The sequence below is a fragment of the Meiothermus hypogaeus genome (assembly GCF_003574035.1).
Taxonomy (GTDB): domain Bacteria; phylum Deinococcota; class Deinococci; order Deinococcales; family Thermaceae; genus Meiothermus; species Meiothermus hypogaeus.
The window spans coordinates 1-41,340 of record NZ_QWKY01000026.1 but is presented as its reverse complement, the minus strand read 5'-3'; the positions used below and the strand labels follow the sequence as shown (position 1 = coordinate 41,340).

Genomic DNA, 41,340 nt, shown 5'->3' with positions numbered 1-41,340 from the left:
CCGCGTAGCGGAGGGCGATACCGCCCCTTGGAAGGGAGACGCTTTCTTCGCCGACCGACAGTGAAGGGCCATCGGCCCCCGGCTAGCGCCGGTACTCAAGGGAGGGGTGTGCTCTAGGATTCAAAAAGACAGCCTCTGGTGTTTTTGGTTTTGTGAACTGTCTTTTTGAATCCGGTATTATTCGTGGGGCAGGTCGTAGGTCTCGAGCGCCTCGCCCCAGGCCTTGCTCATACGGAAGCCATCCCAGATGGCCTTGACCGAGCTCTTGGCAGGCGGACGGCTCAGAATCAGGCGAGCAGGGCGGGTCGGGCGGCTCGAGCCGGAATATTGTGTTATTGGGGTGCCGCTGGTTTGAATCAGGGTGGTCTCCACGGTAGTCCCTCCTTGGATAGTAGGATAGGACAAGTCGTGTTTATTTTTTCAAAGTCAAATATATAACATTTACACTTGCTGGAGAATATACACAAATTCTACTACACGATATTTATTGTAGAAACACTGGCTATACACAAAAAAGGGCCTCAACCGGTGTAGCAAGACCCGACAGTACTCAGAGTACTGCCGTAATGCTTTGGCGGCTACGCCAAACCTTTCGCTCAGAGAGCTCGAAATAGCTACGTCGGCTGCTTGCCGTAGCGCTTTTGGATATATTCTTCCACCATGCCCATAAATTCCTCGGCGATGTGGTCGCCCTTGAGGGTGGTGGCAAGCTGGCCGTCGATGTACACCGGAGCCCGGGGCGCCTCGCCTGTGCCGGGCAGGGAAATTCCGATGTCGGCGTGCTTGGACTCCCCGGGGCCGTTGACCACACACCCCATCACGGCCACCTTAAGGTTTTCAACCCCGGGGTACTGGGTTTTCCAGGTCGGCATCTGGGCGTTCAGGCGGGTAGAAACTTGCAGGGCCAGCTCCTGAAAAAAAGTGCTTGTGGTGCGTCCACAGCCGGGGCAACTGGCCACGCTGGGGGTGAACTGGCGCACCCCGATGGACTGCAGAATTTCCAGGGCCACCTCCACCTCTTTGGTGCGGGGTTCGCCGGGGGCCGGGGTAATGGAGACCCGGATGGTATCGCCAATGCCCTCGGCCAGCAGGGGCACCAGGCCGGCCGTACTGGTCACAATACCGCTCACGCCCATCCCGGCCTCGGTCAACCCCAGGTGCAGGGGGGCATTGGTGCGTTTGGCCAGCTCGCGGTAGACCCACCACAGGTCGGGCGCGTTGGAAATCTTGGCCGAGAGGATGATCTTGTCTTCGGTCAGGCCGTACTTGAGGGCCCAGTCGTAGCTACGCACCGCCGACTCCACAATAGTCTCGAGCGTAACCTGGTGGGCATCCTTGGGTTCGGCCCGGGCAGCGTTGGCGTCCATCATCTCGTCCAGCAGCCCTGCATCCAGCGAGCCCCAGTTCACCCCAATGCGAACTGGCTTGCCATACTCTACCGCTACCTCGCACATGGTGCGGAAGTTGGGGTCTTGTTGCTTGCCCTTGCCTACCGTGCCGGGATTAATGCGGTACTTGTCCAGGGCCAGCGCCATTTTGGGGTATTTGCGCAACAGGATGTGGCCATTGAAGTGAAAATCCCCTACCAGCGGCACGTCTACCCCCAGGTCGGCCAGGCGTTGCTTGATTTCCGGCACGGCCTGCGCGGCTTCTTCGTTATTAACGGTCATGCGCACGACCTCGGAGCCGGCTCTGGCGAGCGCCCAGACCTGGCCCACGGTGGCCTCGATGTCGGCGGTGTCGGTATTGGTCATGGATTGCACCACAACCGGATGGTCGCCCCCTTTGGGTACCTTACCCACCCAGACGGTGGGTGTCTTGCGGCGGTTAACTACCATGCTTCCAAGTCTAATATGGCCGGGTCAGGTAAAAAGTAGACCAGGGTGGGGGTTAGGCCTCGAGCCTTGTGGGGCCGCCGCGTAGGGTTGCGCGAGACAAGAAGGGGAAATTTTGGGTAATCTTTCATGCGTTATGGCAATTCAAGTAGGAGACCGCCTGCCCGATGTAACCGTGTTCAACACGGCTGCCGAAGCCGTATCGCTCACCCAACTGCCGCAAGGAAGGCCGTTGGTGTTGCTTTTTTTTCCTGCCGCCCACACCCGCGTTTGCGAAAAGGAGCTGTGCACCTTCCGCGACGGGCTGGCTGAGTACAACCAACTCGGAGCCGAGGTCTACGGCCTGAGCGTGGATACCCCCTGGACGCTGGGGGCCTATGCCCGGTCGCTGGGTCTGGCCTTCCCGCTGCTCTCGGATTACAACCGGGAAGCCACCAGGGCTTTTGGCCTCGAGATTAGCCTGCGCGGCCTGCCCGGCTTTTCGCAACGGGCCGCCTATGTGGTGGATGCTTTGGGCCGCATTGCTTGGGCCTGGGTGGCGGAGGTGCCCGCCCAGGAACCACCCTACGAAGAGGTGGCCGCTGCGGTGAGGGGGTTGTCTGGGTGAAGGACGATAGTCTGTAGTCCATAGTAATACCAGATTCGGTTAGTTTGTCACCCTTTGGTGACGAACTAACCCGACCGAAGTTATCCGCGTAGCGGAGGGCGATACCGCCCCTTGGAAGTTATCCGCGTAGCGGAGGGCGATACCGCCCCTTGGAAGGGAGACGCTTTCTTCGCCGACCGACAGTGAAGGGCCATCGGCCCCCGGCTAGCGCCGGTACTCAAGGGAGGGGTGTGCTCTAGGATTCAAAAAGACAGCCTCTGGTGTTTTTGATTTTGTAAACTGTCTTTTTTGAATCCGGTATAAATAGACCATAGACCTAAATTGCTCTGTTCACAGCAGCTCGAGCTTGGGCCAGCCCAGCAGCAAGTCCTGCTCGGTGAGGGCCTCGCCCTCGGCCTCGGGGGTCCAGGCTACATAAGCAGCCAGGGTGTTGGTGGGGCTCGAGGAGGCCAGGGCCATCAGGGCCTGGCGGGCGCCCTCGCGCCTGAGCGGTGTGGGAACGGGGGGTAGGCTGCCGCTCACGGCCAGTAACAGCGTCACCAGGATATAGCGGCCATCGGGCTCGGCTTTGGGCTGGTATCCGGCCTGCACGACCTCCTTGCCTTCAAAGTGCCTGTAGGTTTCCAAAAACTCCGAACGGGTCTCGGTCATCCAGGCATCGAACTGCCCCTCGGCTTTCTGGAGGCTGCCTTGCCATACCTCATACATGCCAAATCGCCACCCGGCCTGCTCGCGCAGCAACAGCACAGCGGCATTGTCCATAAGGTCGGCCAGCCCGCGCACGTTCTCGGTATCGGCAGCCTGGGCCATGTGGCGCAGATTGGCTTGTAACTCGGGGTTAAACCTGGGAATCGAGGGCGCGGGCCTAGGTGTAGAGAATCCACCTCGGCCCCCAACGCCACCACCGCTCCGCTGGGCCAGGGCTACATTCCAACCTGACCAGGAGGTATGTGTCCATGTGGTTCCGGTTGGCAGGGGGGCCAGAGCCCAGAGCAAGAGCAGTATCCAAACCCCAGTAAATCTCATTCATATCAGCATACGCCATTGTGTTGGAGGTTCTTATTGCTACTACCAGATTCACTAAACTTGATAATGTAAGACTCATGGTGTGCATCGTGTTTTGCCACAAACAAAGTCCTGTTGGAAGGTGAGTCCAGGTTGTAAACTTGCGATATAGATGGGGAATCCCGATGAGCGAAAAAACTGATAAGCCCAATACACATCTTCCCGATACCCTCCCGGTATGTCCGGTGCGTGGCTCGGTGATCTATCCCAGCATGGTGATGCCGATTGATGCAGGCCGACCCATCTCGATTCGCGCAATTGATGCGGCTCTGACCCAGGAGCGGGTTATCCTGATTGTGAGTCAGCGCGACAAAGAAGTGGAAGAACCCGGTGCCGATGACCTGTATGAGGTGGGCACGGCTTGCAACGTACTGCGCATGCGCAAAAACGCCGACGGCTCGGTGCAGATGCTCGTACAGGCTTTTGCCCGGGTGCGGGTTCAGCAGTACCGCAAGGCAGATGGATATCTGCAAGCCAGCGTGGTGCGTTTGCCTGAGGTCGAGGGTAAGGACACCGAGGTGCGGGCGCTATTCCGCGAAGTTAAGGAGCGCTTTGAAAACCTGCTAAGGGAGGGCAAGTACCTCTCGCCAGAGGTGGCCCAGTTTGTGTTGAACCTCGAGGATCCCTCGCAACTGGCCGACTACATTGCCTTTCACCTCGAGTTCAAGCTGGAAGACAAGCAGCAAATACTGGCGACCCCCTCGGTGGTGGACCGTCTCAAGCGCGTTGCCATTTTGCTCGATGCAGAGCTGGATTTGATGGAGACCCAGCGCCGAATCCAGCAGCAGGTCAAAGAAGAAATTGATAAAAATCAGCGCGAGTTCTACCTGCGCGAGCAGATGAAGGCCATCCAGCGGGAGCTGCACGGTGAAGAGGGCGAGGTGGAGGTTGAGGAGTTCCGCGAAAAGATTGCGGCGCTCAAGCTACCTCAGAATGTGCTGTCCGAGGTGGAGCGCGAACTTTCGCGCTTTGCCCGGATGCACCCCGACTCCGCCGAAGCCAGCGTGGTTCGCACCTATCTGGACTGGATCACCAACCTCCCCTGGAATACCCGCACCGAAGATCAGATTGACCTCAAGGAGGCCCAAAGGATTTTGGAAGAAGATCACTATGGCCTGGAAAAAGTCAAGGATCGTGTGCTGGAATACCTGGCGGTTCGCAAGCTGAAGCTGGAGCGCCAGAAAAATGGAGAGATTCCCCTGGAAGAGGTCTCCAAAGGGCCCATTCTGCTCTTTGTGGGGCCGCCGGGGGTGGGCAAGACCTCCATTGCCAGGTCCATCGCCAAAAGCCTGGGGCGCAAATACCACCGCATCTCCCTGGGGGGTGCCCGCGACGAGTCCGACATTCGCGGACACCGCCGCACCTACATTGGGGCCATGCCGGGCCGCATCATTCAGGGGATGCGCCAGGCCGGTAGCAAGAACCCGGTGATCCTGCTGGACGAGGTAGACAAACTTGGTGTTTCTTACCAGGGCGATCCCGCCGCAGCCCTGCTCGAGCTGCTCGACCCCGCGCAGAACAAGGAGTTCACCGACCACTACCTGGGGGTGCCCTTCGACATGAGCGAGGTGCTCTTTATCTGCACGGCCAATTTTCCCCAGAACATTCCGGGGCCCCTCTTTGACCGCATGGAGTTGATCGAGTTCACCAGCTACATCGAGCAGGAGAAGCTCGAGATTGCCAAGCGCTACCTGCTGCCCCGCCAACTCGCAGAAAATGGCCTCAAGGAGAATCAGGTGGTGATTACCGAAGCCGCCTTGATGCGACTGATCACCCACTACACCCGCGAGGCGGGGGTACGCAACCTCGAGCGCGAAATAGGCACCTTGTTGCGCAAAGCAGCCCGCACCATTCTGGAGAGTGGGAAAAAGCGGGTGCGTATAACCGATGCCGACCTGGAAAAATACCTGGGCCCGGCCCGCTACCAGCCCGAATCGGAGGCCAGAACCCCCCAGGTGGGGGTGGCTACGGGGATGTTCTATACCCCGGTCGGTGGCGACATCATGTTTATCGAGGTCTCGGTGATGCCAGGCAAAGGCAACCTTATTCTGACCGGGCAGCTCGGTGAGGTCATGAAGGAGTCGGCTCGGGCGGCCCTTTCCTACGCCAAGAAAAACGCCAGCCGCTTTGGTATTCCGCTCGAGAAATTCGACAACTCGGATGTGCACATCCACGTTCCGGCGGGCGCTGTACCCAAAGAAGGCCCCTCGGCGGGCATTGCCATTACCTCGGCGCTGGTCTCGGCCCTGGCCGAAATTCCTGTGCGCAACGACGTAGCCATGACCGGAGAGATTACCCTCACCGGGCGGGTACTGCCCATTGGAGGGGTCAAAGAAAAGGTGTTGGGCGCACGGCGGGCCGGAATCCGGGAGGTAATCCTACCCAAGCAGAACCAGCCCGACCTCTCGGATATCCCCGCTAATTTACGTCAGAACCTCAAGTTCCACTTTGCTGAATCGCTGGACGAGGTGCTCGACTGGACGCTCGTAGGGGGCCTGGCTGCCCTCGAGCGCAAAGCCATTCCCCCCACACCCAAAAAGGCCCGCCGGAGTAAGGTGCAACCTGCGGCCAGGGCCTAGTCGGGAATACGCCCACCAGGAGGTAGCTGAGGACGTTGTCCGCGCTACCCTATCTGGCATTATTATTTCTTCAACGCATCACGAATTTCCCGCAGCAGGACAATGTCTTCGGGCGGGGCTGCCGGTGCGGGCTCCGGCTCGTTCTTCTTAGACATTTCCTGCAGCTTGTTCATGGGTGTGACCACAAAAAAATACAGGGCAAAGGCGACCATCAGAAAGCTCACCACAGCGTTGAGAAACTTGCCGATATTCAGCGCTCCGAGCTTGATGGCCGAGAAATCCGGTGCGCCAAAAATCATGCCGATCAAGGGGTTAATAATATCGGCTACCAGCGAGTTGACAATCGCCCCAAATGCGCCCCCAATAATCACACCTACCGCCAGATCGAGCACGTTTCCACGCATGATGAATTTTTTGAATCCTTCCAGCATACAAACCTCCGGGTGGCTGCTCTGGATAGAGGCCGTCCCTTCTGTTCCAGTAGCGCCGTCTTATGGCAATTGATACTCCTATACGTGACGACCTCTCGCCAATCTAAGCCCCAGGCGATTCGGGCGTCAAGTCATTTTCCCTGCATGCAGGTCTGGTTCTATGTTTCGCTGGGCTCGAGGGTTTTGCCCTGCATAGCCGACGCATACACCCTTTCGTATTGGTCGGTAATCGTTTCGGGATTGAAATGGGCCTGGGCATACTGTCGAGCGGCTTCGCGCATCTGCGCCAGATGGGGTGAAGACAAAAGTTCCACTACTGCCTGGGCAAAGGCTTCCAGGTCGCCAAACTCCACCTGGCGCCCTACCTCTGGCGTCAACCATTCGGGAATACCCCCCACGCGGGTTGCCACCACCGGAACCCCACAGGCCAGGGCCTCGAGGCCCGACTGCCCAAAGCCCTCATACTCCGAGGCCAGCAAGAACACGTCTGCTGCGCCAATCACTTCTTCGGGGTTTTTGGCCGTAGCCAGCGAGGTCACGCTGTCGTCCACCCCCAGGCTATGGGCGATCGAGAGTGCCTCGGCCCGCTCCGGCCCGGTGCCCACCAGCACCAGCCGAGCCCTGAGTTTCTGGCGGATTTTGGCAAACACATGGATGATGTCTCCTACCCGCTTAACGGCGCGAAAGTTGGAGGCATGAACCAGCAGAAACTCGTCCTGGGCGGCATAGAAGCGCTTAGCTCCGGGGTTGGGTCGAAAGCGCTGGGTGTCCACGGCATTGTAGATTACCTGTGGGTTCACCCCAAAAGTACGCTGGGCTTGCTGGGCCAGGTGCTGCGAAACTGCGGTCAGCGCGCTGGCTTTTTGTAGCGCCTTGCTGGTGAGGGTCTGGTAGGCCGGGTCGATCCCCAGCAAAGTTACGTCCGTGCCGTGAAGGGTGTGAACCAAGGGAATGCGGCCTTCGGTGGCCAGCTTGGCCGCTACGGCGTGGGGGATGGCGTAGTGGGTGTGGATGAGCTCCAGGTGCTCCTCCCGGACGGCCCGCTCCAAAGCCCCCGCCAGGGCCAGGGTGTATAGAGGGGCCGGAAAAACTGGATAATTGGGTACCTCTACCGGCATAAACTGCACCGGGCTGTCCTCCGGCAAGCGCATGGGAAGCTCGGTAGCAAACAAGAAAACCCGGTGACCCCTTCGAGCCAGCCGGTCAGCCAGCTCCGAGGCCACAATTCCGCTCCCGCCCAGACCCGGATAACACACCACCCCGATCCGCATGGCCTTAGCCTACGCAACGGCGCATGGGCGCATTGGTGCTGGGTTCACGGTTGAAAGCAGACGATTGGTGGTTACACTGGCGACTTCACACGCCAATTTTTCGGATTGACTTTCCCTTAGCTGGGCTGCCTACCGGCAGCGTTCGTTTGCACTGATGGAAGGTCGGGTAAAGGTTGGGCCGACCCGAGAGGTGTAACTTCAGGCGGGGGTACTGGGCGAGCGACCCACAACGCGGCCCTTGACGCTGGCTTGTAGACTCTAGACAATCGGGGGGTGAAGGCTTTCAAACCCCATCTCCAAGGGCTGCCCAGCTACCCCTACAAAAAGGTAGATGCTTCGGTCAAGCTTGACCAGAACGAGAGCCCCTACGACCTACCTGTTGAACTGAAGCAAAGGGTTCTACAGCGTTTGCAGCACCTGGACTTTAATCGCTACCCTGCGCTTCACGCCGAGGATGTACGCGAAAAACTCTCGGTGTATCTGGGATGGCCCATGGAGGGCCTGGTGGTCTCGCCGGGTTCCAACCTGCTCATTCAGGCCCTGGTACAGGCGGCGGGGCAGGTGCTGGACACCGCACCTTCCTTTCCGCACTATGCTTTTTCTGCCAAAATATCGGCCACCCCTTACCAGGCCATCGCGCTGGGTGAGGGGTTTGCACTACCGACGGAGGCGCTGCTCGAGGCCCTGCAAAAAACCCCTACTGTACTCTTTCTGCCCAACCCCCACGCCCCCACCGCGCAGCTCTTCGCTGAACGCGATATCCGCCGCCTGGCCGATAGAGCCGCGCAAACCGGCGGGCTGCTGGTTATCGATGAGGCTTACCACCAGTTTTCGGGCACCGACTACGCCTGGCTGGCCAGCGCCAACCCCCATGTGGCCATTCTGCGTACTTTCTCCAAGGCCTGGGGTCTTGGGGGCATTCGGGCGGGCTACCTGATGGCCTCGCCCGAGGTTTGCAACGTTGTGCAGAACTTTGTGCCCCCCTTTGGCCTGCCCGCCCACACCGGCCAGATTCTCCTCACGGTTTTGGAGTCGCCCGGCTATGTGCAGGGCATTGTGCAGACCTTGCTCAGGGAGCGGGAACGCCTGTTTCAAGCCTTGCAACCACACCCCACCTGGAAGGTCTACCCGAGCCAGACCAACTTCTTGCTTATCCGTACCCCCGATGCCGCCGCCGCTTACAGTGCGCTGCTGGAGCAAGGGATCCTGGTGCGCCGGCAAGACCATTACCTGGGCCTGGAGGGTTGTATCCGGGTCTCGGTAGGTACGCCGCAGGAAAACCAGCGCTTTCTGGAGGCTGCTTTCTCCCTGGCTGAGGTGCCCCATGCGTAGCGCAACCATCGAACGCAACACCGCTGAAACCCAGATTAAGCTAAGCCTGAGCCTCGACGGAGTTCCTCAGGCAAGCATTTCAACCGGACTGGGTTTTCTCGATCACATGCTGCTGGCTTTCCAGCGGCATGGGCGTTTTGGGCTGGTGGTGGAAGCCAAGGGCGATCTAGCCGTGGACGTGCACCATCTGGTAGAGGATGTAGGTATTGTGCTGGGCATGGCTTTCAAGCAAGCGGTGGGGGATGCCAGGGGGCTCGAGCGCTACGGCGAGGCCAGCGTGCCCATGGACGAGACCCTGGTGCAGGTGGTGCTGGATTTGTCCGGGCGCAGCCACCTGGCTTTTGCGCCTGAGGAACTTGGCATCGAAGGGACGGCAGGGGGCCTGAATGCCTACCACCTGCGCGAGTTTCTGCGGGGGCTGTGCAATCATGCCGGCCTCACCCTGCACGTGCGCGTGCTGGCAGGCCGAGAAGCCCACCACGTTATTGAGGCGACCTTCAAAGCGCTGGCCCGGGCCTTGTACCAGGCCACCCGCCTTACCCGTGCCGACTTACCCAGCACCAAAGAAGTTTTATAGGGTTACACCCACCTGACACGCATGAAAACGCTCCTCATTGATTACGGTTCGGGCAATTTGCACAGTGCGGCCAAAGCGCTGCAAGCCACCGGCTACGCGGTCACGGTCTCGGCTGACCCCGGCCAGGTTGACCAGTACGACCTGCTGGTGCTGCCGGGGCAAGGGCATTTTGGCCAGGTGATGCGTTCGTTCAAGACTTCCGGTTTTGAGGAAGGGGTACGGCAGCACATTGCGGCAGGAAAGCCCTTCCTGGGGATTTGCGTGGGCATGCAAATCCTCTTTGAAGGCTCGGAGGAAGCGCCAGGAACGCCGGGGCTGGGCCTGGTGCCGGGGTGGCTGACCCGCTTCAAGGCCGCGCGGGTGCCGCAGATGGGGTGGAATACGGTGGAGTATAGCGCCTACTTTCAGCACCTTTCGGGCCGCTATTTCTACTTTGTGCACTCCTATTTTGCCCCTTTGGTGGAAGGGAGTGTGGGCATCACCGAATACAGTGGAACCCGCTTCACTGCGCTTTATGCACGCAATAACGTGGTGGCCACCCAGTTCCACCCCGAGAAAAGCGGAGCGGTGGGACTGGCTTTGCTGGGGGTCACCCGGCTATACTTCGCCGCTAGGCTGTAGCCTATAGAGAGAGCAGATTGGCTGTGTTTACCCTGCTTTTTGCCCGACTGCTATCTGGCCTGTAAAAGGTCTTGCTCGGTAATCAGGCGGCCTTGCCCTCCAACAGCGGTGGCTGCCAGAGAGCCGGCCAGGTTGCCCAGCCGGGCGGCCACAAAGGGGTCTTTGCCTTGCAGGATGGCGTGGGCAAAGGTGGCGGTGAAGGCATCCCCCGAGCCGGTGGTGTCTACTACTTCCTCGAGGGGGTAAGGCTCTATCAGTTCTTGCCGGGTGGGAGTAATCACGATGGAGCCCATTGCTCCGACCTTAACGACCACTGTCTCGAGGCCCCAGCCCTTGAGTTTACTAACCCCATCGCTAATCGAAGTGGTGCCGGTCAGGGCCAGCAACTCCACCTGGTTCATCAGCAGGTACGGAACACCCCGCAGAATGTCCAGCAACTCCTTGCCGGCGGCCCGCACTGCACCGGTGCCGAGGTCGACAAAAATAGGTAGCTCGCGTTTGCGGGCTGCGTCCAGGGCGTTGATGGCGTACTGCTTTTGCGGCCCGCCCACAAAGGCATAAGCAGAAAAAACAACGGCGTCAACCTGGTCGAGCATTCTGGCCTTGAACTCGGCTGCATCGAGGTAGCGGCTGGCGCCCCCCGCTGAAATCATGGAGCGTTCGCCCCCAGGAATTAGCAAGATCAGGATCGAAGAGGTGGTTTGCTCGGGATCTACTTGTAGATATTTGAGGTCAACTTTTACTTTCTCAAGCTCCGACAAAGCCACGCTACGGAAGGGATCGTTCCCTACCCGGCTAGCCAGATACACCTTGTTGCCCAGACTGGCCAGGTGAGCGGCCAGGGTGCCCCCCGCTCCCCCGGGTTTCATCAGCGCTCTCTGCGCCGGAACCTCCTCGCCAGGCTCTGGGATTCGCTCGAGAAAATAAATTAGGTCAACTGATATGTCTCCTACGACAAAGAACCGCATTCCGGCCTCCCAGCCTCCGTTTCCCGCTTGCAGGGCTTGCTGTCACTATAGTCTAGCGGTATAGCCAACCGATGTGGAGTAGCCTATCCCACCCATATGAGAAATCGCTAACAAGGCTATAGCTTAGCTGATTCTAACGAGCAATTGTTCAAATTGCTGCAAGCTCAGGGCCTCACCCCGAACCTTGGGGGAAAGATTAAGAAACTGCAGCGCTCTTAAAGCCTTTTCAGGGTCGTAGCCTCCGGCCTTGAGGGCATTGAGTAAGGTTTTACGCCGTTGGGCAAACGCTGCTTCAATCAGGCGGAACAGCGCGGGGTGGTCGGGCTTGGTGTTGGGGTTCAAGCAAACCACCGAACTCGTGACCCTGGGCGGAGGAAAAAAAGCTCCGGGGGGTAAGTCCACGATGCGCCGGGCTTGCGCGTGGTACTGCACCCGCAAACTCAGGAGACCATATTCGGGCGTACCGGGTTGAGCGGTCATGCGCAAGGCCACCTCTTTTTGAACTAGAACCACCATGCGGCGGAACCGGCCCGAGCGCAACAACAGGGTGATGAGGGGGGTGGCAATGTTGTAGGGGAGGTTGCCCGCAAAAAGGCTTTGGGGGGGGACACTGGCCCAGTCAAAAGCAAGGGCGTCCTCCCAGATGATTTGCACGGGCAGTCTCGCCAGGGTCTCGGTGTAGACGGCCTCGAGCCGACGATCCATCTCGATAGCGACTACTTTCGCCCCTGCCTCGGCCAGCGCCCGGGTTAGAGTTCCCAGCCCAGGCCCCACCTCGTACACGGTTTCGCCAGGAGTAAAGCCTGCGGCTTCAACTATTTTTGTCAGGTAGCCCTTCTCCACCAGAAAATTCTGCCCAAAACGCTTATCCGCCCGCAGGCCGTAGCGCTCCAGCAGATCCCGGACGACTTTAGGTGAGGTAAGGTTCATGGGCGTTGGGAGAACCCAAACGTTTTTCCCTTGCTGGCAGGTTTATTGCTCTAGTCCCTTTATTGAAGGGTTGCGCCCACCGGTGGGATTTCTACTATTTCCCAGTCGAGCTTATCTTCATCGAGAATCAGTTCCAGGTACTGATCCTTATCCAGAGCATCAATCAAGGCCAGTTTGTCCTTGATCAGGATGCCGTTTTTCATCACGGTGTGCCCGTACACGCCGAAGCGGTATCCCATGCGCTCGACGTAGTCGGCGTTGTGAAGCCACCACTCCTTAGCTTCGCGTCCGTTGTAGAACATTTCATCGTAGGTTTGTAGCCACGGCACCGGCCCCACATGGGCAAAATTCACGCCGTACAGACTGACCTGGGCCGGGAAGGTTTGAAACCATTTCTTCAAATCCTCGGGAAACTCGATCCCCCCTAACTCGGGGTGAAACTCCTTGTGCTCGAGCTGGGCATTTCCCAGGACCATCTCACCGGTGATGGCGGCGTAGTCGTGGTTGCCCATCAGAATGGTGATGTGCTCGGGGGCGGCCTCCTGAAAGCGTTTGATGCGCACTAGCTCGCGGATTTGCGCCCTGGCCGCCATGCGCAGGTGGTCGGGGTTGTTGGGGTCGTAGTCCTCGAGGCCGGTCAGGCGGCGGTAGTCGGCCAGCAGTTTGGGGTGCACCAGGTCGCCCATCAGCACCACCCGGTAGGTGCCGCGCCGGAGGGGGTCAGAGGGCAGCCAATCCTCGCCTACCGCGTACGAGTTCTTCAGGGCCCGCCACAGCTTGGGAAAGTCGGCGTGCAGGTCTCCAATGGCAATAACCTTGATCACGGGTGTCCTTTGCTTACGAAGCCTGCCCTTTTAGCAAAGCGCGTAGCTCGCCGTAAAGTTTACGGGTTTCATCCGGGTGTTTGCCATATCCTCCATATTTCATCACAATCTGGGCGGCTTGCTTGCCCAAACCCGCCTCCTTCAGGCGTTCAATCAAGCGGTCAATCAGTTCCTGGGGTTCGGGTTTGGCCTCGGGGGGGGTAGGGTTGTTTTCTGGGCGGGCTAAAGGGGGCGACGCAACCTGAGTGGCCCGGCTTCCATGCACAGCGGCCTCCAGGTGTGCCTGGGGAGGGTTGAATTTCCCGGTCTCGGGGTCGTGGTCAACCCACTGCTTCTGGCGGTACAGGTGCCGCCCCACGCCAAATTTTATCGCGGTTCGCAGAAGGGCATCGGCAAAAGCGGCCTTGAAGCTTTCACCTTCCCCCACGTCTTCTTTGGAAATATCCATCACGGTGAGCCTGCATTTCACCGCATAATGGCCTGCTGCATCGGTTGGAGCGTGAAGCACCTCATAGGTGTCTTGCCAGCCGTGGATACCGACCACCTCATCCAGCCGATCCAGCACCGCCCGGGCATCCGCATATGGCGCCACCAGAGCCCGCCTTTTATCTTTGGATAGAGCTTCCACGTGCCACTCAATTTCCTCTGGTGGGAAGGGCTCGCTCAACATATCCCAGACATCGTTCATCGGGCTTCATTCTAGCAGCCCATCCATCTGAGTTCTGGCTGAGTTCTGGCTGAAAGGTGAAAGGCCCATTAACTTCCCTCACATGCGAGCTTGGATATCCAGAGGCTATTGTGGGGCCTATGAAGTGGTTTGTTGCCATGCTTGTGTTAGGTTCGGTGGCCTTTGCCCAGATTCGCGTTACCCTCGAGGCCCCGCCTCCCCCTACCCTGGTCATAAGTACAGATGTACGGATTGCACTGGTTCCGGGCGTTGTGGTGGTCGAGCGGGTGCCTGAACCCCAGGGGATTCTGGTGGTCTACCGTAGCAGCCGGGTAGCCGAGGTGTATGCCCATCATCACCGCGACCTGGTGGCCCGGGGCTGGACAAGGGTCAAGTACCAGGCCGCCGAAGGCCGTTATAAGTCGGAGTACCGCCGGGGTCGGGCCAAGGCCAAGCTCGAAGTGCGCAACCACCGGGGGCGAATTGAGGTAAGGGTGAAGGAAGGCTAGACACCAGAAGCGCTCCCGGCTACACTAACTAACGCTTGGGGCCGTGGCGCAGCTGGGAGCGCGCTTGAATCGCACTCAAGAGGTCGGGGGTTCGAATCCCCTCGGCTCCACCAAGCTCAGAACGCCAGAAGTCCCCAGAAGTCCGAGGATTGGTTTCCTCGGATTTTGGTTGTTGGGGAAACTGGAATCGGGCCGGGTTGCCTGAATGCTGGACTGGGTATTCATACCAGATTCGGTTGATTCATTGCCATTCGATAACGAATCAACAGGACCGAAGTTATCCGCGTAGCGGAGGGCGATACCGCCCCTTGGAAGTTATCCGCGTAGCGGAGGGCGATATTGCCCCTTGGAAGGGAGACGCTTTCTTCGCCAACCGACAGTGAAGGGCCATCGGCCCCCGGCTAGCGCCGGTACTCAAGGGAGAGGTGTGCTCTAGGATTCAAAAAGACAACCTATGGGGTTTTTGGTTTTGTAAACTGTCTTTTTGAATCCGGTATCAGGGGGCTTTTGCAAGGGATAGGCCCTCCATATAGGCACTGGTTTTTTCTAACCCATCCAAATCCTATAGAGCCCACCCCCAAGGCCGAACAAGCCCAACAGGAGTAGAGGGGGAAATTTTCTTAGCAGAAGACCCAGCGCCAGCAGTGTAAACAGCCACTCTACCCACCCCACCAGGGTTTGCCGCCCCAGCAGCCACAGCGCCCAGCCAACTAGCCCCAGAGCCGCTCCGGAGGCACCAGTTAGAAAGGCTTCGGCCAGGGGATGCCTTTGAAAGCGGTGCAGGATGCCGGCTACCAGGAAGGTAAACAAAAATGAAGGCAAGAAAATGCCCAGGGTTGAAAGAAGTGCGCCGGGGATGCCCGCCGCCAGGTAGCCTGCAGCCGTGGCCGTGGTGAGCAGGGGGCCGGGGGTTATTTGCCCCAGGGCTAGCGCGTTCAGAAGTTCGCTCGAGGAGAGCCACCCCCGGGTTACCATCTCCTGCATCAGGCCAATCAGCACATACCCCGAGCCAAACAGGGTCGAACCCACCAGCAAGAAGAACCAGAATAGGCTAATAGGTTCCACACTCAACGCGGGAACCCCCCTCAGCATCCATATCAAGCCCACCAGAAGCACCACGGCCCACTCCACCAGACCCAGGGCGGCTAGCGCCAGGCCCGCCAGCGTCAGCAGCCAGGTCTGGGGTTGTTTTTGGGGTTCCGGTAACAAGTCCCACAGGGCCTGGGCAACTAGGGCGATCAGGCCAAGCTTGAGTCCGAGAAAAGCGCCTTCTATCACTGGAAGCGAGGCAACTTCCTGATAAAGCGCTACCAGCAAGAGGGTAACCAGCGCAGCCGGCACAATAAAACCCAGGCCCGCCAGCAACAGACCCCAGGGTCCACCTCTGGCATGGCCCAGGAGCATGGCCGTCTCGGTGGAGTTGGGGCCGGGAATCAGGTTGACGGCGGCCAGCATCTTCAGGTATTGCTCTTTGCTGACCCACTTGCCCTCACCCACCAGCAGCCGCTGAAAGATTGCAAAATGGGCGGCAGGGCCTCCAAAGGCAGTAAGCCCCAGCCAGGTAAAGGTTTTGAGAATGGCCCAGTGCACCTCCTAAGTGTACGGCCCCAGTTTATTCTGAGTCTTGACCGGTAGCGTGTTTATCGGTATTGTTGCGACGTATCGAAAGGAGGTCTCATGAGGCTAATAAAAGCTGTTGGGCTTATTGCGGCGTTGAGCCTGGGCGGCGCCCTGGCACAGGACCGCACCCAGACCCTAATTTATGGTGGGGACTGGTCGGACCTGATTACCATGGATCCGCAGGTTTCCTACGAGTTTTCCGGGGGGCTGGTTACCGACAACCTGTACGAAACCCTGGTCAAGTACGAGGGGGCCGACCTCTCGACCCTGAAACCAGGTCTGGCGGAAAGCTGGAAGGTGGATCGGGGCAGGGACACCTGGGAAATCACCTTCCGCCTGCGCCGGGGCAGCAAGTTCTCCAGCGGCAACGAGGTGACGGCCAAGGACGTGGTCTATACCTTCGAACGGGCCCTGGCCATCAAGGGGCCGGGCTCTTTCCTCTTTACCGAAATTGCCCAGCTGAAGCCGGGGGCCACCAAGGCCGTGGATAACTACACGGTGGTGGTCAGCATTCCCAAAACCGCCTCGCCGGGCTCCTTCCTCTCGATTCTGACCTTCAACATTGGCGGTATCGTGGACTCCGAAACGGTGCAGAAAAACGCCAAAGGCAACGACTACGGCAAGGAATGGCTCACTAACAACTCGGCAGGCTCGGGTCCCTTCCGGCTGGTGCGTTGGGACCGGGGGTCGCAGGTGCTGTTGGAAGCCAACCCCAACGCCCGCGTCAAGCCCAAGCTGCAACGGGTCATTCTGCGCGAGATCAAGGAACCTGCGGTATTGCGCACGGCCCTCGAGTCCGGCGAGATCGATATTGCCGAGGGGCTGACCCCCGAGGCTTTGCGGGCGCTGTCCAACAACCCCCGCTTCCGCACCCTTAGGGCCGACAGCCTGCGCCTGAACTATCTGGGCATGAATGTAAAGGAAGGTAGCCCCTTTGCCAATAAACTGGTACGGGATGCCGTGCGCTACAGCATCAACCAGGACGAGCTGGTAAACGGGCTTGTGCAGGGCAACGGCACCAAAATCCAGACCTTGATTCCCAAGGGCCTGCTGGGTTACGACCCCCGCACTCCTTATACCTTTGACCCGGCCAGGGCCAGGCGCTTGCTGGCCCAGGCGGGGTATCCAAACGGCCTCGAGTTCGAGCTTCTGGTCAGCACCGGCATCTGCGGGGGCGGCATCCCCTGTGCGGACATCGCCGCCAAGATTCAGTCCGACCTGGCCAAGGGCGGTTTCAAAGCTAACGTAAAGGCCATCGCCAACGCCGAGGTGCTGCGTACCTACCGCGCCCAGAACCACCAGATGGTGCTGGTCGGCTGGAGCCCTGACTTCCCCGACCCCGACGGCAACGCCACCCCCTGGGCCGACTTTAACGCCCGCAGTCTGGCCTGGCGCAACGTCTGGAACGATCCCACCGCCATCCGGCTGACCAACCAGGCTGCCTTGGAAACTGAGCCGGCCAAGCGGGTCGCGCTCTATCGCCTCCTGACCGATTACGTGCTCAAAAACGGCCCCTACGCGGTGCTCTATCAGCCCTCGGTACCGCTGGGTCTCTCGGTCAAGGTCGAGGGCTATGTGCGCAACGCCCAGGGTCAAGTGCGCTTCGAGAACATCAGCAAACAACCTTGAACAAGCCAGGGTTCAGGGCTCAGGGTGCCGCTCAATAGGGCCTTGGGCTCTGAACCCTAAGCCCTGACTATGTTTTCTTACTTTATCCGCCGCTTGTTTTTTGTGGTTTTTGTGGCCTGGGGGGTCACATTTACAACTTTCTTTATCGCCAATGTGGTGCCGATTGATCCGGCCATTGCGGCTCTGGGCGACAACGCCCGTGAGGAACAAATCCGGGAATTCCGTGAACGCTACGGTTTAGATAAACCCATCTGGCAGCAGTACCTGATCTACATGGGCCGCTTACTTTCGGGTGACCTGGGCAATTCCCTCCGCACAGGGCGGGCTGTACTCGAGGACTTGAAAGAGTTTTTCCCAGCGACCCTCGAGCTCTCGGTGGCCGCCTTTCTCGTCACCTTGCTTTTAGGGGTGCCTGCGGGTATTCTGGCTGCTATTCGGCAAAATAAGGCTTCCGATGTCACGGTGCGGATCCTGGCCTTAATCGGCGGCGCAACGCCGGTTTTTTTTCTGGCGGTGTTGCTCCAGTTTGTGCTGGCCCGACAGCTTGATCTTCTGCCGGTACAGGGGCGGCTGGATGGGTTTACTTTTCCACCACCCAGGGTGACCGGCATCATGGGTATAGATGCCTTGCTGGCCCGCGACTGGCCTGCATTTTTGGACTCGCTGCGACACCTGGTGCTGCCGGCTTTTGTGCTGGGTATGTTCTCTGCGGCCATTCTGGCCCGCATGACCCGTGCGACCATGCTCGAGGTTCTCTCGCAAGACTATATCCGTACCGCACGGGCCAAAGGGGTTGCCGGGCGGGCGGTTATATTCCGTCACGCCCTCAAAAATGCTGCCTTGCCCATTCTGACTTTGCTGGGGGGCTTGCTGGGTGGTCTGCTTTCTGGCGCGGTGCTGACCGAGACCATCTTTAGCTGGCCCGGCATTGGGCGCTATGTCACTCAGTCCGCAACCAGCCTGGACTTTCCAGCGGTGATGGGGGTTACGCTGCTGGTGGGGCTGGTGTATGCCCTCATCAACCTGGTGGTGGACTTGCTCTATGCCTTCCTCGACCCCAGAATCCGCTATGCCTGACCAAGACGAGAAATTATGGCTGCTGTAGTTTCTACCAACCGTCCTGCTCGGCCACTCCGGCGTTTCCTGCGTAACCCTGGGGGTCTGATTGGGCTATTTTTGCTGGTGCTGCTGGTTCTGGTAGCCCTGCTGGCTCCCCTCATTGCCCCCGACCCCATCAGCCAGAACATTGCCCAGCGACTCCAGCCCCCCTCGGTAGAACACTGGCTCGGTACTGACCAGCTGGGGCGCGATGTATGGGCCAGGGTGGCGCACGGGGCAGGCATTTCCCTTCGCGTCGGGTTTGGTGTGGTGATATTGGCGGTTCTGCTGGGGGTTCTGGTCGGTTTGCTGGCCGGCACGCTGGGTGGCGCCTGGGACAACCTGCTGATGCGACTGACCGACATCTTTTTTGCCTTTCCCTCGCTGATTCTGGCAATGGCCATTGCGGCAGCCCTGGGGCCCAACCTCAACAACACCATCATCGCGGTGGCACTGGTGAGCTGGCCCATCTATGCCCGGCTGGTGCGGGCCAACGTGCTGGCCCTGCGTGAGCGCGAGTTTGTGGAGGCGGCCCGTGCGCTAGGGGCTCCCCAGAGTCGCCTGATGCTGCGCCACCTGTTGCCCAATACCCTAACGCCTGTGTTTGTGCAGGCCAGCTTCGATGTGGGTGGGGCCATCCTGACCGCCGCCGGCCTCTCGTTCATCGGCTTTGGAGCCCAGCCCCCCACCCCGGAATGGGGGGCCATGGTCTCCGAGACCCGCAGCTATATCGCCGAGGCCATCTGGGCGCCTACTGCCCCTGCTATCGGTATCCTGCTGACCGTGCTGGCCTTCAATTTGCTGGGCGATGCCTTGCGAGATGTGCTGGATCCGAGGGGAAGAGACTGAGGGGACAGTGTTTACCTCAAGACTCACTTCTTCAAACCTGGAGTACGGAGCTTGTCGAGGGTTGAGATCGCAGATTTGGAAATAAGACCCGCCTCGCTGGAACAAGTTGAGGTTGCCTGCGATATTTTGCAGGAGGCCGCCCGATGGCTCATGGCACGAGGTGAGACGCTCTGGCACCTCGACGAGCTAACCCCTGAACACTTCCGCCCGGTGGCCCAACAAGGCGAACTCTTCCTGGCTTACTTGAATTTGCGGGCGGTCGGGACGTTTACCTGCCAGCGCTCGGACCCGCTATTCTGGCCTCAAATTCCCGTCGGTACCTCGGCTTTTCTTCACAAAGTAGCGGTTCGGCGCGAGGTGGCTGGACAGGGCGTAGCTACAGCGATGGTGGTCTGGGCGAAGGAACAGGCCAGGGCCGCTGGGCTTTCCTACCTGCGCCTCGATACCGACTTCAACCGCCCCAAGCTACGCAGCTTTTACGAGCGCCTAGGTTTTACTTGTGTTGGAGAAAAGCACCTGACCCGCTTGGGATACCCCTTGCATGTTGCGCTATACGAGTTGAAACTTTGACCGCCCAGCTACAAGCCCCCACAGCCCACCGGGGCTGAGGGATTCCGGGTCATGCGCCACTCACCGGAACGCAGTTGTCCGGCCTCGTAGTAGATGTGGCGTGGGCTACTCAGGTCTTCAGCGTCGCCGAGCGAGGCCAGGGCTACCTCTAAGGCCATGCACTGCTCGGAGCTGGCGCCAACCGTGTAGAGTTGCCCCTTCTGTGGCATCTCGGCCAGGGCAAAGCCATCACTCAGGCTGACCCACTGATGCAGCCTTACCAGCACTGCACAACCATTGGCTCCCTGTGCCTTTACGTTCATCACCTGACCGGTGGCGGTGTACGTGCGGTAGGGGCTTTGAATGTCTGTGCTAGCAGGTTGTGGGTTGTTATGGCTTCGCATCCACAGGCTTCCCCCCATCGCCAGTACGGCCAGGGCGGCAACCCTCCCTGCGATTCTCCACAATCTAATCCAAACCACCTTCATACCATTAGGCCCAATCGAGTTTGGATTGGGTGTGAGGGCTGGCTAAAGGGGGGCTTTAGTTAACGGGGTTGGGTTGGAACGCAAGTGAAGAAGACCGGTGGATGACCGCGCTTCGCCTTCGGCCCTCCTGCTCAGTAAGAGGGCTGATACTCCCCCCACACCTCGCGCAGAACGCCACAGATTTCGCCCAGGGTGGCGTGGCGACGGAAACCTTCCAGGATGTAGGGCATCAGATTATCCCGACCCCTTGCCGCCTGGCGTAGGGCCTCCAGGGCATTACCTGCCGACTGCCCATCCCGTTTGGCCCGGAAAGCCTGAATCTGGGCTCTGCGACGGCTACCCAGTTCGTCGCCGATCTTTTGCACCGGGGTGTGTTCGTTGAGGGGAGACTCGGGGTTGTTGAACCGGTTGATGCCCACAATCACCCGCTTGCCGCTCTCGACCTGGCGCTGAAACTCCCAGGCCGACTCTTCGATCTCCTGCTGGAAAAAGCCCGCCTCCACTGCTGCAACGGCACCCCCCAGCTTGGCAATCTGATCCAGATAATCCTGGGCCTGGGCCTCGAGCTGATCGGTCAGGTGCTCCACGTAGAAGCTGCCCCCCAGCGGGTCTACGGCGTGGGTCACGCCGGACTCGTAGGCCAGGATTTGCTGGGTGCGCAAGGCCAGCAAAGCGCTTTTCTCGGTGGGCAGCCCCAATGCTTCGTCGTAGGCGTTGGTGTGCAGGCTCTGGGTTCCACCCAACACCGCCGCCAGGGCCTGGTAGGCGGTGCGCACCACGTTGTTGAGGGGTTCCTGCGCAGTGAGGGTGGAGCCGCCGGTCTGGGTGTGAAAGCGCAGCATCCAGCTCTTGGGGTCTTTGGCATTGAACTCGTGGCGCATGATGCGGGCCCACATGCGCCGAGCAGCGCGAAACTTGGCGGCTTCCTCGAGGATGTCGTTGTGCGAGGCAAAGAAGAAAGAAAGCCGGGGTGCAAAAGCATCCACATCCAGCCCTGCCTCGATGGCCGCACGCACATAGGCCATGCCGTTGGCCAGGGTGAAGGCAATTTCCTGGGCGGCGGTGGACCCCGCCTCGCGGATGTGATACCCCGAGATACTGATGGTATTCCAGCGAGGCACTTTTTCGCCGCAGAAGGCAAAAACATCGGTAATGAGGCGCATGGAAGGGCCCGGGGGGTAGATGTAGGTGCCGCGAGCAATATATTCCTTCAGGATATCGTTCTGGATGGTGCCGCCCACTTTGTCCCAGGTCACGCCCTGCTCTTCGGCAACCAGCAGGTAAAGCGCCAGCAGCATGTTGGCCGGGGCGTTGATGGTCATGCTGGTGGTGACCTTGTCGAGCGGAATGCCGTCGAGCAGGGTTCGCATGTCCTCTATGGAAGCAATCGAAACCCCTACTTTACCCACCTCCCCTACGCTCAGGGGGTGGTCGGGGTCCATGCCGAGCTGGGTGGGCAGGTCAAAGGCCACCGAGAGCCCGGTCTGGCCTTGCGAAAGCAGGTAGCGGTAGCGGGCGTTGGACTCCTCGGCGCTGCTGAAGCCAGCGTACTGCCGCATGGTCCAGGGGCGCTCGGTGTACATCCTGGGGTAGACCCCCCGCGTGAAGGGATACTCCCCAGGGCGGCCCAGCCGCTCCTGGTATCCCTCGGGCAGCGATTCAAACAGGTATTCCACTGTGGCTTGCATAAGCCCTCCTTTTCCTGATGGCGCGCCTCGAGCCCACAGGAACCCGGAACCAGGTTCTGTGATGGGTGGTTTTACAAGGCGGTGTAACGCTCATTGCCGGATGGTTTAGAAAACCAGGTAGAAAAGCAACAGCACCAGTGCGGCGGCGCCGAAGATCAACAACAGCGGGGGGAGCAAGATCGAGTAAGCAGCCATCACCAGGGCGACAAAATCCTTCCAGTCGGGCTTGAGTTCGCCTTGCTTTGCTTCTTGGTTTTTGGACTCTTGCATACCTTGATTGTAACGCTTTGCAAAGATGCATTCAGCCCCCACTATCCAGCTTTTCGAGGTGGCTGGATAGGGCATTTCGTACCTGAACCCTGGTCCAAAGCGGTTCTAAGCCGTTGACCAAAGCCTGACACACTTCCCAGCTTGCTCGTATACTAGAGCCAGCTTTTAGCAGTCCAAGCCTGTCTGGCTTGAAACCCTGGAGGATTTAGCGTGAATGCTCGTGCAATTGTGGTGACCTCGGGAAAAGGTGGGGTAGGGAAGACCACCACTACAGCAAATGTGGGAGCGGCATTAGCTAGGTTGGGCGAGAAGATAGTGGTAGTGGACGTGGACGTGGGGCTGCGCAACCTGGATGTGGTGATGGGGTTGGAAGGCCGGGTCGTTTACGACCTGATTGACGTAATCGAGGGGCGCTGCAAGCTGCGCCAGGCCCTGATCCGCGACAAGCGCATCGAGGGGCTGGCCTTGCTAGCGGCCTCGCAGACCAAGGACAAGGAATCGCTCGACCCTGAGAAGTTCCGCCAGATTGTGCGGGCCTTGCTGGAAGAGGAGGGCTTCGATCGGGTGCTCATCGACTCGCCGGCTGGCATCGAGAAGGGCTTCCAGACGGCGGCTACGCCTGCGGAAGGGGCCCTGGTCGTGGTGAACCCGGAGGTCTCGAGCGTGCGCGATGCCGACCGCATCATCGGGATGCTGGAAGCCCGCGAAATCCGCGAGAACTTCCTGGTGATCAACCGCTTGCGCCCCAAGATGGTGCAGCGCGGCGACATGCTCTCGGTAGAAGATGTGGTGGAAATCCTGGGGGTTAAGCCCATCGGGATTGTGCCCGAAGACGAAAGCGTCCTGGTTTCGTCCAACCAGGGCGAGCCGCTGGTGCTCAAGAACGGTACGGCCGCGGGTAAGGCCTTTTTAGAGATAGCCCAGCGGGTGCGGGGCGAGGACGTACCTTTTGCACCCCTGAACGATTCACCGGGCTTTCTGGGCACGCTGCGCCGCCTGTTTGGGGGTAGATGATGGGCTGGTGGCCTTTTGGTGCGAAAAGCAGCAAGGATACCCTGAAAGACCGGCTCAAGGTGGTGCTGGCCTACGACCGGGCCCACCTGAGCCCGGGCATGGTGGAGCAGCTCAAGCAGGACTTGTTGGCGGTGCTGAAGCGCTACTTCCCCGATGAAGAAAACCTTTCCATCCATGTCGAAACCATCGACGACAAAATGAAGCTCCAGGCCGATGTGCCCATTCCGAAGTAAGCTTTAGCGGAAAGCCAAAAGCCTGAAGCTGAAGGTGTTCTCTAATACCAGATTCGGTTGATTCGTTACCGTTCGGTAACGAATCAACAGGGCCGAAGTTATCCGCGTAGCGGAGGGCGATACCGCCCCTTGGAAGTTATCCGCGTAGCGGAGGGCGATACCGCCCCTTGGAAGGGAGACGCTTTCTTCGCCGACCGACAGTGAAGGGCCATCGGCCCCCGGCTAGCGCCGGTACTCAAGGGAGGGGTGTGCTCTACGATTCAGAAAGACAACCTATGATTTTTTTTGGTTTTTGAACTGTCTTTTTGAATCCGGTATAAAAGGTTTTACGGTACAGGGATCATCTGAATCCGATTCCTGACTCTCTGCATTAGCAGGGTTGAGTCTTTGAAGCTTTTAGCCTTCGGCTATTTGCTAAACTTGAAAACTGGCGGTAACTGGGTGCGCGACCTATTTGTTGCTTTTGAGCTCGACCTCGAGCGCCCCGAAGTTTTGTTCTTGCAATAGCTCCACCTCACCTTGCTTTTTGGCCTCCAGAAGCGAAGCAAAAGCCACGGTTTGTTCGCCCCAGGTGCGAAAAGGCAAACCGGCAAACAAAGCCCGACGAACCCCCCACAAAAAGCCCTTGATGCGTTCCCAGGCTTCGCGCAGGCCAAAGGTCTCGCGCTCGAGCTGAAGTTCGGCTCGCCGGGCGAAGGGCTCTACCGCCCGGACCAGCATTTGTAGCGGCATGGGCCGTAGGCGACGGTCTTTGGGTAGGGGAGAGGGGGGCACTGCCAGGACACGAGCCCGTTCCCGCGAGCGCTGCTCGAGGAAGGCGATTGCTTCTTCCAGGGCCAACAGGGTCTCTAAGAAAGCCGGGGCGCTTTCCTCCTGCGGTTCTTCGTCCTCGGCCAAAACAACCTGCGGACGTTTGGCAAAAGCTCTTAGCTTGAAGAGTAGAAGCTCGGCCAGAAGGGGTAGTAGCTCACTTCGCTCGGAAAGCCCCAGGGCCTGCACCTGGGCTAAGGCCTGGTCGGTCAGGGCCAGTACGGGCAGGTCTTTGGCGGCAATTTTGCCCTTGCGTACCTGCTCGGAAAGCTCTCTGGGCGTTCCGCTAAAGCCATCGAAGGTGAGCGTGATCACGGTCGTTAATTATTTGGCAAGGACCTTTCCCTGTTGCCGGAGTCCTGTCCCATGGCCCCTGGCCCTGAGCAGGCCAAACTTTTCCCGCACCTCTTCCATGGTGGCCTGGGCGATGCGGCGGGCTTTGGCGGCACCGTCCTCGAGGGCGTCCAGCACCAGATCGGGGTTGGCTCGAAGCTCGGCCGCCCGTTCGCGGATGGGCCGCAGGGTTTTCATCATCTCCTGCATCAAAAGCTGTTTGACCACCAGCGTACCGATGCCCCGGCGGCGGTACTCCTCTTTGAGCACCTGAACCAGCTCGGGCGGAGCGAAATACTGCAAGAACTTGAACACCACGCTTCTTTCGGGGTCGCCGGGGTCGGAGAGGCGGATGCGGGCCGGATCGTCGGGCATGGTGCGAATCTTGGCCCAGATGCTTTCCTCGTCCTCGAGTATCCCGATGGTGTTGCCTACGCTTTTAGACATTTTGGCTTTGCCGTCTATGCCGGGAACGCGGGGCGCGTTGGGGTTCAGGTAAATGTTGGGTTCGGGGAAGGTTTCCCCGTATTCCTGGTTCCAGCGCCGGGCAATTTCGCGGGTGAGTTCCAGGTGCTGGGTCTGGTCGTCGCCGACTGGCACGGTGTCGGCTTTGTAGATCAGAATGTCGGCGGCCATCAGCACCGGGTACATGAGCAGTCCTGCGGGAACCGACTCGAGCTTGGCGGCTTTGTCTTTGAACTGGGTCATGCGGGTCAGGTCGCCGTAGGGGGTTTGGGTGGTGAAAATCCAGGCCAGCTCGGTGTGCTCGGGCACGTGCGACTGCACGAACAGAATGACCTTGTTGGGATCGAGACCCGCTGCCATGTTCACCAGGGCCGCATCGAAGGTACGCCGGGCCAGCAGGTCTTTGTCGTAGGCGGCGGGGTTGGTGGGGGCGTGATAGTCCACAATGCAGTAGATGGCGTTCTGCCCCAGCTTTTCCCCAAGGGCAATGTAGTTCACCATAGCGCCCAGGTAGTTGCCGATGTGTAAGTCGCCGGTGGGCTGAAAGCCGGAAAAAACGCGCTTCACGCAGGATAGAATAGCAGAAGCGGCTCAGGCTTGCTCGAGCCAGCACTCATCCTCCGAGCTCAAATCCCAAGCCGCCTTGCGCGTTAAGGCACGCTCGCACCTTCGGTCTCGAGCATAAGACGAGACCCTTGTATAGCACTATGAATTGCCCCGTACCTTACAGGGCGCTCGCACCTTCGGTCTCGAGCGCCTCTTTCCGCACTTCTTCCTCGGGCTGCCCTGCCGGGTACTGTCCGTTGAAGCAGGCCAGGCAGACCGGCCCACCAATGGCCTCGCGTACGCCTGCTTCGCTAAGGAAGGCCAGCGAGTCGGCCCCGATCAGGGCCCGGATTTGCTCGAGGGTATGGGTCGAGGCCACCAGCTCCTTGCGGGCCGCGGTGTCGATGCCGTAGTAGCAAGGAAACTTGATGGGGGGCGAGGAGATGCGCACATGCACCTCGGTGGCCCCGGCCTCGCGCAGCAATTGCACGATGCGCCCCGAGGTGGTGCCCCGCACAATGGAGTCGTCTACCAGCACCACCCGCTTGCCCGCCACCACCGGGGTGGCGGCCAGCTTGAGCCGTACCTTCAGGTCGCGCATTTCCTGGGTGGGTTGGATAAAGGTACGGCCCGCATAGGGGTTCTTGTGCAGGCCAAAGTCGAAGGGCAGACCGGAAGCCCGGCTGTAGCCGATGGCTGCCCCAATGCCGGAGTCGGGCACCGGTACTACCAGGTCGGCCTCGACCGGAGCTTCGCGTGCCAGTACCTCGCCCATGCGGATGCGCGCCGGGTGGGTGGCGATGCCGTCTAAGGTGGCGTCGGCCCGGGCGAAGTAGATCCACTCGAAGGCACAGGGGGTGGGGCAGGGCTCGAGCACCTGCCAGGAGGAAAGCCCCCCCGCCTCGTCCACCCAGACCAGCTCACCAGGCCGCACATCGCGTACGAACTCGGCCCCCATCAGGGCCAGCGCTGGGGGCTCGGAGGCAAAAACCCAGCCTCCGTTCGAAAGGCGCCCAATCACTAGAGGCCGCACCCCGTTGCCGTCCCGCAGGGCCAGCACGGTGTGCCGATCCATCAGCACCACGCTAAAACCGCCGGTCAGCTCGCGCATGGCCCGGGCGGTGGCCTCGACGAGGTCGAGCTTGGCGTAGCGAGCAATCAGGTTAATCATCACCTCGGTGTCGTTGGTGGTCTGGAAGACTGCACCGTGCTCCAAAAGCGCCTGGCGAATCTGCAGGGCGTTCACAAAATTGCCGTTGTGGGCGATGGCTAGAATGCCCTTGGAGCTGCGCACGTTGAGGGGCTGGGCGTTGAAGCGCAGGTTGGAGCCGGTGGTGGAATAGCGGGTGTGCCCAATGCCCAGGTTGGCCGCAGGAATGCGCAGGCGCTGCATGCGGGCCTCGTCGAAGACCTGCGTGACCAGGCCCAGGTCTTTTTCGATCACCAGGTCTTTACCGTTGGAAACGCAAATCCCGGCGGCTTCCTGGCCCCGGTGTTGCAGGGCAAAAAGCCCCAGTTGCAGCAGGTCGGCCACCGGCAGGGGCTCGGGCGACCACAAGCCCAGCACACCGCACTCTTCGTGCAGCTCGTCCGGGTCGTTCGAGGCCGAAAGCGGTTGGCTGAGAGCCTCGAGTTCCACAGGCTTCAAAGCCTTTGGCTCCGGGCTTTCGGCGTTTCTCACGGTAGCACCTCCCTGAGCGGCTGCTCCCAGGCTCGACGCAGGGCCTCCACGGGCCACGTAATCTGCTCTTTGGGCAGCAGGAGGGTGAGGTGATCGCCACCCACCTGGCCCAGAACGCTGTGCGGAAGACCGTAGGCTTCGAGCACTTTTACCGCCTGTTGCAGGTGGGCCTGGTCAACGCTGAAGAGGATACGGCCGGGTGCCTCGCCGTAGAGCAAGGCATCGGGCCGGGCATGGCTACGCAGCTCGAGGGTGGCCCCCAGGCCGTAGGGCAAGCACATCTCGGCCAGCGCCACCGCCAGCCCCCCTTCGGCTACGTCGTGGGCGGTATGTACCCAGCCCCGCTCGATCAGGTTGCGGATGGCGGCCTGGGCCTGGGCCTCCATGGTCAGGTCGAGGGGCGGCGGGCTTCCGGCTTCCTGGCCATGCACCACCCAGAGGTACTCGGAAGCACCCAGGTGTCCTTCCGGGCTGCCAATCAGCACCACAAACTCGCCCGCTTTCCGTAAACCCAGTTCGGCCCGGCGCTCCACCTCCTCCAAAAGCCCTACCACCCCCACCATGGGGGTGGGCGGAATCCGGTAGTTGGGGCCTTCGTTGTAGAGCGAAACATTGCCCGAGACCACCGGCAGGCCCAGCGCTGCCGAGGCTTCCGCCAGGCCCGCGATGGTCTCGGAGAGTTCAAAGTAGCCCTGGGGCGTTTCCGGGTTGCCGCAGTTGAGGCCATCGGTATAGGCGAGCGGTTTACCGCCCACCACACTCACGTTGCGGGCTGCTTCGGCCAGGGCGTGCATGGCCCCCAGGCGGGGCGAGAGCTTGCTGTAGCGGGGGTTGGCGTCCACCTTGACCGCCAGGCCCCGCCGAGTGCCCTTGATGCGCAGGATGGCTGCATCGCCCTTTCCGGGCACCAGCACGGTGTTGGTGCCTACCTGGTGGTCGTAGCGCTCAAAGATGGGGGCCCGGCTGCACAGGTTGGGCGAGGCTAGAAGCCGAAGAAGTATCCCCTGCAGGTCGGAAGGTATCGGCAAGGCGCTCAGGTCGGCCTCCCTGAGCCGGGCCAGGCCGGGCTCCTCCTGGCCCTCGCGGGTATAGGTGGGGCAGTCGGCCAGGGCAAAGGTGGGCACCTCGGCCACCACCTGGCCCTGGTGGAGCACCCGAAACACCGGTGGGGCGATGGTATGGGCCACCGGGACGGCATCCAGGCCATAATGTGCGGCCAGGGCTTCCAGCTCTTTTTCCTTGCCCGGACGCGGTACCAGCACCATGCGCTCCTGCGACTCCGAGAGCATTAGCTCGAGGGGGTTCATCCCGGCCTCGCGCTTGGGCACCAGGTCGAGGTTAAGCTCAATGCCCAGCCCCGACTTGTGGGCCAGCTCCGAGAGGGAAGAGGTGAGGCCGGCGGCCCCCATGTCCTGTACACCTTCCACCAGATCCCGCCGGATGGCCTCCAGCGTTACTTCCAGGGTCAGCTTGCCCATGAAGGGGTCGCCTACCTGCACGCTGGGCCGCTTGGACTCGTTTTCTTCCGAGAGTTCCTCCGAGGCAAAAGCCGCCCCCCCAATCCCGTCGCGCCCGGTTTTGGAGCCCACATAGTAGACTGGGCGGCCCAGAGAGGCCCGGCTCTTCTTGAGCTCCTCCACCCGCAGAAGCCCCAGGCACATGGCGTTTACCAGGGGGTTCTCCTGGTAGTCGGGGTGGAAGTAAACCTCGCCCCCCACCGTGGGTATCCCAATGGCGTTGCCGTAGTGGGCGATGCCCTCCACCACCCCCCGCACCAGATAGCGGGTACGGTCACCTTCGGGGCCTTCCAGTTTGCCAAAGCGCAGCGAGTTCAGAAGTGCAATGGGCCGGGCCCCCATGGCCACGATGTCGCGGATGATACCCCCCACCCCTGTGGCCGCTCCCTGCACCGGTTCGACCGCCGAAGGGTGGTTGTGGCTCTCGATTTTGAAAGCCACTGCCCAACCCTCGCCAATCTCCACCACCCCCGCGTTCTCACCGGGGCCCTGAAGCACCGCAGGTCCTTCCTTGGGCAACAACTTGAGCAAGGGGCGGGAGTTCTTGTAGGAGCAGTGTTCGCTCCACATTACCTTGAACAAGTAGAGCTCGAGGCGGCCTGGTTCACGGCCCAGAAGCCGCACAATCTCCTGGTATTCATGCAGGGGGATGCCGGTTTCCTGAAGAAGGGGGGGCAAGGTTCCTTCCATTACATAACCCTCGGTGGATGCCCGATTACTTCCTTGAGGAGGGGAATAAGCTCTAAGTGGTTGCCCACGCGGGCGGTGGGCTCGGGCTGCCCGTTGCGGTGGGCGTGCCCGGTGTAGAGCACGGCGTAAGGGTAGCCGGTCTGGAAAGCACCCCCAATGTCGGTTCGGGGAATATCGCCGATGTGCAGAGCTTCTTGCGGTTTGACCCCCATTTCGTCGAGGGCTGTGAGGAAAGCCTGTGGTTTGGGCTTGACCACCCCGGTCTCGTCGGAGAAGGAAAAACCACTAAAAAGGTCGTGGAGCTTGTACCGCTTGAGCTGCTCACGCAGGATACGCCCGGTCGAGACGCCGGTATCGGAGACGATGCCCAGCCTGTAGCGCCGGGCCAGCTGTGGCAAAGCTTCCAGCACCCCCGGTAAAGGAACGAGGGTACCCTCCAGGGCCGCCTCCACAATGCGCTGGGTAGTAAGGGCGATGTGGCCTTCGTCGTAAGGCAGACCCAGGTAGCCAAAAATGCGGGCCACCCGGTCGAAGGGGGTCATGACCTGCTCGGCCATCCAGGCGGCGTCGAAGTCGAGGGCGGCCTGCCGCCATGCGGCCATCACGGCATCCGGTTCGGCGGGAACACCCGCTTCGGAGGCCGCATCCAGTAGGATTTCGTTGCGCAGGTTCTTGATGTGTCCGGCATATTCCGGCCCTTCGGTAAAGAGGGTACCCCAGAAGTCGAAGGTGATTGCTTGGATGGTCATACGGCTACCTCCATGTAACTTTTGTCTACGCCACTACCCCCAGGGCCCGCTTGAGGCTGCTAAAAAAGGGCCGTCCGTCGGTAGAGCCCAGCGCATCCTCCACTGCTCGTTCGGGGTGGGGCATCATGCCCAGCACATTGCCCCGTTCGTTGACGATGCCAGCGATGTCATTCAACGAGCCATTGGGATTGAATCCACCCCCCTCTTCCGCAGGGGACGAAGGGGATGGAACGTACCGGAAAACCACCTGTCGGTTTTGCTCGAGCCGCTCCAACGTCTGGGCGTCGGCGTAGTAGCGCCCCTCGCCGTGGGCAATGGGAATCTTGAGCACCTGCCCTGGCTGGTAGCCGTTGGTAAAGGGCAGGTCGGTGCGCTCGACGCGCAGGAATACGTCCTTGCAGGTAAAGTGCAGGTTGGTGTTGGCCAAAAGCGCCCCCGGCAGCAGTCCGGCCTCGGTGAGCACCTGGAAGCCATTGCAGATGCCCACTACCGGGTACCCTCGCTCGGCCAGCCGGCGCACCTCCTCCATCACCGGCGAAAACTTGGCCAAAGCCCCGGCCCGCAGGTAGTCGCCATACGAGAAACCGCCCGGTAGGAGCACCGCTTGAAAACCCTCGAGGCTCTTTTCGGTGTGCCAGACCAGCTCGGCTTGAAGCCCCACCAACCGAAGCGCCCAGACCGCATCCTGGTCGCAGTTGGAGCCGGGAAACTGAATAACCGCTACCTTCATACCAGCTCCTTAACCGCCTCCACCACAAACACTTCCATCACCGGGTTGGCCAGGGCTTTGCCGATGTTGTGGGCCACGGCAGAGGCTTCCGCCTCGCTGCCAGCCTCCACTTCCATCTCCAGCACCCGCCCCACCCGCACGTTCTGGGCCTTGAACTGCAGCCCCTGCAAAATGCTCTCTACAGCCCGCCCCTGGGGGTCCAGAATGCCGTCTTTCAGCTCGATCAAAAGGGTTACATGGTATTTCATAACATGTTTTAGGCCGAAGGCGCTGCCTGTACCCGCCGCAGCACCTCTTGGTAGGCTTCCTCCACCCCGCCCAGGTCGCGACGGAAGCGGTCTTTGTCCATTTTTTCGCCAGTGCCCATCTCCCACAGGCGCATGGTATCGGGCGAGATTTCATCGGCCAGCACAATAGCCCCGCGCTCGTCGGTAGGGGCCGCAGAGTGCAGGAGGCGGCCAAACTCCAGCTTGAAGTCGATGAGCTCGAGGTTGCGCTGGGCAAAATACTCCTTTAGCAAGGCATTCACTTTCAGAGCCAGCTCCTTGATGCGCGCCAGCTCGCTGCCGTTCACCAGGCCCAGGGCCAGCGCGGCGTCGTCGTAGATCAGCGGGTCGCCCAGGGCATCGTTTTTGTAGGAAAACTCCACCAGCGGATAGGGCAAGACCCGGCCTTCCTCCACCCCGTAGCGCCGGGAAAAGCTTCCGGCGGTGCGGTTGCGCACAATCACCTCCAGTGGCACAATCTGCACCTGCTTCACCAGCATCTCCCGCTCGGAAAGCTGGCGGATGAAGTGGGTGGGGATGCCGTGCGCTTCCAGGTAGCGGAACAAAGCTGCCGAAACCTGGTTGTTGACCACCCCCTTGCCGGCAATCTGGGCCCGTTTCTGCCCGTTAAAGGCGGTGGCGTCGTCCTTGAAGTAGACCCGCACCACCCCCGTCTCGGGGCCCGGATAGATAACCTTGGCTTTCCCCTCGTACAGTTTCTCCATCTGAACCTCTTTTGTCTGGGCGCTCCCTTTATCCTGGCGAATCCTGGTCGTCTGAACGGGTGTCTTTCTTTATAGTACCCCTCTACAGCCCAAAACGGGCGTAGATGGTATCCACATGCCGCAAAAAATAGCTGGGGTCGAAGGCCTGGGCCAACGCCTCTCCCTTGAGTGGGCAGGCCGGGTCGGCCTCGAGCAGTTCTCGAAAATCCTGCCCCTTTTCCCAGCTTTCCAGGGCGTTGCGCTGCACTATCTCGTAGGCGGTGGTTCGATCCAGGCCGGACTCGATCAAAAACCCCAGTACCCGCTGGGAGTACACCAGCCCTCGGGTCAGGTGCAGGTTATGGGCAATGCGCGCCTCGTAGACCACCAACCCCTGCAAAACCCGCTTGAGACGGCGCAGCATGTAGTGGGCCAGGGTGGTGGAGTCGGGCAGAATCACCCGCTCCACCGAGCTGTGCGAGATGTCGCGCTCATGCCAGAGAGCCACGTTCTCGAGTTCAGCCTGCAGGTTGCTGCGCAAGAGCCGCGCCAGCCCCGAGATATTTTCCAGCGCCACCGGGTTTTTCTTGTGCGGCATGGAGGAGGAACCGGTCTGCTTGTAGCTAAAGGGCTCCTGGGCTTCCAGCACCTCAGTGCGCTGCAAATGGCGCAACTCCACCGCGATGCGCTCTATGTTGGCTCCCAGAATGGCCAGGGCCCCCATCAGTTCGGCATGGCGGTCCCGCGGCACTACCTGGGTGGAAACCGGCTCGATCTGAAAACCCAGCTTCTGGGCCACCCATGCCTCCACGGCAGGCTCCACATGGGCATAGTTCCCCACTGAACCGGAAATCATGGCCACCCGGATGCCTTCGCGGGCTTTCTGCAGACGTTCACCATCCCGCAACAAAGCCGCATAAAACGCCAAAAAGCGCAACCCAAAGCTGGTGGGCTCGGCATGCACGCCGTGGGTGCGCCCGACCGCAGGCAGGTGCTTGTACCGGATGGCCAAGCTCTTCAGGGCCTCCTGCACCTGAGCCAGTTCCTGCTCGACCAGGCCCAGGGCCTCCGAGAGCAAGATGTTTTGGGCGGTGTCCACCACATCGGTGCTGGTCAGGCCCAGGTGCAGCCAGCGGGCCACTTCAGCGTCGCCGGTCCATTCGGTCAGGGCGCGGGTAAAGGCCACAATATCGTGGCGGGTCTCGGCTTCAATTTCATCTACGCGCCGGGCAAAAGCCGCATCAATCGATTTCTGGCGTAGCGCGTCGCGCAAGCGCTCGGCGGTCTTGGGCGGCACCTGCCCCAGCCCTTCCCAGGCTTCCAGGGTCAGAATTTCCACCTCGGCCCATACCTGGTACTTGCGGGCCTCGCTCCACAGGGCTTGCATCTCGGGGGTTTGGTAGCGCTCAATCATAGCCCCAAGCCCCCTTCACTGCCAAAAGACATTTTTTGTTTTATCACAAGGGATCACTTGTTGTCCGTCATTGCCTCGCAGGACAATCTGGTGAACAACGTCAAGAGACTATCACGCCTCAAAGGTCGGAGCAACCACGCTTGCAGTGTAAAGTCATTTTTTTACTGCCGATAACAGGTCGCTTGGCGCAATAGGCTACCGATCTTTTCACAATGCCGGTTTAGTATGAACTCATGATTCGTGCAGTGTTGTTCGATGTCGGCGACACACTCATCCTGGGGCACCCCAGGTACTGGCTTTTGCCTATTTTGCAAGCCAAGGGCATTGCCCAGCAGGCCGACCTGAAGCGACTCCCCCAGGCCATGCAGGATGCCTATACACACTATTCAGACCATCACATGAGCGCTACCGACGAGGCTACGGCCCTCTCATTTTGGCGGGCCTTTCACTGGGAGGTTATGAACGGCATCGGACTGGGGGCTTATGCCGATGAGGTAGCCGACTATCTGAAGGAGAACTGGCAAAGCCCGCATGTGTGGCCCCTTACACCTGGAGCCAAAGAGGTGCTGGTAGCCTTGCGTAACAAGGGGTTCAAGCTGGGGGTGGTATCCAACTGGGACTGGACACTGCCGGGGGTTTTGCAGGCCACAGGTCTGGCAGATTTTTTTGACTACATCGGGGTTTCGGCCCTGGAAGGCGTAGCCAAGCCCGATCCGCGCTTTTTCCAGCTTGTGCTGAGTAAGCTAGAGATTGAACCCCATCAGGCCATCCATATCGGCGACTCGGAGGACGATGTCAAAGGTGCCCTGGCTGCCGGGGTTCGACCGGTGCTGTTCGACCCCTACAAGCAAAACCCCAATGCAATTGGCGACCTGGCCTGGGTGGTGGAGTATGCCACTGGCCGGGTGGACGGGTTGTAAGACCATCCTGGCTAGGATGCTCTTCACACTATCGGAGGTAGGGGATAGGGGGTAGGGGTTTAGAAATGCACCACCTGCTTCTCACCATTCTCCACCTTGTGCATCGCTGTAAGTTGGCAACACACCTGAAAGTTGGTATAAGTCCCTTGACCCCAACCCCTCGAGTCCACAGACTGGTCTACATGAGCGTTCGCAAAGCCATCTGGGGCGACAACTTTGAGGCCATCGAGCAGACCCTTACCGAGGTAGACCCCGATCTATATACCTACATCCGCGATTTCGCTTATGAAGAGGTGCTGGCCCGCTCCGGCCTGGATTTGAAGACCCGCGAACTGCTGGCCATTACCAGCCTGATTGCTCTGGGGGCTCCCAAGGAAATTGCTACCCACCTGGAAGGAGCCCTGCGTAACGGTGCCACCGAGCAGGAAGTGCGCGAGACCATCATCCAGTCGGCGCTGTTTGTGGGCTTCCCCAATGCCCTGGGGGCCATGAAAACCTTTCATGCCTTGTTGCGCAAGCGCCATTCTGCGGGGAAGTAATGCTGGTTAACGTGCTGGTGCTGCCGCTGGATCGGCCCCAGCACCGAGTCTTGCTGGGGTTCAAAAAGACGGGTTTTGGGGCCGGCAAGTACGGGGGTTTTGGTGGGAAGCTCGAGGTCGGTGAGACCCTGGCCGTGGCTGCTGTACGCGAGCTACAGGAAGAGTCGGGCTTGCTGGCCAAACCACACAACCTCTGGTATGCAGCCCAACTGGAGTTTTTGTTTCCAGCTTGCCCGGATTGGAACCGCACCGTACATGTGTTCCGCCTCGAGTTCTGGGAGGGCGAGCCCCAGGAATCTGACGAAATCCGGCCGGTGTGGTTCGGCCTAGACGAACTCCCCCTGAAGCAGATGTGGTCCGATGTCCCCTACTGGCTGCCCCAGATATTGCAGGGCAGCAGACCAAAGATGCGTTTCACCTACCACCAGGATAATCAGACGGTAGAGCTAGCCGAAGAACTCGAGTGAAGGCGTAGGAAGCCGAAAGGCACCAGCCTCGTACCAAACCTATATTGCTCCTCTTGCGTTCTCCTCTGGGTCGGAGGAAAAGACCAGGCCATTTTTTCCGTGCGGATCGAGGCCCGGCAACTGCGGCTCATATTGCCCCACTTTAGGAGGCAGCCCAGCCCTTGAAGGTCTTCCCATATTTGTAGAGGAGAGCCCCGGTGAAGTAGCCTACGGTCTGACCGTCTTCCTGGACGACTGCCAGCACTGGCTGGGCGCCCTGGGTATGGCGAAGGAACTCGAGCCAGGGCCGGGCCTGAAAGATGACCCGGTCCGAAAAAGCCTCGAGGGCATCCCAGGGAACCTGCTCGAGCGATAACCGTTGAAAAGAAATCATCAAGCCCTACCTGGACGAAATATAGCGCTAGATACACAGTTCTCCTGGTTCAGATATGGCAGCGATAGAACCCGGCCTCCAGTTGACTTTGCCTGTAGGCTGTGCTACTCTTCATTGTCCCCCTAAAACCAGCAGGTTTCAGTAGGACATTAGGAGTAGTAAATGAACAAAGGTACTGTTAAGTGGTTCAACGCGGAAAAAGGTTACGGTTTCATTGCCCAGGAAGGTGGTCCCGATGTGTTTGTGCACTTCACCGCCATCCAGGGCCAGGGCTTCAAGAGCCTTAACGAAGGAGATCGCGTAGAGTTCGAGATCGAACCTGGTAAGAATGGCAAGGGCCCCCAAGCCAAGAATGTGAAAGTGGCGTAACCATACCGCAAGCCAAAGCTCCCCGGTTTTAGGGGGGCTTTTTTGTATTTAGTCCAAACGGATTATTTGAAGCTCGAGGATTGATTTATCGTATACTGCCCCCATTCAAGCGTAATCAGCAAGGAGCACCTATGACTGAAGAACAGCATCTACGAGAGTACACCAAGGCCCTAAAAGCCCGACTGCCCCGTCACTTTTTTGAGCCAGTTCCGGCTCGGCTGGCCTATCTGCCGGTATTTCTGGCCCTGTTTGGTTTGTGCACATGGGGCATTGTGGCAACCCCCTATGTCTTGCTCAAACTACTGTTGTCCCTTGGCATCGGATACTCGTTTATCGGGTTGGGCTTTCTGGCCCACGAAATCTTGCATGGTGCCGTGACCAAGAACCCTGTGGTGCGCTCAGTTTCGGGTACCATCGCCTTTTTGCCGCTGATGGTGGGCGCCAGACTATGGCGCAAGTGGCACAACGTCGAACACCACGGCCACACCCAACACCCCGAAGACGACCCCGACGCTATGGGGGCCCTGGAGTCGGCGATCCAGAAGCCCTTCGTAAAGTGGATGTTCCGTCAGGTGCCTGCATTGCGTAGCTTCTTCCTGTTTTTCTCCTTTACGTTCTGGTTTACCTTGCACGCCCACATGATGTTCCGGCGTTTTTTGCCCGACTTCAAGCCTGCCGAGCGCCCCATTGTAGTATTTCAGGCGGTATTACCGGTGCTGGTCTGGCTCCTGGTGCTCTTCATGGTGGGGCCCCTCAACTTCTTGTTTGTGTTTGTGATTCCCTGGCTGCTGGCCAACTTCATTGCCATGAGCTTCATCGCCACCAACCACCTGCTCAACCCCATTACCGAGACCAACGATCCGCTGATGAACAGCCTGACTGTGCGCAACCCGCGGTGGCTCGAGTGGCTCACCCTGGGCTTTGGCTACCATATCGAACACCACGTGTTTCCGGCGCTTTCTCCCAAATATGCCCACGTGGTGGCACAAAAAATCAAAGAGCTCTGGCCCGAGCGTTACAACGAACTGCCCCACTGGAAAGCCTTGTTTTATCTGTGGAAAACCCCGCGCCTCTACCGCGACCACCGCAATCTGATTGAGCCGACTACCGGCCATGTGTTTGGAACCCTGGGATTTGGGCTGAATGACAGCAAGATCAAGCAACCCAAATCCTCCCGGCGGGGGCTGGGCAAAAAAGGACTTGGGGAGTAGGCGCCTGGTCAGTGTGCCCCGAAAAGCCATTGTGGGTACTGCGCCATAGAGCTTTCTGCAACACCACTGGGCTCCCCGAAACATCGGCGGCTGGCCCTAGCAAAATACTTCAGTTGAGCTGTCCTGGTGACCATGAAGTCAAGCTGAAGGGGAAGCTATCCAGATCATCCTGCCCGCTACACCTGGATTGCTTCGTCGGTCTGCGGCCCCATGCAATGAACAGATTGCAGTCATGGATCATGGTAAGGGACACCAGTGGGGCAGGTGTAGAAATTAATGGTGAGAAGCACTCCGGGTCAACACTTTACTCACAGGACAAATCAGATATTCCCCCCTGGCAGCACGAACAGTTTCCTAACTGATTCTGAAGGTTGAGTGCTTGGCCTTGTGGTCGGGTTCTACGTGTATGGTGGTATGAACGCCGTCTATCTGCGCTTTCAGGGCATTCTCGAGGCGGTCGCAAATCTGATGGGCCTGCTCCACCGAGGTGCCTCCCGGCACCACCAAATGAAACTCCACAAAGGTGCGAGGCCCTGCCCGGCGGGTACGCAGATCGTGGACCTCGAGGACCTTGCCTTCGGAAGCCAGGCCCCCCAGGGCATAGTTGAGGGCATTGCGTATATCGGCCAGCTCTTGCTCGGGAATGGATTCGTCCATCAGACCGCCCACAGAATCTCGCACCAGGCGCCAACCTACCCACAAGATATTGACGGCTACCGCAATAGCCAGCAACGGGTCTAGCACCCACCAGCCGCTTAGCCAGGCCAGCCCAATTCCCGCCAGTACCCCCACCGAAGTCCAGACATCGGTCAGAATGTGCTGCCCATCGGCCACCACGGCGGGCGAACGCGCTTTGCGACCACTTCGGATCAAAAACCAGCCCAAGAGGGCATTGAGCCCTGAAGCCCCCAGCGAAACTAACATCCCCGTGCCCAGCTCGGCGATGGGTTCCGGCGTGATTAGTTTGGGCCAGGCTTCCCGCACAATAGCCAGGGCTGCCAGCACAATCAAAACCCCCTCCAGCACCGCCGAAAAGTATTCGGCCTTGGTGTGACCGTAGGGATGATTGCTGTCGGCGGGGCGGCGCGAAACCAGCACCGCAATCAGAGCGGCTCCTGCCGCAACAATATTGACCACAGACTCGAGCGCGTCGGAATAAAGGGCTACCGAACCAGTAAGTGCATAGGCCAGCCACTTCAGGCCAAACACCACCCCCGCTACCACGAGGCTCAAGGTCAGGGCACGGATAGGCGTCATCAGACCCTATAAGGACGAGCCAGGCGGCGGTAGGTTGGGCTTGTACGCTTCATGGCTTCAAATAGACCCTCTTGTAACAAGACGGCAATCTACTAATAACTATAAATCGGTCTGGATGCGGCCGAAAGTCCTGCGGAAAAAAAGCTCCCCTTTCAGGGAGCCTTTGCGTGCAGGGGCATGCTAAGCCTGTTGAGTAGTACTGGTGCTTATCTTGATGCTGGGCCCCATGGTGGTGGAGAGGTAGACCGATCGCAGGTAGGTGCCCTTGGCACTGTCGGGTTTAGCGCTCTCCACAGCCTTGATGAAGGCCCGCACGTTCTCGGCGATTTTCTCAGGGGCAAAACTAGCCTTGCCCACGGGGCCGTGCACCACGCCGGTCTTGTCGTTGCGGAACTCGATTCGGCCTGCCTTGATCTCCCGCACCATGTCGCCTATGTTGAAGCCTACTGTACCGGCTTTGGGGTTGGGCAACATGCCCTTGGGGCCCAGGATACGGCCCAGCTTGGAACCCACAGCTCCCATCACGTCAGGGGTGGCGACCACCGCGTCGAAGTCGGAACGACCATCCAGGATTTCCTGAATGATTTCTTCGCCTGCAGCAATATCGGCCCCTGCGTCACGGGCCTCGGCAATCTTGTCACCTTTGGCAATGGCCAGTACCCGCACACTACGGCCTGTTCCGTGGGGCAGGGCTACGGTAGAACGCACGTTCTGGTCGGACTTCTTGGCATCAATCCCCAGCTTGACGTGCACCTCGACGGTCTCGTCGAACTTGGCGCTCTTGATCTGGGGAATCAAAGCAGCAGCCTCTTCAACCGAGTAAACCTTGTTCAGGTCTACCTTCTCCAACAGGGCACGATACCGCTTTCCGTGCTTAGGCATGGGGCACCCCCGTCACTTCTACACCCATCGCGCGGGCTGAACCGGCAATCTGGCGAGCAGCGGCTTCCACATCGTTGGCGTTCATATCGGCCATTTTTTGCTTGGCGATCTGGAGGCACTGCTCCCAGGTGAGCTTGCCTACCTTTTCACGCCCGGTCTTCCCCGCACCCTTTTCGATGCCGGCAGCCTTGCGGATCAGGTAGGAGGCCGGTGGGGTCTTGGTGATGAAGGTGAAGGAGCGGTCGGAGAAGATGGTGATCTCAACGGGCACAATGGCGTCGCCCATGTTGGCGCTGGCCGCGTTGAACTGCTTTACGAACTCCATGATGTTGGCCCCGTGTTGACCCAGGGCCGGGCCTACCGGGGGCGCAGGCGTGGCCTTGCCCGCCGGGAGCTGCAGCTTGACCATAGCAGCTATCTTTTTCATTAGTACTTCCTCCTTTGTAATTTCCCGCTACTTGCGGGGGTCGGCTCCCACGAACTTCGTGGTGTTATCGCCTTGGCGCTTTCGCGCTTGCGCATAGCTGATAGCAAGTAGTCAGAGGCTACGGGATTTCGCTATCAGCAATCGGCCATTGGTTATTGACGTTCGCGCTATGCGCGAACCACCTGCGAGAACTCCAGCTCCACTGGGGTTTCGCGCCCGAAAATAGATACCAGCACCTTGACCTTCTGGCGCTCGAGGTTGACCTCGCCCACCACGCCGGTAAAGTCGGCGAAGGGACCGGAGGCCACCCGTACCACGTCACCTTCCTTGAAGGTGACCTGGGGCTTGGGGGCTTCTTTCTTGCCAGCCAGGCCAGCAATTTCCAGGAGGTGTTGCACTTCGTCGGGGGTCAGGGGCACGGGGTGGGTCGCAGTGCCCACGAAACCGGTCACGCCAGGGGTATTGCGTACCACTTCCCAGGCTTCGTTGACCTCGCCAGGCGTATCGCCTAAATCCACCAGCACATAGATGTAGCCCGGGTAGAGTTTGCGACGCACCACGTCTTTTTTGCCCCCATCGCGGTGCTCCACGACCTCCTCGGTAGGAATTAAGACCTGGAAGATCTTGTCCTGCATGCCGAGGGCCTTCACCCGTTGCTCGAGGTTCTGCTTGACCTTGTCCTCGTAGCCTACATAGGTGTGGACGGCGTACCATTCAATGCTCATAGTTCACACCAGGACATCAGGGCAGACGCACCGTGATGAAGCGGAAGATGGTGTCAATCAGCCCCAAAACTACCATGGCCACCACTGCAAAAACCAGGATAACCTGGGTGGATTCGATGATTTCCTGGCGGGTAGACCAGGTGACACGGGAAAGCTCGGCGCGGGCCTCGCGGAAGTAGTTGACAATCCGAGCACCAAGGGGGCGCTTTGGGGCGGCGTTTTGCTCTTGGGCCATACTATCCGCCTTAGACCTTTACTTCCTTGTGGGGCAGGTGCTTGTTGCACCAGGGGCAAAACTTCTTGAGCTCGAGCTTGGCCGTAGTGTTGCGACGGTTTTTCTCAGTCGCATAATTGCGGCGCTTGCACTCGGTGCACTCCAAGAGCAGCTTGATTCGTACATCGCTTGCCATGTCATTCCTCTTTCAGCCTTCGGCCCAGTCAGACTTAGAGCCTGACCGGGCCAGCAAGCTTATATTCTACCACGTTACTCGATAATCTTCGCCACCACACCAGCGCCCACGGTGCGACCGCCTTCACGGATGGCGAAGCGCAGACCTTCCTCCATGGCGATGGGCTTGATCAGCTCCACCGTGAAGGTGATGTTGTCCCCC

The 41,340-nt window shown here is 59.6% G+C and carries 47 protein-coding genes and 1 tRNA gene; 18 read left to right on the top strand and 30 right to left on the bottom strand.

Going from position 1 to position 41,340, the window contains the following annotated elements:
* Positions 1 to 177: 177 nt before the first annotated feature.
* Positions 178 to 372 (bottom strand): hypothetical protein, encoded by a 195-nt coding sequence (locus Mhypo_RS08655; RefSeq protein WP_119340897.1) that lies wholly within the window; start codon positions 370 to 372, stop codon positions 178 to 180.
* A gap of 242 nt (positions 373 to 614) precedes the next feature.
* The gene (ispG, locus tag Mhypo_RS08650; protein WP_119340896.1) at positions 615 to 1,838 is read right to left on the bottom strand and encodes a flavodoxin-dependent (E)-4-hydroxy-3-methylbut-2-enyl-diphosphate synthase; all 1,224 of its coding nucleotides are present in this window, start codon (positions 1,836 to 1,838) and stop codon (positions 615 to 617) included.
* A gap of 133 nt (positions 1,839 to 1,971) precedes the next feature.
* Between ispG and Mhypo_RS08645 the strand changes: the two genes are divergently transcribed.
* Positions 1,972 to 2,442 carry a redoxin domain-containing protein gene (locus Mhypo_RS08645; protein WP_119340895.1) on the top strand — a complete coding sequence of 157 codons (471 nt, stop codon included), beginning with the start codon at positions 1,972 to 1,974 and terminating at the stop codon, positions 2,440 to 2,442.
* 330 nt (positions 2,443 to 2,772) lie between these two features.
* Here the strand turns inward: Mhypo_RS08645 and Mhypo_RS08640 are convergent, their stop codons facing one another.
* Positions 2,773 to 3,468 (bottom strand): DUF1517 domain-containing protein, encoded by a 696-nt coding sequence (locus tag Mhypo_RS08640; protein ID WP_119340894.1) that lies wholly within the window; start codon positions 3,466 to 3,468, stop codon positions 2,773 to 2,775.
* A 164-nt stretch (positions 3,469 to 3,632) separates the two neighbouring features.
* On the opposite strand from Mhypo_RS08640, the gene lon reads away from it, so the two are divergent.
* Complete coding sequence (gene lon, locus Mhypo_RS08635; RefSeq protein ID WP_119340893.1) at positions 3,633 to 6,086, top strand: endopeptidase La; 2,454 nt, start codon at positions 3,633 to 3,635, stop codon at positions 6,084 to 6,086.
* Positions 6,087 to 6,148: 62 nt separating this feature from the next.
* On the opposite strand, the gene mscL is transcribed toward lon, so the two are convergent.
* Positions 6,149 to 6,517 carry a large conductance mechanosensitive channel protein MscL gene (gene mscL / locus Mhypo_RS08630; protein ID WP_119340892.1) on the bottom strand — a complete coding sequence of 123 codons (369 nt, stop codon included), beginning with the start codon at positions 6,515 to 6,517 and terminating at the stop codon, positions 6,149 to 6,151.
* 158 nt (positions 6,518 to 6,675) lie between these two features.
* Complete coding sequence (gene bshA, locus Mhypo_RS08625; RefSeq protein ID WP_119340891.1) at positions 6,676 to 7,788, bottom strand: N-acetyl-alpha-D-glucosaminyl L-malate synthase BshA; 1,113 nt, start codon at positions 7,786 to 7,788, stop codon at positions 6,676 to 6,678.
* A gap of 273 nt (positions 7,789 to 8,061) precedes the next feature.
* On the opposite strand from bshA, the gene Mhypo_RS08620 reads away from it, so the two are divergent.
* From Mhypo_RS08620 to hisH, 3 genes are read left to right on the top strand one after another with little or no spacing between them, the layout of a single operon-like run.
* Positions 8,062 to 9,120 (top strand): pyridoxal phosphate-dependent aminotransferase, encoded by a 1,059-nt coding sequence (locus Mhypo_RS08620; protein ID WP_119340890.1) that lies wholly within the window; start codon positions 8,062 to 8,064, stop codon positions 9,118 to 9,120.
* Entirely contained in the window at positions 9,113 to 9,697 is a 585-nt protein-coding gene (hisB, locus tag Mhypo_RS08615; protein ID WP_119340889.1) for an imidazoleglycerol-phosphate dehydratase HisB, read from the top strand. Before Mhypo_RS08620 ends, hisB begins: the two co-directional genes overlap by 8 nt.
* A gap of 21 nt (positions 9,698 to 9,718) precedes the next feature.
* Positions 9,719 to 10,318 carry an imidazole glycerol phosphate synthase subunit HisH gene (gene hisH, locus Mhypo_RS08610; RefSeq protein ID WP_119340888.1) on the top strand — a complete coding sequence of 200 codons (600 nt, stop codon included), beginning with the start codon at positions 9,719 to 9,721 and terminating at the stop codon, positions 10,316 to 10,318.
* 50 nt (positions 10,319 to 10,368) lie between these two features.
* Here hisH and Mhypo_RS08605 read toward each other — a convergent pair whose 3' ends face one another.
* The 4 genes from Mhypo_RS08605 to Mhypo_RS08590 form a co-directional block, all read right to left on the bottom strand.
* Positions 10,369 to 11,286, bottom strand: coding sequence for a carbohydrate kinase family protein (locus Mhypo_RS08605; protein ID WP_119340887.1), 918 nt, complete (start codon positions 11,284 to 11,286; stop codon positions 10,369 to 10,371).
* A 123-nt stretch (positions 11,287 to 11,409) separates the two neighbouring features.
* Positions 11,410 to 12,216, bottom strand: coding sequence for a 16S rRNA (adenine(1518)-N(6)/adenine(1519)-N(6))-dimethyltransferase RsmA (gene rsmA, locus Mhypo_RS08600; RefSeq protein WP_119340886.1), 807 nt, complete (start codon positions 12,214 to 12,216; stop codon positions 11,410 to 11,412).
* Between the two features lie 59 nt (positions 12,217 to 12,275).
* Positions 12,276 to 13,037: a metallophosphoesterase gene (locus Mhypo_RS08595; RefSeq protein WP_170148257.1), complete on the bottom strand. Its 762-nt coding sequence runs from the start codon at positions 13,035 to 13,037 to the stop codon at positions 12,276 to 12,278.
* A 16-nt stretch (positions 13,038 to 13,053) separates the two neighbouring features.
* Complete coding sequence (locus tag Mhypo_RS08590; protein ID WP_119340884.1) at positions 13,054 to 13,728, bottom strand: Rad52/Rad22 family DNA repair protein; 675 nt, start codon at positions 13,726 to 13,728, stop codon at positions 13,054 to 13,056.
* A gap of 119 nt (positions 13,729 to 13,847) precedes the next feature.
* Between Mhypo_RS08590 and Mhypo_RS08585 the strand changes: the two genes are divergently transcribed.
* Together Mhypo_RS08585 and Mhypo_RS08580 are read left to right on the top strand one after the other, a co-directional pair.
* Positions 13,848 to 14,216, top strand: coding sequence for a hypothetical protein (locus Mhypo_RS08585; protein ID WP_119340883.1), 369 nt, complete (start codon positions 13,848 to 13,850; stop codon positions 14,214 to 14,216).
* A gap of 37 nt (positions 14,217 to 14,253) precedes the next feature.
* Positions 14,254 to 14,329 (top strand) — tRNA-Ala (locus Mhypo_RS08580).
* A 433-nt stretch (positions 14,330 to 14,762) separates the two neighbouring features.
* Here Mhypo_RS08580 and Mhypo_RS08575 read toward each other — a convergent pair.
* The gene (locus tag Mhypo_RS08575; RefSeq protein ID WP_119340882.1) at positions 14,763 to 15,806 is read right to left on the bottom strand and encodes a chromate transporter; all 1,044 of its coding nucleotides are present in this window, start codon (positions 15,804 to 15,806) and stop codon (positions 14,763 to 14,765) included.
* Positions 15,807 to 15,893: 87 nt separating this feature from the next.
* Here Mhypo_RS08575 and Mhypo_RS08570 point away from each other — a divergent pair, with 87 nt between their 5' ends.
* The 4 genes from Mhypo_RS08570 (at position 15,894) to Mhypo_RS08555 (ending at position 19,982) form a co-directional block, all read left to right on the top strand.
* Positions 15,894 to 17,465 (top strand): ABC transporter substrate-binding protein, encoded by a 1,572-nt coding sequence (locus tag Mhypo_RS08570; RefSeq protein WP_119340881.1) that lies wholly within the window; start codon positions 15,894 to 15,896, stop codon positions 17,463 to 17,465.
* Positions 17,466 to 17,534: 69 nt separating this feature from the next.
* Positions 17,535 to 18,542 carry an ABC transporter permease gene (locus Mhypo_RS08565; RefSeq protein ID WP_119340880.1) on the top strand — a complete coding sequence of 336 codons (1,008 nt, stop codon included), beginning with the start codon at positions 17,535 to 17,537 and terminating at the stop codon, positions 18,540 to 18,542.
* A gap of 15 nt (positions 18,543 to 18,557) precedes the next feature.
* On the top strand, positions 18,558 to 19,412 hold the full coding sequence (gene nikC, locus Mhypo_RS08560) for a nickel transporter permease (RefSeq protein WP_119340879.1): 855 nt from the start codon (positions 18,558 to 18,560) through the stop codon (positions 19,410 to 19,412).
* A 150-nt stretch (positions 19,413 to 19,562) separates the two neighbouring features.
* On the top strand, positions 19,563 to 19,982 hold the full coding sequence (locus Mhypo_RS08555) for a GNAT family N-acetyltransferase (protein ID WP_240637170.1): 420 nt from the start codon (positions 19,563 to 19,565) through the stop codon (positions 19,980 to 19,982).
* 8 nt (positions 19,983 to 19,990) lie between these two features.
* On the opposite strand, the gene Mhypo_RS08550 is transcribed toward Mhypo_RS08555, so the two are convergent.
* The 3 genes from Mhypo_RS08550 to Mhypo_RS18100 all read right to left on the bottom strand — a co-directional run bounded on the left by Mhypo_RS08550 (position 19,991) and on the right by Mhypo_RS18100 (position 22,407).
* Positions 19,991 to 20,449, bottom strand: a complete 459-nt coding sequence (locus tag Mhypo_RS08550; protein WP_240637169.1) for a hypothetical protein — start codon at positions 20,447 to 20,449, stop codon at positions 19,991 to 19,993.
* Between the two features lie 131 nt (positions 20,450 to 20,580).
* The gene (locus Mhypo_RS08545; protein ID WP_119340899.1) at positions 20,581 to 22,125 is read right to left on the bottom strand and encodes an acyl-CoA mutase large subunit family protein; all 1,545 of its coding nucleotides are present in this window, start codon (positions 22,123 to 22,125) and stop codon (positions 20,581 to 20,583) included.
* A gap of 117 nt (positions 22,126 to 22,242) precedes the next feature.
* A complete protein-coding gene (locus Mhypo_RS18100; RefSeq protein ID WP_170148255.1) occupies positions 22,243 to 22,407 on the bottom strand; it encodes a hypothetical protein in 165 nt (54 codons plus the stop codon).
* Positions 22,408 to 22,617: 210 nt separating this feature from the next.
* Between Mhypo_RS18100 and minD the strand changes: the two genes are divergently transcribed.
* The gene (minD, locus tag Mhypo_RS08535) at positions 22,618 to 23,421 is read left to right on the top strand and encodes a septum site-determining protein MinD (RefSeq protein ID WP_119340877.1); all 804 of its coding nucleotides are present in this window, start codon (positions 22,618 to 22,620) and stop codon (positions 23,419 to 23,421) included.
* Positions 23,418 to 23,654, top strand: a complete 237-nt coding sequence (gene minE, locus Mhypo_RS08530; protein WP_119340876.1) for a cell division topological specificity factor MinE — start codon at positions 23,418 to 23,420, stop codon at positions 23,652 to 23,654. The genes minD and minE overlap by 4 nt, the downstream gene beginning before the upstream one ends.
* A gap of 450 nt (positions 23,655 to 24,104) precedes the next feature.
* On the opposite strand, the gene Mhypo_RS08525 is transcribed toward minE, so the two are convergent.
* From Mhypo_RS08525 to purB, 9 genes are all read right to left on the bottom strand, one after another.
* Complete coding sequence (locus Mhypo_RS08525; RefSeq protein WP_119340875.1) at positions 24,105 to 24,779, bottom strand: chromosome segregation protein ScpA; 675 nt, start codon at positions 24,777 to 24,779, stop codon at positions 24,105 to 24,107.
* Between the two features lie 9 nt (positions 24,780 to 24,788).
* Positions 24,789 to 25,829: a tryptophan--tRNA ligase gene (gene trpS / locus Mhypo_RS08520; protein ID WP_119340874.1), complete on the bottom strand. Its 1,041-nt coding sequence runs from the start codon at positions 25,827 to 25,829 to the stop codon at positions 24,789 to 24,791.
* A gap of 157 nt (positions 25,830 to 25,986) precedes the next feature.
* Entirely contained in the window at positions 25,987 to 27,393 is a 1,407-nt protein-coding gene (gene purF, locus Mhypo_RS08515) for an amidophosphoribosyltransferase (protein WP_186814650.1), read from the bottom strand.
* Between the two features lie 92 nt (positions 27,394 to 27,485).
* Positions 27,486 to 29,696, bottom strand: a complete 2,211-nt coding sequence (purL, locus tag Mhypo_RS08510) for a phosphoribosylformylglycinamidine synthase subunit PurL (RefSeq protein ID WP_119340873.1) — start codon at positions 29,694 to 29,696, stop codon at positions 27,486 to 27,488.
* A complete protein-coding gene (locus Mhypo_RS08505; RefSeq protein WP_119340872.1) occupies positions 29,696 to 30,445 on the bottom strand; it encodes an HAD family hydrolase in 750 nt (249 codons plus the stop codon). The genes purL and Mhypo_RS08505 overlap by 1 nt, the downstream gene beginning before the upstream one ends.
* Before the next feature lie 25 nt (positions 30,446 to 30,470).
* Positions 30,471 to 31,175 (bottom strand): phosphoribosylformylglycinamidine synthase subunit PurQ, encoded by a 705-nt coding sequence (gene purQ / locus Mhypo_RS08500; RefSeq protein ID WP_119340871.1) that lies wholly within the window; start codon positions 31,173 to 31,175, stop codon positions 30,471 to 30,473.
* Positions 31,172 to 31,423 (bottom strand): phosphoribosylformylglycinamidine synthase subunit PurS, encoded by a 252-nt coding sequence (purS, locus tag Mhypo_RS08495; RefSeq protein WP_119340870.1) that lies wholly within the window; start codon positions 31,421 to 31,423, stop codon positions 31,172 to 31,174. The genes purQ and purS overlap by 4 nt, the downstream gene beginning before the upstream one ends.
* Before the next feature lie 8 nt (positions 31,424 to 31,431).
* Positions 31,432 to 32,166: a phosphoribosylaminoimidazolesuccinocarboxamide synthase gene (gene purC, locus Mhypo_RS08490; protein ID WP_119340869.1), complete on the bottom strand. Its 735-nt coding sequence runs from the start codon at positions 32,164 to 32,166 to the stop codon at positions 31,432 to 31,434.
* Between the two features lie 82 nt (positions 32,167 to 32,248).
* The gene (gene purB / locus Mhypo_RS08485; RefSeq protein WP_119340868.1) at positions 32,249 to 33,559 is read right to left on the bottom strand and encodes an adenylosuccinate lyase; all 1,311 of its coding nucleotides are present in this window, start codon (positions 33,557 to 33,559) and stop codon (positions 32,249 to 32,251) included.
* A 233-nt stretch (positions 33,560 to 33,792) separates the two neighbouring features.
* Between purB and Mhypo_RS08480 the strand changes: the two genes are divergently transcribed.
* The 3 genes from Mhypo_RS08480 to Mhypo_RS08470 all read left to right on the top strand — a co-directional run bounded on the left by Mhypo_RS08480 (position 33,793) and on the right by Mhypo_RS08470 (position 35,485).
* A complete protein-coding gene (locus Mhypo_RS08480; RefSeq protein ID WP_119340867.1) occupies positions 33,793 to 34,479 on the top strand; it encodes an HAD family hydrolase in 687 nt (228 codons plus the stop codon).
* 182 nt (positions 34,480 to 34,661) lie between these two features.
* On the top strand, positions 34,662 to 35,018 hold the full coding sequence (locus Mhypo_RS08475; RefSeq protein WP_119340866.1) for a carboxymuconolactone decarboxylase family protein: 357 nt from the start codon (positions 34,662 to 34,664) through the stop codon (positions 35,016 to 35,018).
* On the top strand, positions 35,018 to 35,485 hold the full coding sequence (locus tag Mhypo_RS08470; protein ID WP_119340865.1) for an 8-oxo-dGTP diphosphatase: 468 nt from the start codon (positions 35,018 to 35,020) through the stop codon (positions 35,483 to 35,485). Before Mhypo_RS08475 ends, Mhypo_RS08470 begins: the two co-directional genes overlap by 1 nt.
* 142 nt (positions 35,486 to 35,627) lie before the next feature.
* Here the strand turns inward: Mhypo_RS08470 and Mhypo_RS08465 are convergent, their stop codons facing one another.
* A complete protein-coding gene (locus Mhypo_RS08465; protein ID WP_119340864.1) occupies positions 35,628 to 35,858 on the bottom strand; it encodes a hypothetical protein in 231 nt (76 codons plus the stop codon).
* Positions 35,859 to 36,020: 162 nt separating this feature from the next.
* Here Mhypo_RS08465 and Mhypo_RS08460 point away from each other — a divergent pair, with 162 nt between their 5' ends.
* The gene (locus tag Mhypo_RS08460) at positions 36,021 to 36,227 is read left to right on the top strand and encodes a cold-shock protein (RefSeq protein ID WP_119340863.1); all 207 of its coding nucleotides are present in this window, start codon (positions 36,021 to 36,023) and stop codon (positions 36,225 to 36,227) included.
* A 131-nt stretch (positions 36,228 to 36,358) separates the two neighbouring features.
* Entirely contained in the window at positions 36,359 to 37,438 is a 1,080-nt protein-coding gene (locus Mhypo_RS08455) for a fatty acid desaturase family protein (RefSeq protein WP_119340862.1), read from the top strand.
* Between the two features lie 354 nt (positions 37,439 to 37,792).
* Here the strand turns inward: Mhypo_RS08455 and Mhypo_RS08450 are convergent, their stop codons facing one another.
* From Mhypo_RS08450 to Mhypo_RS08420, 7 genes are all read right to left on the bottom strand, one after another.
* Positions 37,793 to 38,695 (bottom strand): cation diffusion facilitator family transporter, encoded by a 903-nt coding sequence (locus tag Mhypo_RS08450; protein WP_119340861.1) that lies wholly within the window; start codon positions 38,693 to 38,695, stop codon positions 37,793 to 37,795.
* Between the two features lie 180 nt (positions 38,696 to 38,875).
* Positions 38,876 to 39,577 carry a 50S ribosomal protein L1 gene (gene rplA / locus Mhypo_RS08445; protein ID WP_119340860.1) on the bottom strand — a complete coding sequence of 234 codons (702 nt, stop codon included), beginning with the start codon at positions 39,575 to 39,577 and terminating at the stop codon, positions 38,876 to 38,878.
* On the bottom strand, positions 39,570 to 40,004 hold the full coding sequence (gene rplK / locus Mhypo_RS08440; RefSeq protein WP_119340859.1) for a 50S ribosomal protein L11: 435 nt from the start codon (positions 40,002 to 40,004) through the stop codon (positions 39,570 to 39,572). The genes rplA and rplK overlap by 8 nt, the downstream gene beginning before the upstream one ends.
* Before the next feature lie 167 nt (positions 40,005 to 40,171).
* Positions 40,172 to 40,729, bottom strand: a complete 558-nt coding sequence (nusG, locus tag Mhypo_RS08435; protein ID WP_119340858.1) for a transcription termination/antitermination protein NusG — start codon at positions 40,727 to 40,729, stop codon at positions 40,172 to 40,174.
* Between the two features lie 16 nt (positions 40,730 to 40,745).
* The gene (gene secE / locus Mhypo_RS08430) at positions 40,746 to 40,964 is read right to left on the bottom strand and encodes a preprotein translocase subunit SecE (protein WP_119340857.1); all 219 of its coding nucleotides are present in this window, start codon (positions 40,962 to 40,964) and stop codon (positions 40,746 to 40,748) included.
* A gap of 10 nt (positions 40,965 to 40,974) precedes the next feature.
* A complete protein-coding gene (gene rpmG / locus Mhypo_RS08425) occupies positions 40,975 to 41,139 on the bottom strand; it encodes a 50S ribosomal protein L33 (protein ID WP_013013465.1) in 165 nt (54 codons plus the stop codon).
* 74 nt (positions 41,140 to 41,213) lie between these two features.
* The coding region (locus Mhypo_RS08420; protein ID WP_476738584.1) for an EF-Tu C-terminal domain-related protein at positions 41,214 to 41,340 on the bottom strand (127 nt) is incomplete at its 5' end.

Bases quoted from the DNA above. Each gene is read 5' to 3' on its own strand.
- Mhypo_RS08480 (WP_119340867.1), top strand. From the start codon at position 33,793: ATGATTCGTGCAGTGTTGTTCGATGTCGGCGACACACTCATCCTGGGG.
- Mhypo_RS08465 (WP_119340864.1), bottom strand. From the start codon at position 35,858: ATGATTTCTTTTCAACGGTTATCGCTCGAGCAGGTTCCCTGGGATGCC.
- Mhypo_RS08505 (WP_119340872.1), bottom strand. From the start codon at position 30,445: ATGACCATCCAAGCAATCACCTTCGACTTCTGGGGTACCCTCTTTACC.
- mscL (WP_119340892.1), bottom strand. From the start codon at position 6,517: ATGCTGGAAGGATTCAAAAAATTCATCATGCGTGGAAACGTGCTCGAT.
- rsmA (WP_119340886.1), bottom strand. From the start codon at position 12,216: ATGAACCTTACCTCACCTAAAGTCGTCCGGGATCTGCTGGAGCGCTAC.
- Mhypo_RS08640 (WP_119340894.1), bottom strand. From the start codon at position 3,468: ATGAGATTTACTGGGGTTTGGATACTGCTCTTGCTCTGGGCTCTGGCC.
- nikC (WP_119340879.1), top strand. From the start codon at position 18,558: ATGGCTGCTGTAGTTTCTACCAACCGTCCTGCTCGGCCACTCCGGCGT.
- Mhypo_RS08470 (WP_119340865.1), top strand. From the start codon at position 35,018: ATGCTGGTTAACGTGCTGGTGCTGCCGCTGGATCGGCCCCAGCACCGA.
- Mhypo_RS18100 (WP_170148255.1), bottom strand. From the start codon at position 22,407: ATGCAAGAGTCCAAAAACCAAGAAGCAAAGCAAGGCGAACTCAAGCCC.
- ispG (WP_119340896.1), bottom strand. From the start codon at position 1,838: ATGGTAGTTAACCGCCGCAAGACACCCACCGTCTGGGTGGGTAAGGTA.
- rpmG (WP_013013465.1), bottom strand. From the start codon at position 41,139: ATGGCAAGCGATGTACGAATCAAGCTGCTCTTGGAGTGCACCGAGTGC.
- purQ (WP_119340871.1), bottom strand. From the start codon at position 31,175: ATGAAGGTAGCGGTTATTCAGTTTCCCGGCTCCAACTGCGACCAGGAT.
- rplK (WP_119340859.1), bottom strand. From the start codon at position 40,004: ATGAAAAAGATAGCTGCTATGGTCAAGCTGCAGCTCCCGGCGGGCAAG.
- Mhypo_RS08450 (WP_119340861.1), bottom strand. From the start codon at position 38,695: ATGACGCCTATCCGTGCCCTGACCTTGAGCCTCGTGGTAGCGGGGGTG.
- rplA (WP_119340860.1), bottom strand. From the start codon at position 39,577: ATGCCTAAGCACGGAAAGCGGTATCGTGCCCTGTTGGAGAAGGTAGAC.
- Mhypo_RS08475 (WP_119340866.1), top strand. From the start codon at position 34,662: ATGAGCGTTCGCAAAGCCATCTGGGGCGACAACTTTGAGGCCATCGAG.
- Mhypo_RS08590 (WP_119340884.1), bottom strand. From the start codon at position 13,728: ATGAACGATGTCTGGGATATGTTGAGCGAGCCCTTCCCACCAGAGGAA.
- purC (WP_119340869.1), bottom strand. From the start codon at position 32,166: ATGGAGAAACTGTACGAGGGGAAAGCCAAGGTTATCTATCCGGGCCCC.
- Mhypo_RS08645 (WP_119340895.1), top strand. From the start codon at position 1,972: ATGGCAATTCAAGTAGGAGACCGCCTGCCCGATGTAACCGTGTTCAAC.
- Mhypo_RS08460 (WP_119340863.1), top strand. From the start codon at position 36,021: ATGAACAAAGGTACTGTTAAGTGGTTCAACGCGGAAAAAGGTTACGGT.
- hisB (WP_119340889.1), top strand. From the start codon at position 9,113: ATGCGTAGCGCAACCATCGAACGCAACACCGCTGAAACCCAGATTAAG.
- Mhypo_RS08570 (WP_119340881.1), top strand. From the start codon at position 15,894: ATGAGGCTAATAAAAGCTGTTGGGCTTATTGCGGCGTTGAGCCTGGGC.
- minE (WP_119340876.1), top strand. From the start codon at position 23,418: ATGATGGGCTGGTGGCCTTTTGGTGCGAAAAGCAGCAAGGATACCCTG.
- purS (WP_119340870.1), bottom strand. From the start codon at position 31,423: ATGAAATACCATGTAACCCTTTTGATCGAGCTGAAAGACGGCATTCTG.
- secE (WP_119340857.1), bottom strand. From the start codon at position 40,964: ATGGCCCAAGAGCAAAACGCCGCCCCAAAGCGCCCCCTTGGTGCTCGG.
- Mhypo_RS08555 (WP_240637170.1), top strand. From the start codon at position 19,563: ATGGCACGAGGTGAGACGCTCTGGCACCTCGACGAGCTAACCCCTGAA.
- Mhypo_RS08585 (WP_119340883.1), top strand. From the start codon at position 13,848: ATGAAGTGGTTTGTTGCCATGCTTGTGTTAGGTTCGGTGGCCTTTGCC.
- Mhypo_RS08565 (WP_119340880.1), top strand. From the start codon at position 17,535: ATGTTTTCTTACTTTATCCGCCGCTTGTTTTTTGTGGTTTTTGTGGCC.
- nusG (WP_119340858.1), bottom strand. From the start codon at position 40,729: ATGAGCATTGAATGGTACGCCGTCCACACCTATGTAGGCTACGAGGAC.
- lon (WP_119340893.1), top strand. From the start codon at position 3,633: ATGAGCGAAAAAACTGATAAGCCCAATACACATCTTCCCGATACCCTC.
- purL (WP_119340873.1), bottom strand. From the start codon at position 29,696: ATGGAAGGAACCTTGCCCCCCCTTCTTCAGGAAACCGGCATCCCCCTG.
- hisH (WP_119340888.1), top strand. From the start codon at position 9,719: ATGAAAACGCTCCTCATTGATTACGGTTCGGGCAATTTGCACAGTGCG.
- Mhypo_RS08550 (WP_240637169.1), bottom strand. From the start codon at position 20,449: ATGAAGGTGGTTTGGATTAGATTGTGGAGAATCGCAGGGAGGGTTGCC.
- Mhypo_RS08455 (WP_119340862.1), top strand. From the start codon at position 36,359: ATGACTGAAGAACAGCATCTACGAGAGTACACCAAGGCCCTAAAAGCC.
- Mhypo_RS08605 (WP_119340887.1), bottom strand. From the start codon at position 11,286: ATGCGGTTCTTTGTCGTAGGAGACATATCAGTTGACCTAATTTATTTT.
- purB (WP_119340868.1), bottom strand. From the start codon at position 33,559: ATGATTGAGCGCTACCAAACCCCCGAGATGCAAGCCCTGTGGAGCGAG.
- bshA (WP_119340891.1), bottom strand. From the start codon at position 7,788: ATGCGGATCGGGGTGGTGTGTTATCCGGGTCTGGGCGGGAGCGGAATT.